Consider the following 56,856-nt stretch of genomic DNA (forward strand, 5'->3'; position numbering starts at 1 on the left):
ACGGCCGGCCTGGCCCCAGGTGCAGCCCGGTGCCTGACCATTCGCGCCGTCAAGGCCGACAAATCCTGGCGCGCCCGCACCACCGCGAGCATCCACCACCAACTGTGGCGCATTCAGAGACTTAATCTGCACGTTCAGATTGCGACCCGAACGCGCGGCCTTGAGGTAAGTGCCCGGTGCACCCCGCGCAGTAATCTGGCTGCCTTCCGACAATTGGGCGCGGATGACCTTGAAGTCCAGCGCCTGCTCGCCTGGCACGATAGCGATGCGCGCGTCGCGTCCCAGGTGCAACTCGCCGACGGTGACCTGAGTCACGTTCGAAGGAATCAGCAAAGTGCCGTAGTCGGCGACTTCCAGACGTTCCAGCTGCAAGGTGCTGGCCGTATTGGGTAAACGCATCAGCGAGTTGGTTTCGACGCTTACCACTTGGGCGCAAGCCAATGGGCTGATGAATGCCGCGAGCAGACAGAGATTACGCATGGGAAGCCTTCGATACGGTGGGAGCTGGAATGGTTTGCAGGTGGAACACGCCGAAAAACAGAATCTTCAGGCGATCAGCCCAGGGATGGGCGCGACCTTTGAGGCTGCGATTGCACAGCAGCACTTCCAGAAGATGAAGGATTGCCAGCAGGCCGCCGGCCAGATTGACCAACACCTGCAGCGGATAAACAAACGGCACGAGCGAATTAACCACCACCACGGCCCAGAACAGCAGGGTCAACAACTTCCCTAGTCCCCATATCACCTTCATACGCTCCCCCGCTGAGAATTATTCTTTGCGCGCACAGTAACGGCTTCCACGCGGGATAAGCCAGAGGGCAACGGAAAATTCTTCATGAGGGCCGCCGAATGGCCGTCCGGACGATCTGTTTTATCGCCAGACGGCTCTACTACGGGCCTCAGCGGTTGATGTGCAACTCTACGCGACGGTTTTTCGCGCGGCCCTCTTCCGATTCATTATCGGCAATCGGCTCGCTTTCACCCTTGCCTTCGCTGGTGAGTTTGCTTGGCGCCAGGCCCTGGCTCAACAGGTAATCCGCCACGCTGCTGGCGCGACGTTCCGAGAGTGCCTGGTTATAGGCGTCCGAACCGACACTGTCGGTGTGGCCGACCACTTTGATGCTCACCACGTCGGCGTTTTGCAACTTGGCCATCAGCGAATCGAGTTCGCTGCGTGCAGCGGGCGTCAGGTCGGATTTATTAAAGGCGAACAACACATCGTTCGCATCACTCAACGTGACGACTTCGGACTGCACGGGTTCGGCAGGTTTCACGCTGGCCGGGTATTGCGGCAGCGGGCAACCGTGATGTTCTACCGGGGTATTGGCGGGTGTATCAGGGCAGCGATCACGACGGTCGAAAACGCCATCGTCATCTTCATCCCCATCCTGGGCGTAGCAGATCAGGCCGCCCGTCAGGATGCCAAGCGCTGCGCCACCTCCTGCCCAGCCGGCACTTTCGATCGCGCCCAGGCCTCCACCGACCAGTCCGCCGATGAGGCTGCAGATTGGCCAGGTACGTTGATTTAACGGGGCAGTGCCATCGCTGTGAGTTGCGCAACCGGTCAGCAGGCCGCCTAGCAGCAGAACCGGCAAGACGGTCCTTGTGAGAACACTCATTATGAAAGCTCCTGTGTTACCGGCCCATACCGGTTACACAGGAGTAAAGACACACATCCGCGACTGCACAAGCCGCGGAGTGCGAGGGGGGTCAGCGGTTGATTTTGATTTCCGTGCGACGGTTCATCGCGCGGCCGTCAGCCGTTTTGTTGTCAGCCACCGGCTGGCTTTCACCGGCACCGGTTACAGACACGAAGCTGGCACGTGGAACGCCACTCTGGATCAGGTAATCAACGACCGAGTGCGCACGTTTATCCGACAGTTTCTGGTTGTAGGCATCGCTGCCCACGCTGTCGGTGTGACCGGTGACGGTCAGTTGCGCGGTAGAGGATTCCTGTTTCAGGCGAGAAGCGATTTTGTTGAGGACATCTTTATCGGAAGGCGTGAGCGTCGCTTTGTCGAACTGGAAGTGAACATCGCGAATGACGATGACTTCTTCCTTGACCACAACAGCCTCTTCGACAACTGGCGCTGGCACAGGTGGTGGGCAACCGTCGGCATCGACCTGCACGCCTCTAGGCGTACCCGGGCACTTGTCGCGGCTGTCCGGCACGCCATCGCCATCTTCGTCGCCATCACCGTGAACCCAGCAATAGGCCGCTGCCGTGCCGCCGATCAGCAGCGCGCCATACCCTGCCCATGCCGAGCTCTCGGTCGCGCCGAGACCAGCACCTACGACACCACCGACCGCCGCACAGGTCGGCCAGTCGGTTTTCTGCAAACCTGCGCAACCAGTCAACACACTGGTTAGCAGAACCAAGGGTAATGCTGTCCGAACTATGCTCATCTAGTTTTCTCCTGAGGGATCGGCTTAGAACCGATTCAGGGAGTAAAGACCGGAGTTTTAATCTCCGCCAGCATTAGGCCATAGCTGTTTTACGCCGTGATCACGGTTGATCGACGCTTTTCCCCTAATAGAGCGCTAGGCCCGGACCTTCGGGCAGGCTAGTCTTGGCAGCTCTGATTGAGGATCTTCGATGATTGCAGGTATTTCTGCGCGCACGCCGCAACAGGCGCTGGCCGCTTTGCTGGATCGTTACGCCCCTGCGCGCCTTCTTTTGATTGGCGCCAGCGAGTTCCCCGCGCTTGAAGCCTTCAAGCTCGCGCACCCTGACAGCTGTGTCGCGCATGCCGCACCCGGTCAATTGCCGGCAGATCTGGCGTCCCGTCGGTTCGACCTGGCGCTGGTCGTCGATTGCCTGGAACACCTGCCCAAGCGCGACGGTCTGAATTTGCTGGGAGGAATCCGCAACCTCAATGCCAGCCGAATAGCGGTGCTGGCGGACCTGCCTGCCAGTGGCTGGCAGGAAACGGATTTTTTCTCCCTGGCCCTGCAAGCCAGCGAACGCTTTCAGCGTGACGAACAGGTACTGACCCTCTTCACCTACGATCTGCTTGACTATAAGCAAGTACCCGACTGGCTCAACTCGCGGTTTTGGGCCAATCCGGAAAACTTCGGGAAATATTGGTGGTAACGCAATGAGTACTTCTATTTGCCCTTGCGGCAGCGGCACCCTGCTCGATGCCTGCTGCGGTCACTATCATGCCGGCCATCCGGCCCCCTGCGCCGAAGCCCTGATGCGTTCGCGCTACAGTGCGTATGTGCTGGGCCTGATCGACTATCTGGTCGCGACCACCCTGCCAGCGCAACGCGAAGGGCTGGATCGACAGTCCATCAGCAACTGGAGCGCGCAAAGCACCTGGCTGGGTCTGGAGGTGGAGAGCTCCGAAGTGTTCGGCGGTCAGCCGGAGCACGCATTCGTGACCTTTACCGCCCGCTGGCATGACAGCACGGGCGAACACAGCCACCGCGAGCGCTCATCGTTTGTGCAGAACGCTGCCCACTGGTACTTCATCGACCCCACCGTACAACTCAAGGCCGGTCGCAACGATGCTTGCCCTTGCGCCAGCGGGCAGAAGTTCAAGAAATGCTGTGCGAGCTACTTCGGCAGTTAAGACGAGAAACCTGTAGCAGCTGCCGAGCCTGCGAGGCTGCGTTCGAGTGCGTAGCGCTCGCTAAATGGTCGGCGAGTGCTGCGCATTCCAACGCAGCCTCGCAGGCTCGGCAGCTGCTACAGGACGTGTTCGCAGGTTTGGCGGTTGTTTCAAGCTCAAGGAGACACACAACCATGATCACCCGGCGACTCGTACTCTACTTGGTGACGCTGAGTCTTGCGCTCGGGCTCGGCGGCTGTGCGTCATGGTTCGGCGATGATGAGCCCGAGCCCCAGTTGCATCTGGTCAAAGTTGAAGTCATCCGGGCCAAGCTGCTGGAGCAAAAATTCCTGCTGCACTTTCGCGTTGATAACCCCAACGACAGTGACCTGACAGTCCGAAGCCTTGAGTACCGCATTCATTTGGGCGACATGTTGCTGACTGAAGGCGAGAACGAGCACTGGTTTACGGTCGGTCCAAAACGAAGCGCTTACTTCAAGGTGCCGATCCGCACCAATCTTTGGCCGAAGATCCGCGATGTGGTGAAAATGCTGGGAAAACCCGACCACCCTATCCCCTATCGTCTGGAAGGAGAGCTGGAAACCGGTTTATTCATCGCGCACTACGTGCACGTTGCGCGCAATGGCGTGATAATCCCCGCCGATTTAATTCCGGAGTAAACCCGATGACCCAGCAACCCCACGTTCATGGCCCAGACTGCAACCACGATCACGATCATGCCCATCACGACCACCATGATCACGACCATGGCCATGTACACGGCCCGAACTGTGGCCACGCTCACCAGGAGCCTGTGCGCAACGCCCTGAAAGACGTGGGCCGCAACGATCCTTGCCCATGCGGCAATGGCAAGAAATTCAAGAAGTGCCACGGCGCTTGATGTGAAGTTCCGGGCGATATTCCCTATCGCCTGTTGAACCGCCTTCGCCAGCAGGCTCGCGCCCACATTGGATCTATGCCCTTGTAGGAGCAAAGCTTGCTCGCGATGGAAGAGATCCGGTCTATCTGATTGATCGCGGTGCGGCTATCGCGAGCAAGCTTTGCTTCCACAGAGGTTCAAGGCTCAGGTGTTCATCAGGATTTGCCCGGTGCTCACCACCGTCGCATATTCCCCATGCAGATTCCCCAGCGACATCGCGTGCACTTCTTCGGCTGAATGCACCGTGCCAAAATAATCAGCCTTGTCGAACGTAAAGCACGCATCCTCCGCCACCCATGCGTCAAACCCCAGGTTACCGGCCGTACGCGCCGTAGACTCCACCGAGTTATTCGTCGCCACGCCCACAATCACCAACTGTTCGATCCCCTCCTGGCGCAAACTCGCTTCCAGCCCCGTCGCGCAAAACGCGTCCGGCACCTGCTTTTGAATCAGCCGTTCGCCGGCTGCAGGTTCGAACCGTGCCTGAATCTCCACGCCCGATTGCTGCGGCCAGAAAACCGAATCCGGCGAGCGCGACAGGTGTTGCACGTGAACGACCGGGCGACCCGTGCGACGCCAATGGCCCAACAACGCAAGCATCCGCTCCTCGGCGTGAGGGTTGTTGCGAGGACCGAGTCGGGGCTCCAGGATGCCTTTTTGCTGATCGATGATGATGAGTGCTGCGTTCGTCTTAAGCTCCATGCCGACATTTCTCACACTGGGTCATTGAATTTCACGCACTTGAGCATCACTTCCTCTTACAGGCAAGCCATCGAACGCAGACAGGACGACCTAATGCCAGCGGTTGCCGTTCGCCCCTAATGACGTCCCTTGATTTGGAGCACTCCATGATCGACCTTTATTACTGGACCACACCCAACGGCCACAAGATTTCGATTTTCCTGGAAGAAGCCGGCCTGCCGTACGACGTGTACCCGATCAACATTAGCCAGAACGATCAATTCAAACCCGAATTCCTGAAAATCTCCCCAAACAACAAGATCCCCGCGATCGTCGATCATGAGCCGACCGATGGCGGTGAGCCGTTGGCGCTGTTCGAGTCCGGTGCAATCCTGCTGTACCTGGCAGACAAAACCGGCAAGTTCCTGCCCAAAGACTTGCGCGGCCGCCAGCAAGCGTTGCAATGGTTGTTCTGGCAGATGGGAGGTCTGGGACCGATGGCGGGGCAAAACCATCACTTCAGCCAGTTCGCCCCGGAAAAAATCCCCTACGCGATCAAGCGCTATATCGACGAAACCGCGCGGTTGTATGGCGTACTCGACAAGCAGTTGGCCAACAACGCCTTTGTCGCCGGCGAGGAGTACAGCATTGCCGACATGGCGATCTATCCGTGGATCGTGTCCCACAAATGGCAGAGCCAGAACCTGGAGGACTTCCCGAACGTACTGCGCTGGTTCAACCACATTCAGGGGCGGCCAGCGACGGTGAAAGCCTATGCGTTGGTGGCCAAGGTCAATCCACCAAAATCCTGATGTAGAAACATCAAGATCAAAAGATCGCAGCCTGCGGCAGCTCCTACAGTATCTCGATGGACATCTGTAGAAGTTGCCGCAAGCTGCGATCATTCACGTTTAGCGGACAAATCCTGAAATAACCTTTCACCCCGCTTGCGCGCCCACCTCCTGCTCACTAACGTAGCGACTTTATTGCGTTACCACCCCGCAGGAGCTTTGCCATGGCCTCGCCAGCCCTTACTCATTTTCTTCCCCGGTTCGGCGTTGCCGCAGCAGTGGCCGGTGTTCTGAGCCTGACCGGTTGTCAGACCTTCAACACGCAGGACACCCTCCCGCCCTCCACTGGCGTGCAGCCGCTCAAGGGCTTGGCGCAAAACGTGTCGGTACGCCGCAATGCCATGGGCATGCCGTTGATCGAAAGCAACAGCTTCCACGACGCACTGTTCGCCCTCGGTTATGTGCATGCCAGCGACCGCATCACGCAAATGGTCACTCTGAGGCTGCTGGCGCAAGGCCGTCTGGCGGAAATGTCCGGTGCGGACTTGTTGGACGCCGACCGCTACATGCGTGCCGTCAACCTGAAGAAAAGCGCGGGTGAGTTGTACAAAGCGTCTTCACCGCGCCTCAAGCGCTTCTTTGAAGTCTACGCCCGGGGCGTCAACGCCTACCTGTTCCGCTACCGCGACAAGCTGCCGGCGGACCTCGCCGCCACGGGCTACAAGCCTGAGTACTGGCAACCGGAAGATTCCGCGCTGATTTTCTGCCTGCTGAACTTCAGCCAATCGGCCAACCTGCCGGAGGAGATTTCCTCGCTGATGCTGGCCCAGACCGTCACCACCGACAAGCTGGCATGGCTGACGCCGTCTGCGCCCGACGAAAAGCTGCCGGTCGCCGAAGCCGAAAAGCTCCAGGGCATCAAGCTCAACGGGCAAATTCCGGGACTCGCCGACATCAGCAAAGCCACGGCGCAACTCTCGGACCTGAATTTGCTCGGCGCCACCTCATCGAACAACTGGGCAATCGCCCCGCAACGTAGCCGCAGCGGCAAGAGCCTTTTGGCGAGCGATAGCCATGGACCACTGGGTGTGCCGTCGTTGTTCAGTTACGTGCAGATTCGCGCCCCGAAATACCAGGCCTCTGGCGTGACCATCGGCGGGTTGCCGATGGTGCTTGGCGGTTTCAACGGCAAAGTGGCGTGGAGCATGACCACGGTCATGGGCGACAACCAGGACCTGTTCCTGGAAAAAATCAAACGCCAGGGCCACGGTCTCACCTACGAGGCGGGCGGCAAATGGCAGCCCGTGATCGTTCGCAACGAAACCTACTTCGTCAAAGGCCAGCGGCCTGTTCGCGAAGCGGTATACGAAACCCGTCACGGCCCGCTGCTCAACAGTGCCCAAGGCACCACACTGGCCAACGGTTTCGGCCTGGCGTTGCAGACGCCGAACTTCACCGACGATAAGAGCCTGGACGCGTTTTTCGACTTGTCCCGAGCGCAGAATGTCGAGAAAGCCTCGGACGCCAGTCGTGAAATCCGCGCCATTGCCCTGAACCTGGTCTTCGCCGACGCCAGTAACATCGGTTGGCAAGTCACCGGCCGTTATCCAAACCGCCGCGAAGGCGAAGGCCTGCTGCCATCGCCAGGCTGGGAAGGTCGTTACGATTGGGACGGTTATGCCGACCCGATGCTCCACCCCTACGATCAGGATCCGGCCCAGGGTTGGCTCGGTACTGCAAACCAGCGCGTCATTCCCCATGGCTACGGGATGCAGTTGTCCAACTCCTGGTCGGCCCCTGAACGTGGCGAACGCATGGCTGAATTGGCCAACGCAGGCAAACACGACACGCGTAGCCTGATCGCCATGCAATACGACCAGACCACCACCTTCGCCGCCAAACTGAAGAAAATGTTTGCCGCGCCAGGCATGTCCCAGCCGCTCAAGCAGGCCATCGAAGCGTTGCCCGCAGCAGACAAAGATAAAGCCCGCGAGGCCTATACCCGCCTGATGGCATTTGACGGCAAGCTCAGCCCGACGTCCGCCGACGCGGCGATTTACGAGTTGTTCCTGCAGGAAAGCACGAAGCAAATTTTCCTCGACGAATTGGGCCCGGAAAGCAGCCCGGCATGGAAGGCGTTTATCGCCAACGGCAAGCTGTCCTACGCGGCGCAGGCCGATCATCTGTTGGGACGCGAGGACAGTCCGTTCTGGGATGACGCCCGGACACCGCAGAAGGAAGACAAACCCGCGATCCTCGCCCGCAGCCTCGCCGCGGCCATCACGGCCGGCGACAGTCTGCTGGGCGCAGATCACAAGGCCTGGCAATGGGGCAAGTTGCACGGTTATGAATGGAAAAACGCCAGCGGCCAGACTGTCCGCGGTCCACTCGCCGCCGGCGGTGATCACACCACGCTGAACACCTCGGCGTTTGCGTGGGGCCAGGATTTCAACACCACGCTGGCACCGTCCATGCGCTTCATCGTCGATTTCGGCCAGGCTGAACCGCTGATGGGCCAGAACGGCACCGGGCAGTCCGGCAATCCGGCGAGCCCGAACTACCTCAACAGCATTGATCCGTGGCTCAAGGGGCAATACATGAGTTTGCCCCTGCAGCCGCAGAACTTTGACAAGGTGTACGGGAAGACGCGGTTGACGCTGACGCCCGGAAAATAACGCAACCCCTGTAGGAGCGAGCCTGCTCGCGATAGCGGTCTATCAGCCACCCAATGAATGGCTGATGTACCGCTATCGCGAGCAGGCCCACGCCTACACAGGATTATTTTTGGCTAATAGCATTTTGATAGAACTTCCAGCCCCGCCCCATCCTCATAGCTAACAAGTCCCTCCATTTTGGTCACAGACATGGACCTTGTTATCGCCCGCCCCGAAGGCCTGTACTGCCCCGCCGGGGATTTCTACATTGACCCCTGGCGCCCCGTAGAACGATCAGTCATCACCCATGCCCACGGTGATCACGCCCGCACCGGCAATGAACATTACCTGGCCGCTGCACCTGGCGAAGGGATTTTGCGAGCGCGCCTGGGACAAGACATCAGTTTACAAACCCTGGCGTATGGCGAGCGCCTGTTGCACCACGGCGTCACCCTGAGTTTTCACCCCGCAGGCCATGTGCTCGGCTCGGCCCAGGTGCGTCTCGAGTACGGCGGCGAGGTGTGGGTCGCGTCGGGGGACTACAAAATCGAGCCCGATGGCACCTGTGCGCCTTTCGAACCGGTGCGCTGCCACACCTTCATCACCGAATCCACCTTCGGCCTGCCCATCTATCGCTGGCAACCTCAGGCTCAGGTGTTTGCCGAGATCAATCAGTGGTGGCAAGCCAATGCCGCCGAGGACAAGGCCAGCGTGCTGTTCTGTTACTCGTTCGGCAAGGCGCAACGGATTCTCCATGGCATCGACGCCAGCCTGGGTCCGATTCTGACCCATGGTGCGGTGGAACCCCTGAACCGCGTGTACCGCGAAAGTGGCGTGTACATTCCGCCGACCCTTTATGCCGGGGACATCAAGAAAAGTGACCCGATCATGCGCAAGGCGCTGGTCATCGCGCCGCCGTCGGCCGGGGGCAGTACGTGGATGCGCCGCTTCGGTGACTACAGTGACGGCTTCGCCAGTGGCTGGATGCGCTTGCGCGGAACCCGACGGCGGCGCGGAGTTGATCGTGGTTTTGTGCTTTCCGATCACGCGGACTGGCCGGGGCTGCTGTGGGCCATCGAACAGACTGGCGCGCAACGGGTCATGGTCACCCATGGCTCGGTCGCCGTGCTGGTCCGGCATTTACGCGAACAGGGTCTCGACGCCCAGGGCTTCAGCACGGAATACGGCGACGATGAGGAAGAACTCAACGCCACCGAAACTGAGACCGAGACCGCAAGCGCCGAGGTGCTGCCATGAAAGCCTTTGCGCAGTTGTATGCCGAACTCGATGCCACGACGTCGAGCAACGCCAAACTGGCCGCGATGCAGCACTACTTTGCCCAGGCTGCACCGGAAGACGCCGCGTGGGCGGTTTACTTCCTGTCCGGTGGGCGACCTCGTCAATTGGTCCCTGTGCGAATCCTGCGCGAGTTGGCGGTCGCTTTCTCCGGGCTGTCGCCCTGGTTGTTCGAAGAGAGTTATCAGGCCGTTGGCGATATGGCGGAAACCATCTCACTGGTCTTGCCCGAAGCCGTTCATAGCTCCGATGACGGACTCGCGGTGTGGATCGAAAAAAAACTCCTGCCATTGCGCGGTGAGTCACCTGAAGTGCTCGCCGAACAACTGCCCACACTGTGGTCGCAACTGGACCGGTCAAGCCTGATGCTGTGCATCAAACTGATCACGGGCAGTTTTCGTGTCGGCGTGTCCAAGCTGCTGGTCACCCGCGCCCTGGCATCAATGGCGCACTTGGACAGCAAGCGCGTTGCCCAGCGTCTTGTGGGTTACACAGACCTGTCCAACCGCCCCAGCGCGGCCAGCTACTTGAAGTTGATTGCCCCTGAATCAACCGATGAACACGCGCAGCGTGGCGGTCAGCCGTATCCGTTTTTTCTTGCACATGCGCTGTCGCAACCGGTTGAGCAATTCGAAGCATTGCTCGGCCCGGCCAGCCAGTGGCAGGTGGAATGGAAGTGGGATGGCATCCGTGCGCAAGTGGTCAAGCGCGAGGGTCGACTGTGGATCTGGTCTCGGGGTGAAGAATTGGTCACCGAACGCTTTCCCGAACTCGACAGCCTGGTTCACGGCTTGCCCGACGGCACGGTGATCGACGGCGAAATCGTCGCCTGGAAAGCCGCGCCAGTCGACACTGAAGATGCATTTGACCCACAAGCGCCCACCTCCCCGTCGGTGCAACCTTTCGCTTTGTTGCAACAGCGCATCGGTCGTAAAACCCTGGGCAAGAAAATACTCGATGAGGTGCCTGTGGTCGTGCTCGCTTACGACCTGCTGGAATGGGCCGGCGAGGACTGGCGCAACCAACCGCAGGCCGCGCGTCGAGCCCGGTTGGATCAAGTGATTGCCGACTGCGATAGCCCGGTATTGCTCGCCTCGCCGGTGCTGACGGGCGACGACTGGTTCGACCTCGCCAGGCAACGGGAAGCTTCGCGCAGCCTGGGCGTCGAAGGCATGATGCTCAAAGCCCGGGATGCCCTGTACGGGGTTGGCCGAACCAAGGACATGGGGGTCTGGTGGAAGTGGAAAGTCGACCCATACAGCGTCGATGCGGTGCTGATTTACGCGCAACGCGGCCATGGCCGCCGGGCCAGTTTGTACAGCGACTACACCTTCGCCGTCTGGGACGGTCCCGCCGATGCGAGCGAGCGCACGCTGGTGCCCTTCGCCAAGGCGTACTCAGGCTTGACCGATGAAGAAATGCGTCAGGTCGACAGCATTGTGCGCAAGACCACGGTGGAGAAGTTCGGTCCGGTGAGCAGCGTAAAACCGAGCCTGGTGTTTGAGCTGGGATTCGAGGGGATTGCCCTGTCAAAGCGGCACAAGAGCGGGATTGCCGTGCGGTTTCCGAGAATGCTGCGCTGGCGCCGGGACAAGTCGGTGGATGAGGCTGACAATCTGGCCACCTTGCAAGATCTCTTGGGCTGAACGTCACCTGTTCAGATCAGCGAGCTTAACCTCCTGTGGCGAGAGAGCTTGCTCCCGCTCGGCTGCGAAGCAGTCGCATCATCGGTGAAAGTGAATCTGAGATTAGGGCCGCTTCGCAGCGCAGCGGGAGCAAGCTCCCTCGCCACAGATTTTCCTTCGCTGATCTGATTTGGTGCGGGTAATAACTCATGCCCATTTCCGTGCGCAAACGCCCTCCTGGCATCTCACTGAACGCCTTTTAAAACACTTGTTCGGCAGTGTGGTTCAGAAATTGCTACTTTCTTTAGGTCTTACGCTTTGCAGTAACAATTCATTTGCGCCACGAGCGCTCAAATTGGTTTTTAGGGATTGAATAATGAAAAAAGCATTAATGACCCTTTCTGCACTGGCATTGTGCATGGCGGCCGGTTCCGCCATGGCCAAGGAATACAAGGAGCTGCGTTTTGGCGTTGACCCTTCCTACGCACCGTTTGAGTCGAAAGCGGCCGACGGCAACCTGGTGGGCTTTGATATCGATCTGGGGAACGCGATCTGCGCCGAACTGAAGGTCAAGTGCAAATGGGTCGAAAGTGACTTCGACGGCATGATTCCGGGCCTGAAAGCCAACAAATTCGACGGTGTGATTTCTTCGATGACCGTTACCCCGGCTCGCGAAAAGGTCATCGACTTCTCCAGCGAACTGTTCTCCGGTCCGACCGCCTATGTATTCAAAAAGGGTTCTGGCATCACTGCAGACGTCGCTTCGCTGAAGGGGAAAACCGTCGGCTACGAGCAAGGCACTATCCAGGAAGCCTATGCCAAAGCCGTTCTGGACAAGGCTGGCGTGAAAACCCAGGCCTATCAGAATCAGGATCAGGTGTATTCCGACCTGACCTCCGGTCGTCTCGACGCCGGGATCCAGGACATGCTGCAGGCCGAATTGGGCTTCCTGAAGTCGCCTAAGGGCACCGATTACGAAATCAGCAAGCCAGTTGACAGCGAACTGCTGCCAGCCAAAACGGCTATCGGTATCTCGAAAGGTAACAAAGACCTGAAGGCACTTTTGGATAAAGGTATCAAAGCGTTACACGACGATGGCACCTATGCCACCATTCAGAAGAAACACTTTGGCGATCTGAATCTGTACAGCGGCAAATAATGCCCGGCGCCCATCTCGCGATGGGCGCTTTTTCTACCTGATCAGGTTGCTGATTTATGTTCGAAAACCTCTTACAAAACCTGGGGCTCTCCGCCTTCAGCCTCAAGGGCTTCGGTCCGTTGCTGTTGGAAGGCACCTGGATGACCATCAAATTATCGGTGTTGTCGTTGCTGGTGGCCGTGTTGCTCGGCCTGCTCGGCGCCAGTGCCAAGCTGTCGAAAGTCAAACTGGTGCGCGTCCCGGCCCAGCTCTACACCACGCTGATTCGCGGCGTGCCGGACCTGGTGCTGATGCTGCTGATCTTCTACAGCCTGCAAACCTGGTTGACGTCGTTTACCGATTTCATGGAATGGGAATACATCGAGATCAACCCGTTCAGTGCCGGGGTCATTACCCTGGGCTTCATTTATGGCGCGTACTTCACCGAAACCTTCCGAGGTGCGATTCTCGCGGTCCCGCGGGGCCAGATCGAAGCGGCGACCGCCTATGGCCTCAAGCGTGGCCAGCGTTTCTGGATCGTGGTGTTTCCGCAAATGATGCGTTTTGCGTTGCCGGGCATCGGCAACAACTGGATGGTGATGCTCAAGGCCACCGCGCTGGTGTCGATCATTGGTCTGGCTGATCTGGTCAAGGCTGCCCAGGACGCCGGTAAAAGCACCTACCAACTGTTTTACTTCCTGGTGCTTGCCGCGGTGATCTACCTGCTTATCACCAGTGCTTCCAACATCGTCCTTCGCTGGCTTGAACGTCGCTACGCCGCCGGTTCCCGGGAGGCCGTACGATGATCGAGCTCCTGCAGGAATACTGGAGACCGTTCCTTTACAGTGACGGCTACCACATCACTGGCCTGGCCATGACCCTGTGGCTGCTCAGCGCATCGATCTTCATCGGCTTTCTGGTATCGATTCCGCTGTCCATCGCCAGGGTCTCGCCCAACGCTTTCGTGCGCTGGCCGGTGCAGTTCTATACCTACCTGTTCCGCGGTACGCCGCTCTATATCCAGCTGCTGATCTGCTACACCGGCATTTACAGCCTGGCCGCGATCCGCGCTCAACCGGTACTGGATGCGTTCTTTCGCGATGCGATGAACTGCACGATCCTGGCCTTCGCCTTGAATACCTGCGCGTACACCACGGAGATTTTTGCCGGGGCGATTCGCAGCATGAACCACGGTGAAGTCGAAGCGGCCAAAGCCTACGGCCTGACCGGCTGGAAGCTGTATGCCTACGTGATCATGCCTTCGGCCCTGCGCCGTTCGTTGCCTTATTACAGCAACGAAGTGATCCTGATGCTGCACTCGACAACGGTGGCCTTCACCGCAACCATTCCGGATGTACTGAAAGTGGCTCGGGACGCCAACTCGGCGACCTTCCTGACCTTCCAGTCGTTTGGCATCGCTGCGCTGATCTACCTGACCGTAACCTTTGCGCTGGTCGGCCTGTTCCGTCTCGCTGAACGCCGCTGGCTGGCCTTCCTCGGGCCGACCCACTAGCTCGCCTGTTTCAGGACATAAAAGCAAATGCGCCACCAGATACATGACTTGCTGGCCCCACTGCCCGGGACCGCGCGACAGATTCACAGCTTCCATTTCGGTCCTTCATCGGCCAACGGCAAGGTCTACATCCAGTCCTCCCTGCATGCGGACGAAATGCCCGGCATGCTGGTGGCCTGGCATCTCAAGCAGCGACTGGCGGAGCTGGAAGCCGCTGGCCGCCTGCGCAGTGAGATCGTATTGGTGCCCGTCGCCAATCCGGTGGGCCTCGAGCAGGTGCTGATGGACGTGCCGCTGGGTCGCTACGAGCTGGAAAGCGGTCAGAACTTCAACCGCTGGTTCGTCGATTTAAGCGAAGAAGTCGGCAATGAAATCGAAGGCCTGCTCGGCGATGATCCGCAGCACAACCTGGAAGTAATCCGCCGCAGCCTGCGCCAAGCGCTGGCGCGACAAAGTGCCGGCACTCAACTGCAATCCCAGCGACTGACTCTGCAACGGCTGGCCTGCGATGCCGACATGGTGCTGGACCTGCATTGCGATTTCGAAGCGGTCGCGCACCTTTACACCACGCCGGAAGCCTGGCCTCAGGTCGAGCCACTGGCTCGATACATTGGCGCTGAAGCCAGCCTGTTGGCCACTGATTCAGGAGGCCAGTCGTTTGATGAGTGCTTCACCCTGCTCTGGTGGCAACTGAAGGAGCGGTTCGGGGAGCAGTTCGACATCCCCTTGGGCAGTTTCTCGGTCACTGTCGAGTTGCGCGGCCAGGGCGACGTCAATCACCCGCTGGCCAGCCTCGATTGTCAGGCAGTGCTTGATTACCTGATCCATTTCGGTGCCATCGCCGGTGAACCGGCACCACTGCCCGAATTGCCCTACCCCGCCACGCCACTGGCGGGCGTCGAACCGGTGGCCACTCCTGTGGGCGGGTTGCTGGTGTTCACCGCGCTGCCAGGGGAATACCTGGAAGCCGGGCAACTGATTGCCGAAATCATTGACCCGATCCTGGATCGCGTCACCCCCGTCCATTGCGCGACCGCCGGGTTGATGTACGCCCGTTCGCTGCGTCGCATGGCCACTGCGGGCATGGTGATCGCCCATGTCGCGGGCACTGAAGCCTATCGCAGCGGCTATCTACTTTCGCCTTGAGGATGCATGCCCCATGTACAAACTGACCATTGAAGGCCTGCATAAAAGCTATGGCGATCATGAAGTGCTCAAAGGTGTTTCGCTCAAGGCCAACACTGGCGACGTCATCAGCCTGATCGGCGCCAGCGGTTCGGGCAAAAGTACCTTCCTGCGTTGCATCAATTTTCTCGAACAACCCAACGACGGCGCCATGACCCTGGACGGCCAGGCCATCCGCATGATCAAGGATCGCCACGGCATGCACGTCGCCGATGCCGATGAACTGCAGAAGATCCGCACCCGCCTCGCCATGGTGTTCCAGCATTTCAACCTGTGGAGCCACATGACGGTGCTTGAGAACATCAGCATGGCCCCGCGCCGTGTGCTGGGTTGCGACAAGAAGGAAGCGGAAGACCGTGCCCGACGTTACCTCGACAAGGTGGGCCTGGCGGCACGGGTGGCGGATCAATACCCGGCGTTCCTGTCCGGCGGGCAGCAACAACGGGTGGCCATTGCCCGTGCGCTGGCGATGGAACCGGAAGTCATGCTGTTTGACGAACCGACGTCGGCACTGGACCCTGAACTGGTAGGGGAAGTGCTGAAAGTGATCCAGGGCCTGGCAGAAGAAGGCCGGACCATGATCATGGTGACCCACGAAATGAGTTTTGCCCGCAAGGTCTCGAGCCAGGTCCTGTTTCTGCATCAAGGGCTGGTGGAGGAGGAAGGTGCGCCGGACGAAGTGCTGGGCAATCCGAAGAGCGAACGGCTGAAGCAATTTCTCAGCGGCAACCTCAAGTAGTTCGCGATCCCATCGTAGGAGCTGCCGCAGGCTCGGGCCGCGTTCGGACGATCTTTTGCTCTGTGTTTTTTGACAACGCAGAACATCAAGATCAAAAGATCGCAGCCTGCGGCAGCTCCTACAGTTCGTGCCATGTGATTAAACCTTTCTGGCGTTGCCGCGGTCACTGAAAGAAGACTTTCAGAGCGCACGCCGTCGGCATGGGAACCTCTACCAACTTCGCGAAACAATGGTTCACCGCGCGCGGCTGGACGCCATTCGCCTTTCAGAAACAGGTGTGGAAAGCCGTAAAAGAGGGCCATTGCGGTTTGCTGCACGCCAGTACCGGTGCCGGGAAAACCTATGCACTCTGGTTTGCGGCGCTTAATCGCTACGCCTCTTCTGTCCCTTCCGTTGTCACCCCTCGCAAACGAAAGCCGATTGCCGAACCCCTCACGGTGCTGTGGATAACGCCTATGCGCGCATTGGCGGCCGATACCGCGCGCGCGCTGGAAGCACCGCTGCAGGACTTGCAGATCCCATGGAGCGTGGGCCTGCGCACCGGCGACACCAGCAGCAGTGAGCGCGCGCGCCAGAGCCGGCGTCTGCCTACTACGTTGATTACCACTCCGGAAAGTTTGACGCTGATGCTTGCCCGCGCCGATTCACACACTGCGTTATCGACGTTGCGCATGGTAGTGGTGGATGAGTGGCATGAACTGCTGGGCAACAAGCGCGGCGTGCAACTGCAACTGGCCCTCGCTCGATTGCGCCGCTGGAACCCGCAGTTAATCGTGTGGGGCGTTTCAGCAACGCTGGGTAACCAATCCCACGCCGAGCAGGTCCTGATCCCACAGGGGGGCGGCATCAGTGTTCAAGGTCAGAACGGCAAGGAACTGCGGATCGACACACTGTTACCGCCTGCCATCGAACGCTTTCCATGGGCCGGGCACATCGGTTTGAAGATGTTGCCCCAGGTGGTCGAGGAACTTGAATCGAGCCCCAGCACCCTGGTGTTCACCAACACCCGCGCTCAATCAGAGATCTGGTATCAGGCGTTGCTGGAAGCTCGACCGGATTGGGCAGGATTGATCGCGCTGCACCACAGCTCGCTCTCTCGAGACACCCGTGACTGGGTCGAGCGTGCGCTCAAGGACGGTCAGCTCAAAGCGGTGGTCTGTACGTCCAGCCTGGATTTGGGGGTGGACTTCCTGCCGGTGGAACGGGTGCTGCAAATCGGCTCGGCCAAAGGCGTAGCGCGGCTGATGCAGCGGGCGGGGCGCTCCGGTCATGCGCCGGGACGAGTGTCCCGCGTAACGCTGGTGCCGACTCACAGTCTTGAATTGATTGAGGCCGCCGCCGCTCAGGACGCGGTGGCACAACGTCGGATCGAGCCGCGTCGCTCTCCGCAAAAATCGCTGGACGTGTTGGTGCAGCACTTGGTCAGCATGGCGTTGGGTGGCGGGTTTTTACCTGACGAGTTGTACGAAGAAGTACGCGGTGCCTGGGCCTATCGCGACCTAAGCCCGACCGACTGGGTGTGGGCGCTTGCTTTCGTACGCCATGGCGGGCTTTCTCTGACGGCCTATCCGGATTATCGACGGGCCGAACCTGATGAACATGGGGTATGGCGTGTCCCCGATGCACGATTGGCGCGCCGGCACCGCATGAGCATCGGCACGATCGTCAGCGATGCGAGCATCCAGTTGAAATTCTGGAGCAAGGGCGGGGGTGGCAAGCAGTTGGGCAGTGTTGAAGAGGGGTTCATCGCACGGTTAAAACCTGGCGACGGATTTCTGTTCGCCGGTCGGTTGCTGGAGTTGGTGCGGGTTGAAAACATGACCGCCTACGTCAAGCGCAGCACGGTAAAAAAAGCCGCAGTGCCCCGCTGGAATGGTGGACGGATGCCACTGTCCAGCGAGTTGGCGAATGCTGTGGTCAGGCGCTTCAGTGAGGCGGCACAAGGTGAGTTTGCCGGCCCGGAAATGAAGGCGTTGCGCCCCTTACTGGACGTACAGCAACGCTGGTCTGCACTGCCGACCGAGTCCAGTCTACTGGCAGAAGCGTTGAAGTCCCGCGAAGGCTGGCACCTTTTCCTCTACCCCTTCGCGGGGCGGCAGGTTCACTTGGGGCTGGCGAGCTTGCTGGCATGGCGGGTCAGTCAACGATTGCCGGTGACATTTTCGATTGCGGTCAATGATTACGGACTGGAACTGCTCAGCGCTACTTATGTGGATTGGTCTGAACACCTGAATCGCGATCTGTTGACGCCTGAGTATCTGCTGGCTGATGTGCTCGCCAGCCTGAATGCCGGCGAACTGGCTTTGCGCCGTTTCCGTGAAATCGCACGAATTGCCGGGCTGGTGTTCGCAGGCTATCCGGGCGCGCCCAAAAGCACCCGCCAGGTGCAGGCGTCTAGCGGGCTGTTTTTTGAAGTGTTCAAACAGTACGACGCCGACAATCTACTGCTGGCCCAGGCAGGGGAAGAGGTGTTAAGGGAGGAATTGGATGTCGATCGACTGGAGCAAACCCTGGAACGAATCAGTGAGCTGAGGCTCGATCTGCATCACATCAAGCGTCCCACGCCACTCGGATTTCCATTGTTGGTTGAGCGCATGCGCGAAAGCATGAGTTCGGAAAAGCTCTCAGACCGTATCCGGCGCATGGTCGGCGATCTGGAGAAAGTCGCGCAAACAGGGAAAGCCTGATGAGCACGCCTTATCCCGTTCGACTCGCTGGTGAAGACCTTTGGCTGCTGCCGGAAAAGGCGATTTACTGGCCCGCGCAACAAGCGCTGTTGATTGCAGATGTGCATTTCGGCAAGGCCGCGGCTTATCGGAGCCTTGGGCAACCCGTCCCTCAAGGCACCACGTCGCAGAACATTGCTGTGCTGGACCAATTGCTGGCCGCCCTGCCCTGTCGTCAGCTGATCTTTCTTGGGGACTTTCTCCATGGACCCGGCTCACATGCCAGCGCCACGCTAGAGGCCCTGGCGCAATGGCGCAGGCGGCACATCGACCTGCCCATGACGCTGATCCGGGGCAATCACGACAAGCGTGCCGGTGATCCTCCAGAGTCGTTGAACATCAGGGTGGTGCCCGAGCCACTGTTGCTGGGGCCGTTTGCACTGCAACATGAGCCGACGCCACACCCAGACAGACACGTGCTGGCGGGCCACGTACATCCCGTCTATCGGCTGACCGGTCGAGGTCGGCAGCGTTTACGGCTGGCGTGTTTCAGGCTCGGCGAAGCCATCAGCTTGCTGCCGGCCTTTGGCGCGTTTACAGGGGGCTATCAGGTCGAGGGAGACGACAGTTGCAGAATATTCGTCATTGGCGATAACGACATATGGCCGGTGAACCCGAACCTGTAGGAGCAAAGCTTGCTCGCGATAGCGTTTCCCCAGTCAACGTCTTCGTCGATTGAAAAACCGCCATCGCGAGCAAGCTTTGCTCCTACACACCCTTTTTTTGCGCGTGTCATCAAGCGACAGGCGCGGGTGGCGGCTCATCCGGCAAGGTAGGCTCGCCAGGTTCGGTGGGTTGTTCATTCGGGGTATCAGGATCAGGCTGACCGGGGATGCCCCCTGCCATGCTGATTGGCGGGTGTGCCAACAAGGACCAGGCCAACACGCCAACCTGATTGGGCTCAAGCCTTGCCAGTTCGGCACTTATTCGCGGATCGATCTTCATTAGAGCACTCCTGAGCAATGGCCCGGTCCGCTGTGCGCGAACCGGGCAGTACACCCAATAGAGTGTCTACCCGCTCAAGAATTCCCACTGCCCGTCAGATCAATGACTCAAGTGCGAGGCAAGGTGACGCCGAGTTGGCCCTGGTACTTGCCGCCACGGTCCTTGTAGGACACTTCGCACTCTTCGTCGGATTCGAAGAACAGCATCTGTGCGACACCTTCGTTGGCGTAGATTTTCGCCGGCAACGTGGTGGTGTTGGAGAACTCCAGGGTCACGTGACCTTCCCACTCAGGCTCGAGCGGCGTTACGTTGACGATAATGCCGCAACGGGCATAGGTGCTTTTACCCAGGCAGATGGTCAGCACATTGCGCGGAATGCGAAAGAATTCCACGGTGCGAGCCAGGGCGAACGAATTCGGCGGGATGATGCAGACATCGCTCTTGACGTCGACAAAGCTCTTCTCATCGAAGTTTTTCGGATCGACGGTTGCCGAATTGATGTTGGTGAACACTTTGAATTCATCGGCACAACGGACGTCGTAGCCGTAGCTCGACACACCATAGGAAATCACTCGGTCGGCGCCCTCTCCGCGCACCTGGCGCTCGACGAAAGGATCGATCATGCCGTGCTCTTGCGCCATGCGGCGAATCCACTTGTCCGATTTGATGCTCATGGCGGTTGTCCTGAATAGCGAGGTGGAAAAAATCTGTCCGGCATCTTACCGGGCGCGCGCCGCCTGTTCAAAGTTCGCTGTACAATTCTCGGCATCCCCCCCGTTTTTCAGGGCCTTGACGATAATTCGCTGCACCGTCAGTCACGAAAACAAAGAAACCTTCGCAAGAAGCATTGGCACGTTCCGGAAAAAGGGTTAAGGTGGCGCCACTGTGCTGCTTGTGTCACTGAGAATCTCTACACGATATGTTGAATTTCGATCCAACCATCTACAAGAATTTTTCCTGCTCTTTGCACTCAGTCTCGGCCAGGGTTCTTCCTGCGTCGCAGTTATCTTTGTTCAAGGAGTTACACCATGTCTAATCGCCAAACCGGTACCGTTAAGTGGTTCAACGATGAAAAAGGCTTCGGCTTCATCACTCCACAATCCGGTGACGACCTGTTCGTTCACTTCAAAGCTATCCAATCCGACGGCTTCAAAAGCCTGAAAGAAGGCCAACAGGTTTCTTTCATCGCTACCCGCGGTCAGAAAGGCATGCAAGCTGAAGAAGTTCAAGTTATCTAACTTGTACTTGCTTTAGTAAAAGGCCCCGCCCTCAAAAGCGGGGCTTTTTTGTGCCTGTGTGTTTTTGCCGGGTACAAAAAGATCGCAGCCTGCTACAGCCCCAACAAATGGAATTCGATTCCCTGTGGGAGCTGCCCCAGACTGCGATCTTTTGACCTTTTAGCGATTTACCAGGCGACGCCAAACCCTGCGGTGTAACGGGTCTTGCTCAGGTCAGCCTCATCGCTACCGGAAATAATGTCTCGCTCAGCCTTCAGGTTAAGCGATGCCCAGTCGGTCACTTTGTAGCGCAACCCGACTTCGGCATCCAGCGCGTAATCCGCTACGCCGCTCAGCGGCTTGCCCACCTCGCCGTTGGTGAAGAACTCCACCTTCTTGCCGATCAGGTAACGGTTGTAGTCCCACTTCATCGCCAGGGAATAGAAGTTCTCTTTGCCACCGTCCGAGTATTCATAATCCGTGCGGTTGACCAGCGACCCCAGGGAGAATGCGCCCAACTCGTCATCCCAGAACTGGTAACCAGGGCCCGTACCGACGGTACGCTGGCGGGCAAGGTCTTCAACCTTGTCACGCTTGTAGACCAGGCGACCCTGCCAGAACCATTTTTCGGTCAGGAAGCGGTCGAGGGAGTACTCACCACGCCAGTTGTCAGTCGTGACGACATCATCCTGAAATTCCCGGTTGTACTCGCCTTCTGCCGTGTGACGCCACCGACCATGGCGAGCAGTGGTCTTGAAGTCTACGTCGTAGTCATCGGTGTCTTTCTCTGCCCGCTGATAATCCAGCGCCAGATCGACATTCCCCTTCCACACCAGATCTTCGACCACTGGTTTGGGCTTGAGGATCTGCTGGATGCTGGCCAGCTCGACGGTTTTGGGAGCCTCGCCATTGGCCAGTATCACCTTGCCTTCGTCCGCCGCGTGCAGGGACTTGGCCCTTTCGCCGGTGTAAGCGTCCTGTTTGACCAGCAACTCCTGGTCGCTTTCCAACGTTTTGACCTGTTTCCAGTCAATCGGAATAGCACCAGCGTACTCCGTCTGAATCAACAGCTTGCCGCCATCGAACAGAGTGATTTTGCCGCTCAGCTTGTCACCGTTCTTTAACCATACGGTGTCGGCGAGCAAGGGTGTGGATGCACTGAAGACAGCGAGGCACAGCAGGGTTCTGGACACCATAAGCAAATACAGGCTCAAGTTTGCGAAAAAAAGTCGGCATTATCCTTACGAATAAGACCCTAGCAAGGACTGACCCGACTATTTCTATTGAGTTCATTTCTCAACTGGCAATTCAGGACTTACTCTAAAGGCAGGAATGCGACCCTTCTTCAGGAACTGCGCACGTGACAGACCCGACCACTGAAATTGAAAGCGCCGCACAAATCAGACGTACGGCCCTCTACCTGACGTTGGCTCAAGTGCCCGAAGGCAAAGTCGTCAGCTATGGTCAACTCGCGGAACTGGCTGGACTCGGTCGTGCTGCCCGCTATGTCGGACGCACACTGAGCCAACTGCCCGGTGACACCAAACTGCCATGGCACCGGGTCCTCGGTTCTGGTGGGCGGATCAGCCTGCCTGTGGGCAGCGCTTCCGGGGATGAACAACGTGCTCGATTGCGCGAGGAAGGCATCAGTATCCTGAATAATCGTGTTGATATTCAGCGCCATGGCTGGCGTCCGGTAGAGCACAGCGGTTAGAGTGCGCGCTTTGTTTCCGTAATCTTGAGGCAGACTCCAGCCCATGCCCCGTAAAACCTGGCGCGCCGCGCTCGCCGCCTATGCCAGCCCTTCAACACTCGTGCTGTTGCTGCTGGGTTTCGCCGCCGGCCTGCCGTACATGCTGGTGTTTTCAACACTTTCCGTCTGGTTGCGTGAAGCCGGTGTGGCTCGCGAAACCATCGGCTATGCAAGCCTGATCGGTCTGGCCTACGCCTTTAAATGGGTCTGGTCACCGTTGCTGGATCAATGGCGCCTGCCATTTCTCGGCAAACTCGGTCGTCGACGCTCCTGGCTGGTGCTTTCACAAGCCCTGGTGATCCTCGGTTTGGTCGGGATGGGTTTCTGCGACCCGCAAAAACACTTGTCCTGGTTGATCGCAATCGCGGTCATCGTAGCCTTCGCCTCGGCCACGCAAGACATCGCGGTCGATGCCTATCGGCTGGAAATCGCCGAGGACAGTCGCCAGGCAGCACTGGCCGCTGCCTATATGTCCGGCTATCGAATCGCCGCACTGCTGGCCACCGCTGGCGCGCTGTTCTTTGCAGAAGGCTTCGGCTCCACCGGCTTCAATTATCAACATTCGGCCTGGGCGGGCACGTATGTGTTGTTCGGCGCCCTGATGATTCCAGCGCTGTTGACCACCCTGTTCATGCGCGAGCCTCCGGTGCCCCTGCGCACTCAACTTCAGGCCGGGCGTTACAGCTTTGCGCATCAATTGATGTCCGTGTTTGTGCTGATCGTGCTGCTGGTCTCCGTACCGGCCATGTTCACGCAGCTCTATAACACCGACTTCGCCAGCGTACTGTTCGAGGGCGTGAGCCTGCTGGACCTGCTGCTACAGGACCGCGCCTTCTTGCGTGCGATCCTTTACACCACACTTACCTTGATGTGCTTGTCCGCCGTAGGCCGTCGCGGCCTCGCGCCGGTACTCACGCCGGTGAACGACTTCATTCTGCGTTACCGCTGGCAGGCGTTCCTGCTGCTTGGTCTGATCGCCACCTATCGAATGTCCGATACGGTAATGGGCGTCATGGCCAACGTGTTCTACATCGACCAGGGCTTCACCAAGGATCAGATCGCCAGCGTCAGCAAGATTTTCGGCCTGATCATGACCCTCGTCGGCGCCGGCATGGGTGGCCTGCTGATCGTTCGTTTCGGTATTTTGCCGATACTGCTCATCGGCGGCATTGCGTCGGCCGGCACGAACTTGTTGTTCCTGATGCTCGCCGACATGGGCGCCAACCTGAACATGCTGATCGCCACCATCTCCCTGGACAACTTCAGCTCGGGGCTGGCGACTTCAGCGTTTGTCGCCTACCTGTCGAGCCTCACCAACCTCAAGTTCTCGGCCACCCAGTACGCCTTGTTGAGCTCGATCATGCTGTTGTTACCGCGCCTGATTGGTGGCTACTCAGGGGTCATGGTGGAAAAGTTCGGTTATCACAATTTCTTCCTGATCACCGCCCTGCTAGGCGTTCCCACGCTTCTGCTGATCATCTTGCACTGGTACCAGGAAAGCCGTCGTGCGGGTCCGACGCCGACGCCGGATCCGATTCCCACGCAGGTAGCGGAAGAGTCCTAGGACGCTACCCGCAAAGTCTCGCAGGGGCGCGGTGATTCGCTCGACCCTGCGACACCACCGACCGCACGCCTGTACGCCAGCGGATCTCGCCCGTACAATGCTCCGTCATTTCTCGTCATCAGCAACCGACAACGGCCAACCATGCGCACCAGTCAATTTTTGCTCGCCACACAGAAAGAAACGCCTTCCGACGCGGTCGTCATCAGCCACCAGCTGATGCTGCGCGCCGGCATGATCCGCAAACTCGCTTCGGGCCTGTACACCTGGCTGCCCATGGGCCTGCGAGTGATGCGCAAGGTTGAAGCCGTCGTTCGTGAAGAAATGAACGCCGCGGGTTCTCTCGAAGTGTTGATGCCGAGCACCCAACCGGCTGAGCTGTGGCAGGAATCCGGTCGCTGGGAAGAGTACGGCCCCGAGCTGCTGCGCTTCAAGGATCGTCACGGTCGCGATTTTTGCGCCGGCCCGACTCACGAAGAAGTGATCACCGACCTGATGCGCAACGAGTTGAGCAGCTACAAACAGCTGCCAATCAACCTGTATCAGATCCAGACCAAATTCCGTGATGAAATCCGCCCACGCTTCGGTTTGATGCGCGGCCGCGAGTTCATCATGAAGGACGCCTATTCGTTCCACGCTGACCAGCCTTCGCTGCAGGTCACCTACGATCGCATGCACCAGGCTTACTGCAACGTGTTCACTCGCCTGGGCTTGAAATTCCGCCCGGTTGAAGCTGACAACGGTTCCATCGGTGGCGCCGGCTCCCACGAATTCCACGTACTGGCCGAATCCGGCGAAGACGACATCGTCTTCAGCAACGGGTCCGACTACGCCGCGAACATCGAGAAAGCCGAAGCAGTGCCCCGCGAAACATCCCGCGCAGCACCGGCCGAAGAGCTGCGCCTGGTCGACACGCCGAACGCCAAGACCATCGCGCAACTGGTCGAAGGCTTCAACCTGCCGATCGAAAAAACCATCAAGACCCTGGTGGTTCACGCTGAAGAAGAAGGCAAGCTGATTGCCTTGATCATCCGCGGCGACCACGAGCTGAATGAAATCAAGGCAGCGAACCAGCCAGGCGTTGCCAGCCCGCTGGTCATGGCATCCGAATCCGAACTGCGCGACGCCATTGGCGCCGGCGCCGGCTCGCTCGGCCCATTGAACCTGCCGCTGCCAATCATCATCGACCGCTCCGTCGAGCTGATGAGCGACTTCGGTATCGGTGCCAACATCGACGACAAGCATTACTTCGGCGTGAACTGGGAGCGCGATCTCCCAGTTCCAACCGTTGCCGACCTGCGCAACGTCGTAGCGGGTGACCCTAGCCCGGACGGTAAAGGCACACTGGAAATCAAGCGCGGCATCGAAGTCGGGCACATCTTCCAGCTGGGCAACAAGTACAGCAAAGCGATGAAATGCGAAGTGCTGGGCGACAACGGCAAGCCGGTCACCCTGGAAATGGGCTGCTATGGCATCGGCGTTTCCCGCGTGGTGGCTGCCGCCATCGAGCAGAACAATGACGCCAACGGGATCATCTGGAGCGACACGCTGGCGCCGTTCCAGGTTGCACTGGTCCCTCTGCGCTACGAAACCGAACAGGTTCGCGAAGCCACTGACAAGCTGTACGCAGAACTGACGGCTGCCGGCTTCGAAGTGCTGTTGGACGACCGTGACAAGAAAACCAGCCCGGGCATCAAGTTCGCGGACATGGAACTGATCGGTATTCCTCACCGGATCGTGGTCAGTGACCGCGGCCTCGCCGAAGGCAACCTGGAATACAAGAGCCGTACCGAGCCTGAAGCGCAAGCGCTGCCGGTTGCTGACGTGCTGTCCTTCCTCCAGGCCCGTATCCGCCGCTGACACCAGATAGAGAAGTCATGTTCAAGCGAAACACCTTAGGCCTCGGTGGTGCTGCCCTGTGCGGCACCCTGCTGGTCAGCGGCTGTGCCAATCACATGTCGCAACGCAGCGAGCACGAGGAACGTGTCGAGCGCAAATTACTCGATCACAGCCTGCAGATCGATGTCGGCGAGCCCAAGGTGCTTGAGCTGCCACAACGTCGGGTGAAGATCCACGAGCAGAAAACGTTCGAAGTCACCGAATTTGAAGTGACGCGTCACTACGATCGCTACACCCCATACCAACCCTGGCGGGAGGCTTACGAAATTCCGCTGGGTGCGGTTGCGGTCGTGGCAGGCGTGGGTGCGAATGTCGTCAATGTGTTTGCTCTTGGCAACCTGCCGGACAGCGTGACCAAAGATTGGCTGAGTTACGGTTTCGCCGGGCTTAATCCGTTCATGAACGTGCAATCCCATGGTCGTGCGCAGCAAAACCTGGCGGGCATCGACGAAGTCCAGCAGGACAAGCGTACCGAGTACTCAAGCCTGCCTTGGAGCGAGCGTCCGGTGCAGGTCAAGGCTGGCAAGGAAACGTTTGAGCTGACCACCGACAAGAACGGTGTTTTACGCCTGAACCTGCTGGACAGCCCGTTCGCTGAACATGACATCAATCATCTGAGTCGGCTTCTGATCAGCGTCGAAGATGGCCAGGGCGATGTGCACACTGATCTGCCCCTCATGGTCAGCAGCTCTTTGCGTGGAAAGTTGCTGGAAGCTCACGGGCTGATTTACGACGATCTCGAAGACGACGAAGTGAGCCAGTGGGTCCACCGGGTCAAGCGCCTGTCGGAGCTGGGCCTGGAAGAGGAAGCCAGTGAACTGGAACAGAGCCTGATCGAATTGACGCGCAACGACCCTGAACTGCAGACCGAATTCCTCAAGTCACTGACCAAGGATGCCGGGCGCCTGGTGGCGGATCCGGGACCGAATTAAACCGCTTAAAGATCGTCCGAACGCGGCCCGAGCCTGCGGCAGCTCCTACAGAAGAACGCATTCTCGCGTAGGAGCTGCCGCAGGCTCGGGCCGCGTTCGGACGATCTTTTGATCTTAAGACCTCAACGCTCAAACAACTCCATCTGCTCGAACCCGCCTCGCAAATCCTCCAGCCTGACCCCTATCCCCAGCAATCGCACCGGCTTCGCGCCGCGGTTGAATGCCTGGGTCAGCAACAACTGATAACTCCCAAGATCCCGCCCTGCCCCGGCCTGCTCCAGCGTGGTCTGGGTGAAATCATGAAACTTCACTTTGACGAAAGGCTTGCCCGGCCGGTAACTGCTGTCGATCCGTGACATGCGGTTACTCAACGTTTCGAGCAACTCGGGCAACTTGTCCAGGCAACTCACCAGATCCGGCAGATCCACGTCATAGGTGTTCTCGACACTGATTGACTGGCGACGACTGTCGTTGTGCACCAGTCGATCATCAATCCCACGCGCCAGACTCCACAGTCGTTCCCCGAAGCTGCCGAACTCGCGCACCAGCGCCAACTTGTCCCAGTCGCGCAAATGCGAGCAGTCGACGATGCCCAGCCTGCCCAGCTTGTCCGCGGTCACCTTGCCGACCCCGTGCAGCTTGCTGACCGGCAAACCACTGACGAAGTCCTCCACCTGATCCGGCGTGATGACGAACAAACCGTTGGGTTTCTTCCAGTCGCTGGCGATCTTGGCCAGGAACTTGTTCGGCGCCACGCCAGCCGAGACCGTGATGTGCAGCTGATTGGAGACACGCCGACGGATTTCCTGGGCGATACGCGTCGCACTGCCGCCGAAATGCGCACTGTCCGACACATCAAGGTAAGCCTCATCAAGGGACAGCGGCTCGATCAGGTCCGTGTAATCGCGAAAGATCGTATGGATTTCCTTGGACGCTTCTCTATAGGCGTCCATACGCGGCTTGACGATCGTCAGGTCTGGGCACAGTTTCATCGCGTGTCCGGAAGACATGGCCGAACGCACGCCATACGCCCGCGCTTCGTAGTTGCAGGTGGCGATCACCCCGCGCCGATCCGCCGAACCACCCACGGCCAAGGGTTTTCCGGCCAGCTTCGGTTCGTCACGCATCTCGATGGCGGCATAGAAGCAATCACAATCGACGTGGATGATTTTTCGCTGGTTCATATAAAGGTGGTGAGGAGTATCGGCGAGTCGGATCGGCAGTATCTCACTCACACCTGTATATAGCACCAGTGGTCAGAATCTTCTTTTTTACGCGTAGGAAAAAAGATGAATTTGTTTTTTCAATCGAAAACCATCCGTCAATAGAGCTGAAAGCCTTGTAGCGCCTGACCTGCAGGCCTTTTTACAGCACTCTTTTTGAGCTAAGCGATTGAACCACCACAGGTTTTCTCGGATTTCATGGTTGACACACCTGCGATCCTCTGTAGAATGCCGACACACAGACGCGGGATGGAGCAGTCTGGTAGCTCGTCGGGCTCATAACCCGAAGGTCGTCGGTTCAAATCCGGCTCCCGCAACCAAACATCAAAAAAGGCTACTCGAAAGAGTGGCCTTTTTTGTGGGCGCTTGTTTTGTACGCCTAAGCGCGACATTAAGCAGCTAGGCAAATAACAGGCACTGAAGAGAAATCGTTCCGATTCCGAAACTTATGTCTCCAAGACAACCACTCCGCCGCTCATTTACGCTTATTTGGCTTCTTTCTGGATTAACGGTTGACACCCCGGCGTATCTCTATAGAATGCCGCCACACAGACGCGGGATGGAGCAGTCTGGTAGCTCGTCGGGCTCATAACCCGAAGGTCGTCGGTTCAAATCCGGCTCCCGCAACCAAACATCAAAAAAGGCTACTCGAAAGAGTGGCCTTTTTTGTGTCTGTTGAAAAAGTCCTTTCGCAACAATGATCTGTCATCGTGAAGGTGAGCCGTTAGTGGTCACTCCGTGCCGAGTTCAGACTATGCTCATCCCAGGCAGCCCCCCTCTTCGCCTGATGATGCGCCTTCACCCGATGACGGTGAGAGGCGTTAATATTTGTAATTATTTTTTTCTACAGGGATTGGTAACTTGGCTGGATACCCCCATCCTGTCGCGCACAATCCAAGAGGTGATTGATGCGCGCCAACTCGTCTGATCCACAAGACACCGTTACAGCCACACAACCGATCAAAGCAGAGCGTCTGCGCCTGCTGGATCTGGTCAGCAAATATCGCCAGCCTATCGGCCTGGCGGTGACGGTGCTGCTGTTTGCTATCGCGCTGATTGCCTGTCGCCATCTGTTGAGCGAACTCGACCTCTACGCCCTGCATGACTCGATTCTCGAAGTTCCGAAGCCCGCGCTACTCGGTGCACTCGCAGCCACCGTGGTCGGCTTCATCATATTGCTGGGTTATGAGTGGTCGGCCAGTCGCTATGCCGGTGTGACACTGGCGCCTCGAATCCTGGCACTGGGCGGATTCACTGCGTTCGCGATCGGCAATGCGATCGGCTTGTCGATGCTATCGGGAGGCTCGGTTCGTTACCGTCTATATGCACGGCATGGCCTGGGGGCCTCCGAAGTCGCGCATATGACGCTGTTCGCCAGCCTCTCGCTAGGTTGCGCGCTGCCGCCACTGGCAGCGCTGGCGACGCTCAGCGACCTACCAGCAGCCTCTGCGGCCCTTGGGCTGTCCGAAATGTTACTCGGAGCGGTGGCAGCCGCTGTGCTGTTGCTCTTCAGCGTATTGGCCATAGGCATCTACCGCCGCCGCCTTCCGGATCAACCTTACAAGGACAACTTGCTGGTCAGGGTTGGACGCCGCACCTTGCGCCTGCCAGGCCGTCGCCTGACCTTCCTGCAACTGATCATCACGGCCCTGGACGTCGCAGCTGCCGCAACCGTTCTCTATTTGCTACTGCCCGAAGCTCCACCTTTCGGGGCGTTCCTGCTGGTCTACTTGTTGGCGCTGGCGGCCGGTGTGCTCAGCCATGTACCCGGCGGCGTCGGCGTATTCGAAGCGATCCTGCTGGCAGCCTTCGCCGATAAGCTCGGAGCCGCGCCGCTGGCGGCCGCACTTCTGCTCTATCGGTTGATTTACGTCATCCTTCCCTTGCTGGTGGCCTGCCTATTCCTGTTGATCAATGAAGGACAGCGCCTGTTCCAATCCCGTCAATCCCTGCGCGTCGCGTCCGGTTTGGCCGCCCCGATTCTGGCGGTACTGGTGTTCCTGTCGGGCGTGGTGCTGTTGTTTTCCGGCGTGACGCCTGAGATCGACACCCGCCTGGAGCACATCGGTTTTCTGATTCCTCATCGCCTGGTCGACGCCTCGCACTTCGGCGCCAGCCTGATTGGCGTGCTCTGCCTGTTGCTGGCCCAAGGCTTGCGCCGCCGTCTCTCTGCGGCGTGGATGCTCACGACCATCTTGTTGCTGGTGGGCGCCCTGCTCTCCCTGCTCAAAGGGTTCGACTGGGAAGAAGCCTGCCTGCTGACGCTGACCGCCAGCCTGCTGGGGGTTTTCCGTCGCTCGTTCTATCGCGCGAGTCGACTGACGGAATTACCGTTCTCGCCGCTGTACCTGGTCGCCAGCGTTTGCGTGCTCGCAGCGTCGATCTGGCTGCTGCTGTTTGCCTATCAGGATGTTCCCTACAGCCATCAACTGTGGTGGCAGTTCACCCTCGACGCCGACGCACCTAGGGGCCTGCGCTCGCTGCTCGGCGCCGCTGTGTTGCTGGTGGTGGTCTCCCTGACCTGGCTGCTGCGCACCGCGCGCCCCGTGATCCACCTGCCAACACAGGACGAACTGGACAGGGCCATAAAGATCCTCATGGCCTCCTCCCAGCCGGATGGTGGTCTCGCGCTGACCGGTGACAAAGCGCTGCTGTTCCATCCCGACGACCAGGCCTTTTTGATGTACGCCCGTCGTGGACGCAGCCTGGTGGCGTTGTACGACCCGATCGGACCGACCCAGCAACGGGCCGAGATGATCTGGCAGTTCCGTGACCTGTGCGACATCCATCACGCCCGGCCCGTCTTCTATCAAGTGCGCGCCGAGAATCTGCCGTACTACATGGACATCGGGCTGACCGCGATCAAACTGGGCGAAGAAGCCCGGGTCGATCTGCATCGCTTTGACCTTGAAGCCAAGGGCAAAGAGATGAAGGACCTGCGCTACACCTGGAACCGCGGCACGCGCGACGGCCTGTCGCTGGAGATCTTCGAGCCGGGACAGGCGCCTATGGACGAGCTCAAGGTGATTTCCGATGCCTGGCTGACCGGCAAGAACGTGCGCGAGAAAGGCTTCTCCCTTGGCCGTTTCAGCGATGACTACCTCAAACATTTCCGCGTAGCCGTCATTCGTTTCGAAGGACGCCCGGTGGCGTTTGCCAACTTGCTCGAGACTTTCGGCCACGACCTGGCGAGCCTCGACCTGATGCGGGCGCACCCGGACGCCCCGAAGCTGACCATGGAATTCATGATGGTCGGTCTGATTCAACATTATAAAAATCATGGATACGCGCGCTTCAGCCTGGGCATGGTGCCGTTGTCGGGGTTGCAACCCCGTCGTGGCGCACCACTGACTCAGCGTCTGGGCTCGATGGTTTTCCGCCGTGGTGAGCAGCTTTACAACTTCCAAGGTTTGCGCCGCTTCAAAGACAAATTCCAGCCTGACTGGGAACCCCGCTATATGGCCGTGCCCGCCGGACTCGATCCGCTGGTAGCCCTGGCCGACACTGCTGCCCTGATTGCGGGCGGCTTGACTGGATTGGTGAAACGCTGATGATTCAACGCTCCCTGCGGTATGTACTGGCCACACTGGTAGTGCTGGCCCTGATTCTCGGTGGCGGTTACTGGTACCTCAAACGCCCGGCACCGGCACCGACCCTCGAACGGCTGACACCGGCCGATGGCACCGTCATGACCCGTGTCATCCCGGGCACCACGCCGACGGCTCAGGTGCTGGTGGCGGTGAACGACGATCAGAAACTCAGCGACCAACAACTGATGACCCTGAGCCGTTCTGGCTCGGCGCAGATTGTTCAGGTGATTCTGCCCAAGGAGTGTCTGCTGCAAAGTCGCGCACTCCAAACGGGCCTGCGGGAATTGAAAGGCCCGGCGACCCTGGTCAGCGGCATTGGCCCCGGCGCCGTACTGGCGTGGCGCTGGTTGTCCGAGCAGAAGGATGACAAAGCCCAGGCAGTGTCAGTCGACCTGGCGCTGGAAAAGCCCGGCTGCACCCACCTGCTGCCGAAAAGCGCCGCCCACGGCCACTGGCTGGTGGCCTGGAACGATAACCCGGACGACGCCAGCGCAGGCTTCGTGCGCGATCAACCCAACGCCGAAACCAGCATCAGCGACTACGACATCAACCTGCCGCAAGTGCTGAACAACGAACTTCGCAAAATCCTGGTCGGTGGCGACAAGGCCGCCGGTGGCTTGCAGATCCCGGTGGTGGAAGTACCGGCGGGGCAAGCCAAGGACACCGTCACCCTGTTCCTTTCCGGCGATGGCGGCTGGCGCGACCTCGACCGCGATGTAGCAGGCGAGATGGCAAAGATCGGCTATCCGGTCGTCGGCATCGATACCCTGCGCTATTACTGGCAGCACAAGAGCCCTGAGCAAAGTGCGCTGGATCTGGCCGAGCTGATGCAACACTACCGGCAGAAATGGGGCACCAAGCGCTTCATCCTGACCGGTTACTCCTTCGGCGCCGACGTACTGCCGGCGATCTACAATCGCCTGGAGCCATCAGAACAACAGCGCGTCGACGCAATCATTCTGCTGGCGTTCGCCCGCACCGGCAGCTTCGAAATCGAAGTCGAAGGCTGGCTGGGCAACGCCGGCAAAGAAGCCGCCACCGGCCCGGAAATGGCCAAGTTGCCACCGGAAAAAGTGGTGTGCATCTACGGTGAAGAGGAAGCCGACGAAAGCGGCTGCACCGACAAAACCGCAGTGGGCGAAGCGATGAAACTGCCCGGCGGCCACCACTTCGACGAGAACTACCCGAAACTGGCGCAGCGGTTGGTGGACGTGATCGAGAAGCGACAAGCCAAGGATCAGACGGCTCAGGAGTGATCTGAAACTCGCCGACAAAAAAGCCCTCGCAGCCTATGGTTGCGGGGGCTTTTGGGTTAGATACAACGCTCTGCTGCTGCGTAAACTTCTTCGTCACGTCGAGCACCAACGGCAACGATCAATACCTGAATCGCCTTGCCATCTACTCGGTAAACAATGCGCGTGTCGCCTGTTCGGAACCGCTTACAGCCTGCAAAACTGGCCCTTTGGGGCTTGCCGCATAGCTAGACACACCAAGTGTCCACATTCCATAAAACATGGACACTTGCGCCGTTGGAAATAACGAGCCGTCAAGGATTTTCAAGATTTGTCAGACTTCTCTTGGAGGCAGGACTTTTGTCTGCCGATTTTCCAAATAGATAATGTTCACTCCGGTTTCATTCGTCAGCGGGAACCAACATCAGCGACTTGCAGTGTGAATGCCTTGGAGCTGCTGCCATCATCGCGGGCAAGCCCGCTCCCACAGGGTCCTTTGCTGGGTCCAGGCTAGACGCCCAGGCACAAAAAAGCCCCCGCTACCTTCATGGCAACGGGGGCTTTTTGATGTGGCGGACCTACATCTCGACCTGCGTCCCCAATTCAATCACCCGGTTCAGCGGCAGATTGAAGAAGCGCAAGTTGCCGTTGGCGTTCTGCAACATGAAGGCGAACAGCGCCTCACGCCAGCGCGCCATGCCTTCAAGCTTGGAGGCGATGACCGTCTCGCGGCTGAGGAAATAGGTGGTGCGCATCGGGCTGAAGTCCAGATCATCGAGGTGACACAACTTCAGCGCTTGCGGCACGTCCGGCTCGTCGACGAAGCCAAAATGCAGGATCACCCGGAAGAACCCTTCGCCGTAGGAATCGACCTCGAAGCGCCGGGTCGGCGGCACCCGCGGGATGTCTTCGTACACCACGGTCAGCAACACCACTTGCTCGTGCAGCACCTGGTTATGCAACAGGTTATGCAACAGTGCGTGTGGCACGGCGTCCGGCCGTGCGGTCAGGAACACGGCGGTGCCCTGCACGCGATGCGGCGGTTGGACGCGAATACTGCTGATGAAGATCGGCAGCGGCAATCCGCCTTCATCCAGCCGCTCGACCAGCAGTTGCTTGCCGCGCTTCCAGGTGGTCATCAGCACAAACAACGCGATACCGGCGATGACCGGGAATGCACCGCCCTGAACGATTTTCGGCACGTTGGCAGCGAAGTACAGACCGTCCACCAAGAGGAAACCGAGCAACACCGGCACGGCGAGGATCGGTGGCCATTTCCACAGCAGCAGCATCACGGCCGATACCAGAATGGTGGTCATCAGCATTGTGCCCGTCACCGCCACGCCATAGGCCGAGGCCAGGGCTCCGGAGGATTCGAAACCGAGCACCAACAGAATCACGCCGACCATCAGCGCCCAGTTAACCGCGCCGATGTAGATCTGGCCTTGTTCGGCGCTGGACGTGTGGCGGATGTGCATGCGCGGAATGTAGCCGAGCTGGATCGCCTGACGAGTCAAGGAGAACGCACCGGAAATCACCGCCTGAGAGGCGATTACCGTGGCCATGGTCGACAACCCCACCAACGGAATCAACGCCCAGCTCGGAGCCAACAGGTAGAACGGGTTGCGTGCAGCTTCTGGATCACCGAGCAGCAACGCACCCTGGCCGAAGTAGTTCAGCACCAGCGCCGGCAGCACCAGGATGAACCAGGCACGGGCAATCGGCTTGCGACCAAAGTGGCCCATGTCGGCGTACAGCGCTTCAGCACCGGTCAACGCCAGCACCACCGCACCGAGGATCGCCACACCCATGCCCGGGTGAACGATGAAGAAGCGCACGCCCCATACAGGGTTCATCGCCTTCAAGACTTCCGGGTGTTGCATGATGCCGTAGACGCCGAGCGCCCCGAGCACCACAAACCAGGTCACCATGATCGGCCCGAAAAGAATGCCGATCCGCGCAGTGCCATGACTCTGAATCAGGAACAGTGCCACCAGCACGACCAGCGACAGTGGCACCACCCAATGGTCGATGCCATCGAATGCCAACCCCAGGCCTTCAATCGCCGAAAGGACCGAAATGGCCGGTGTGATCATGCTGTCACCGTAGAACAGCGCTGCACCGATCAGCCCGCACACCACCAGCAAGCTGCGCAACTTCGGGTGCCCCGCCGCTGCCCGCCGGGCCAGCGCCGTCAAGGCCATGATCCCGCCTTCGCCCTGGTTGTCGGCACGCAAGACAAACATCATGTACTTGATCGAGACGACCCAGATCAGGGACCAGAAGATCAACGCCAGGATGCCCAACACACCGTCATGGTTGACCGGTACGCCATAGCCACCGGAAAACACTTCCTTGAGGGTATACAGCGGGCTCGTACCGATATCGCCATAAACCACCCCGACTGCCGCGACCAGCATGCCTATCGGCTTTGCTACCGAATGCTCGGCACCTGCCGCCTGACTACTTGCCTGCCCCATCTACCACTCCTACTACCCAGACCGGGCTTCTTTGGAAGAAGCACTATGCTTTGCCACGCAGCATGCGCTGTTTTACTTACGGTTACAGACGTTTTATTGACTATAAAAATTCGGTAAAGCGTAACGGCGCGAAGCATAGCGCAGCACTCGTCGTATTTCCCTCCATAAAGCTGGTCAAGTGAGCTTGCCATCGCTAGAATTGCGCACTTTTTGATCAGAGGCGCGATAAAGCGCCCGTCAGTCGCCTTGCCGTTCCCGGCTGGAGGCGTCACAAATACCGAGGTTAGACATGTCCACCACTCCTGCGCCGGCCAATCCAAAGGTTGGCTTCGTATCCCTGGGTTGCCCCAAAGCACTGGTCGATTCCGAGCGCATCCTTACCCAGCTGCGCATGGAAGGTTATGACGTTGTGTCCACTTATCAGGACGCCGACGTCGTGGTGGTCAACACCTGCGGTTTCATCGACTCGGCCAAGGCTGAATCCCTGGAAGTGATCGGTGAAGCGATCAAGGAAAACGGCAAGGTCATCGTGACCGGCTGCATGGGTGTCGAAGAAGGCGCCATCCGCAACGTGCACCCAAGCGTGCTGGCCGTTACCGGTCCGCAGCAGTACGAGCAGGTGGTCAATGCCGTGCACGACGCCGTGCCACCGCGCCAGGATCACAACCCGCTGATCGACCTGGTGCCACCGCAGGGCATCAAGCTGACCCCGCGTCACTACGCCTACCTGAAGATTTCCGAAGGCTGCAACCACAGCTGCAGCTTCTGCATCATCCCGTCGATGCGCGGCAAACTGGTCAGCCGTCCGGTGGGTGATGTGCTCGACGAGGCCCAGCGTCTGGTCAAGGCCGGCGTCAAAGAGCTGCTGGTGATCTCCCAAGACACCAGTGCCTACGGCGTCGACGTGAAGTACCGAACCGGTTTCTGGAACGGCGCGCCGGTCAAGACCCGCATGACCGAACTGTGCGAGGCCCTCAGCACCCTCGGTGTCTGGGTGCGTCTGCACTACGTTTATCCGTACCCGCACGTGGACGAGCTGATCCCGTTGATGGCCGCCGGCAAAATCCTGCCGTACCTGGACATCCCGTTCCAGCACGCCAGCCCGAAAGTCCTGAAAGCCATGAAACGCCCGGCGTTTGAAGACAAGACCCTGGCGCGTATCAAGAACTGGCGCGAGATCTGCCCGGACCTGATCATCCGTTCGACCTTCATCGTCGGCTTCCCGGGCGAAACCGAGGAAGACTTCCAATACCTGCTGAACTGGCTGACCGAAGCCCAGCTCGATCGCGTTGGCTGCTTCCAGTACTCGCCGGTCGAAGGTGCACCGGCCAACTTGCTGGACGCGGCGATCGTGCCGGACGACGTCAAGCAAGACCGTTGGGACCGCTTCATGGCCCACCAGCAGGCCATCAGCTCGGCTCGCCTGCAAATGCGCGTTGGCCGTGAAATCGAAGTGCTGGTCGATGAAGTCGATGAGCAAGGCGCCGTGGGTCGCTGCTTCTTCGACGCCCCGGAAATTGACGGTAACGTGTTCATCGACAACGGCAGTAACCTCAAGCCGGGCGACAAGGTCTGGTGCAAAGTGACCGACGCCGACGAGTACGACTTGTGGGCTGAACAGATCTAAACGCAAAAAATATAAAAAGCCCTGCTTTCTTGACGAGATGCGGGGCTTTTTTACGTCTATCGTTTTGTAACGAAAGGATTCTTTTCATTCACTTCGCAAGGGGCATTGGGCCATGCGCCACCATTCGGTTATCCACACACCGAAACACAGTGATTACGATGAACTCGTGCAAGTCTGGGAAGCCTCGGTGCGAGCGACGCATGACTTTCTCCCGGACAGCTACATCGAACTGCTGAAGAACCTGGTGCTGACCCGCTATCTGGATGCGGTCATGCTGATTTGCACCACAGACTCACGCCAACGCATCACCGGGTTCGCGGGGGTTGCGGCGGGCAAGATCGAGATGCTCTTCATCGACCCGGCGCATCGTGGCCAGGGTCTGGGGAAACAGCTGCTGCGCTATGCCATGGAACATCTGAATGCCGATGAACTGGACGTCAACGAACAGAACCCGCAGGCATTGGGGTTCTACTTCAAACAGGGCTTTGAGGTGATTGGTCGCTCAGAGCATGACGGTATGGGCCAGCCTTATCCGTTGTTGCACATGCGGCTGCGCCAGACGCAACAAATAACGCGAAATGGCTAATTAACCGTGAACACTGTGGGAGCTGGCTCGCCGGCGATAGCATCAACTCGGTCCAACAGACAACCGTGTCGCTTGCATCGCCGGCAAGCCAGCTCCCACATTAAAAGCACCTACAGCAAATGGAGCCGGGATTAACCGGCGCCCAGCAGGTACAATGCCCACCCCTTTTTTGTTACGGCCCTGTCATGACTGACCCGATTCGTCTCTCCAAACGCCTCATCGAACTCGTCGGCTGTTCCCGTCGGGAGGCTGAGCTGTTCATCGAGGGCGGCTGGGTCACCGTGGATGGCGAGGTCATTGACGAGCCGCAGTTCAAGGTCGACACCCAGAAAGTCGAACTCGATCCAGAAGCCAAGGCCACCGCGCCAGAGCCGGTGACGATCTTGTTCAACGTTGCGGCAGGCATGGATGCGGAAACGGCCATGGCGACCATCAGCGCTGAAACCCTGAGCGAAGAACACCGCTTCAGCAAGCGGCCGCTCAAGGGTCACTTCCTGCGCCTGACCGCCAGTACCGATCTGCAGGCCAATGCCAGCGGTCTTCTGGTGTTCACCCAGGACTGGAAGATCCTGCGCAAGCTCACAGCGGACGCCGCCAAGATCGAGCAGGAGTATGTGGTCGAGGTGGAAGGCGAGATGGTCGCTCACGGCCTCAACCGCCTGAACCACGGCCTGACCTACAAGGGCAAGGAGCTGCCGGCGGTGAAAGCCAGCTGGCAGAACGAGAACCGCCTGCGTTTCGCCATGAAGAATCCACAACCGGGCGTGATCGCCCTGTTCTGCCAGGCCGTCGGCCTGAAGGTCGTCGCCATTCGTCGAATCCGTATTGGCGGCGTGTCCATCGGCAAAGTGCCCGTGGGGCAATGGCGCTACCTGTCCGGCAAAGAGAAGTTCTAAGACTTTTCTCGCCGCCACACATTTTCGGCGCCGCTGCTTATGCGGCGCCCACTGCTGAATATCAGGATTGCACACCATGATTCACAACGACGTACTGCGCAGCGTGCGCTACATGCTCGACATCAGCGACAAGAAAGTCATCGAGATCATCAAGCTCGGCGGCATGGACGTGTCCCTGGAAGACCTGTTGACCTATCTCGATAAGAAAGAGGAAGACGAAGAAGGCTTTGTACGCTGCCCGGACGAAGTCATGGCGCACTTCCTCGACGGCCTGGTGATCTTCAAGCGCGGCAAGGACGACAGCCGTCCACCGCAGCCTATCGAAGTGCCGGTCACCAACAACGTCATCCTGAAGAAACTGCGCGTAGCCTTCGAACTGAAGGAAGACGACATGCACGCCATCCTCAAGGCCGCCGAGTTCCCGGTGTCCAAGCCTGAGTTGAGCGCGCTGTTCCGCAAGTTCGGCCACACCAACTACCGTACCTGCGGTGACCAGTTGCTGCGCAATTTCCTCAAGGGCCTGACCCTGCGCGTTCGCCCGCAGTAATAGTCTGCCAACTGTAGGAGCGCACGCCGGCTCCTACAGAGGCGGTGGCGTTTCAGGGCTTAACCGAAATGCTTCCCCATTCCTCGCAAAAATAGTGGCTCCGCTTTCAGCGGCTGACGACTAGGGTGTATTGACCCTCAGCTCTCAGGACTCGCCATGCATCCCTACTTTTCCCTGCAAGGCCGCACCGCTCTGGTGACCGGTGGCACCCGCGGTATCGGCAAAATGATCGCCAAGGCTTATGTCGAAGCGGGTGCGACGGTGTACGTCTGCGCACGGGATGCCGAGGCGTGCCTGCAGACCGCCGAGGAATTAAGTGCCTTCGGCCAATGCCACGGGATGGCAGCCAATCTCGCCACCGAAGAAGGTGTTCTGCAGCTGGCGACGCGCCTGGGTGAGCACATCACTCACCTCGATATTCTGGTGAACAACGCAGGCACTACTTGGGGCGCACCGCTTGAGAGTTACCCCGTGAAGGGCTGGGAAAAGGTCATGCAGCTCAACGTGACCTCCGTGTTCAATTGCATTCAGCAGTTCCTGCCGCTCTTGAAAAAGGCCGGCTCAGCCGCGAACCCGGCGCGAATCATCAATATCGGTTCAGTCGCGGGGATCTCATCCTTTGGCGAGCAGGCCTATGCCTACGGCCCCAGTAAAGCGGCTTTGCATCAACTGTCGCGAATTCTGGCGCGGGAACTGGTGAGTCAGCACATCAACGTCAACGTCATCGCACCGGGACGCTTTCCGAGCAAGATGACGCAGCACATTGGCGATGACGAGCAGGCTCTGGCGCAAGACACGGCGTTGATTCCGATGAAGCGCTGGGGACGCGAGGAAGAGATGGCGGCGCTGGCCATCAGCCTGGCGAGTACAGCTGGGGCGTACATGACCGGGAATATTATTCCGTTGGATGGTGGGTTCAGTCTCTGAGATAAGCGATGGCGGGCTGACAGTCAGCACCGATCCTGAGGTCGATCGGGTTATCATGCCCCCCCTGATCCCGCTTCGACCCTCATCATGACCTACAGCGTTTCCCCCATCGGCTTCGTGCGCTCCTGCTTCAAGGAAAAGTTCGCCATCCCGCGCCAGCCACAACTGGCCCCGGCCGCTCGCGGCGTGCTGGAACTGGTGGCACCGTTCGATCAGGGGGACGCCGTGCAGGGACTGGAGCAGGTCAGCCACGTCTGGCTGCTGTTCCTGTTCCATCAGGCGCTGGAAGAAAAACCCAGGCTGAAAGTCCGCCCGCCCCGTCTTGGCGGCAACAAGTCCATGGGCGTGTTCGCCACCCGCGCGACGCATCGGCCCAATGGCATCGGTCAATCCGTGGTGAAACTCGACAAGGTCGAAGCCAATCGACTGTTCATCTCCGGCATCGACCTGCTGGACGGCACACCGATTCTCGATATCAAACCGTACGTCCCCTATGCCGACATCATCGACACAGCCTCCAACAGCATTGCCAGTGCCGCCCCCCAATTGATTCCCGTGCAGTGGACGGACTCGGCACTGAAACAGGCTCACGGGCATGCTCAGCGGCTGGAAGAGCCATTGGTCCAGCTGGTTGAGCAATGTTTGGCGCAGGATCCACGGCCGGCGTATCAGACGCCTGTTCCTGAGCGGGAGTATGGCGCGCAGTTCTGGGATGTGGATGTGCGGTGGCATTACCCCGAGGCGGGGGTTATTCGCGTCCTGGAGGTCATTTCCGCCAAAGCCTGATCGCCAGAAACGAAAAAGCCCGCATGACCATCTCAGGCCATGCGGGCTTTTCTTTGCGCTACACATCTATTGTAGGAGCGAGCTTGCTCGCGAAAAACACCAAGTCAACGCATTCATTCTGGCTTCACGCGTCATCGTTCACGACCATCGCGAGCAAGCTCGCTCCTACAGGTGACCTAGGTCACTTCTCGACGAACGCACGCTCGATCAGGTAATCACCCGGCTCGCGCATCCGCGGCGAGACTTTCAGGCCGAAGCTGTTCAACACTTCGCTGGTCTCATCGAGCATGCTCGGGCTGCCGCACAGCATGGCACGGTCGTCCTGCGGGTTGATCGGTGGCAGACCGATGTCGCTGAACAGCTTGCCGCTACGCATCAGGTCAGTCAGACGACCTTCGTTCTCGAACGGCTCACGGGTCACGGTTGGGTAGTAGATCAACTTGTCACGCAACGCATCGCCGAAGAACTCGTTCTGCGGCAAGTGCTCGGTGATGAATTCGCGGTAAGCGACTTCGTTGACGTAACGCACGCCGTGGCACAGGATCACTTTTTCGAAACGCTCGTAGGTTTCCGGGTCCTGGATGACGCTCATGAAAGGCGCCAGACCGGTACCGGTGCTGAGCAGGTACAAGTGCTTGCCAGGCTTCAAGTCGTCCAGCACCAGCGTGCCCGTAGGCTTTTTGCTGATGATGATCTCGTCGCCTTCCTTCAGATGCTGCAACTGGGAAGTCAGCGGACCATCAGGCACCTTGATGCTGAAAAACTCGAGATGCTCTTCCCAGTTCGGGCTGGCAATCGAGTAAGCGCGCATAAGCGGGCGGCCATTGGGCTGTTGCAGGCCGATCATCACGAACTGACCGTTCTCGAAGCGCAGGCCCGGATCGCGGGTGCACTTGAAGCTGAACAGAGTGTCGTTCCAGTGATGAACACTGAGGACACGCTCGTGGTTCATGTTGCTCATGTACGGGGGACTCCTGGAGATTTTGCCTGCGCCGACGAGGTGCGCAATTGCATCGCATTCTAATCGCAGCGACAATATCTGTTAAATGGATTATTAAGATAAGGGTTATCGGTTATATCGATATGCGATTTACTCTCCGTCAACTTCAAGTATTCGTCGCTGTCGCCCAGCAGGAGAGCGTGTCCCGTGCTGCGGGCCTGCTTAACCTTTCGCAATCGGCGGCGAGCACCTCAATCACCGAGCTAGAGCGTCAGTGTAGCTGCCAGCTGTTCGACCGAGCCGGCAAACGGCTGAGCCTCAATGCCCTGGGTAAACAGCTATTGCCCCAAGCGGTGGCGCTGCTCGATCAGGCCAAAGAGATCGAAGACCTGCTTAATGGCAAGTCCGGTTTTGGCTCACTCGCAGTCGGCGCGACACTCACCATCGGTAATTACCTGGCAACTTTGCTGATCGGCAGCTTCATGCAGCGCCATCCGGAAAGCCAGGTGAAGCTGCACGTGCAGAACACTGCCAATATCGTGCAACAAGTCGCTCACTATGAAATTGATCTGGGTCTAATCGAAGGCGACTGCAGCCATCCGGACATCGAAGTGCAAAGCTGGGTCGAGGATGAGTTGGTGGTGTTCTGCGCACCGCAGCATCCCTTGGCCGTAAAAGGCACGGCGACCATGGAAGAACTGTCCCACGAGGCGTGGATTTTGCGCGAGCAAGGCTCTGGCACGCGCCTGACCTTTGACCAAGCCATGCGTCATCATCGCAGCGCGCTGAACATTCGCCTGGAGCTTGAGCACACGGAGGCGATCAAACGCGCTGTGGAATCCGGTTTGGGGATTGGCTGTATTTCGCGGCTGGCGCTGCGCGATGCTTTCAGGCGTGGCAGCCTGGTACCGGTCGAAACGCCGGACCTGGACCTGGCGCGGCAGTTCTATTTCATCTGGCACAAGCAGAAATACCAGACGTCAGCGATGCGCGAGTTTCTTGATCTGTGCCGCGCCTTCACCGCCGGGGTTCAGCGCAGCGACGAGATCGTCCTGCCCAACATCGCTTAAAGCAGAATGACTGCCCACACCAAAGCGATCATGGTCAACGCCACAAACTGAGCGGCGCTGCCCATGTCCTTGGCGTTCTTGGACAGCGGGTGCAATTCGAGGGAGATACGGTCGATGGCCGCTTCCACCGCGGAATTGAGCAGCTCGACAATCAATGCCAGCAGGCACACGGCAATCAGCAGCGCCTGTTCGACGCGGCTCACGTTCAAGAAGAACGACAAGGGGATGAGCACGACGTTGAGCAACACGAGCTGACGAAAAGCCGCCTCGCCAGTGAAGGCAGCGCGCAAGCCGTCCAGTGAATAGCCTGAAGCATTAAGGATGCGTTTTAGGCCGGTCTGGCCTTTGAAAGGAGACATAAAGTAGTCAACTGAACCAAAAAGAAGTGGGAAAGCTAGATCAAGCGAAGTCAAAAAAGCGTGAACATGCGCGCTTTAGTGACTCGAAATTGACTCAAGTTGTTGCAAGAGCAGCGCGGCCTGGGTCCTGGTCCGCACATTGAGCTTACGGAAAATGGCGGTGACGTGAGCCTTGATGGTCGCTTCCGACACACTTAACTCGTACGCAATCTGCTTATTGAGCAACCCTTCACAGACCATCGTCAACACCCGGAACTGCTGGGGTGTCAGACTTGCCAGCCCTTCACTCGCGGCCTTGGCTTCATCAGAAACACTGACGGCTTCGAAGGCTTGAGGGGGCCAGAATACGTCGCCATCCAACACAGCCTTCACGGCTTTTTGAATGACGCTCAAGTCACTGGACTTGGGAATAAAACCGCTGGCGCCAAATTCACGGGACTTGACCATGATCGAGGCTTCTTCCTGGGCCGACACCATGACCACGGGAATCTGCGGGTACTGACCACGCAACAGCACTAACCCGGAAAAACCATAGGCACCGGGCATGTTCAGGTCCAGCAACACCAGATCCCAGTCAGACTTTTCGTCCAGGCGGGTTTCCAGCTCGGCGATACTCGCCACTTCCACCAGGCGGACATCCGGGCCAAGGCCCAGGGTCAACGCTTGATGCAGCGCGCTGCGGAAAAGAGGGTGGTCATCGGCAATCAGGATTTCGTATGTGGCCATTTTTCAAATGATCCTGTTTTTCAAACAACTCGAGGTGCCGCCACGGAGCGGCACCAACAGGGCACGTTCAACACCAATAACGTGGTTCTTCACGTAAAAAAACGGTGTATCAAACTTTGGCCGCGCCCTAATCGGCGCCAAGCATGCCCAGCGAAGACGGGGTGGTCAAGTTACATGGCCGTCCCGTTCGTTGCAGTATGGGCGAAGCTCAGCACATCACCGGCGCAGTGCTCTGCACATAAGGCATGAGCTCGGCGTGAGCCGGTGTTGAAACGTTCATGTCCAGCTGATGTTTTGCATCGAGGTAATGCTGGCTGAACACGTCAAAATAAGCGTCCAGCGCTGACGCAGCGTCGGTATCGCCCGCAAGATCCAGACACAGGGCCGCCACTTCGGCGGTGCATAAATGTTCGCTGCGAGTGGAGCGCCGTAGCCGGTAACGAGAAAGCTTTTCCGGCAGCAGACTCAGGATTGGCAGCCGATCGAAATACGGGCTCTTGCGGAAAATCTTCCTGGCTTCGGTCCAGGTGGCATCCAGCAAGATGAACAGCGGGCGTTTGGTGCTATCGACGTCAACACTGTTAGTCACGCGCTCAGGTTCGACATACTCGCCGGGAAACACCAGATACGGCTGCCATTGGGGGTCAGACAACAATGACAGGAGCTGCTGATCGACTTCGGTCCGAGACCAGATGAAGGCGTGGTTATCGCGTATCACATCGGCGATCAGCCAACCGGTGTTGCTTGGCTTGAACACCTCCTTGTTGGTCATGATCAGGCATACGCCGGAGCGGGCGTCGACTTGCGGACGCCACGCGCACAGGCAGTGACTCTCTATGACACGACAGGCACGGCAGCGCGGCGCCCTCCAGCCGCGCGCCTGAATCGGCTTGATACCCTCCTCCTCACGTTGGTCGCGCAAGCGGGCTACGGCGTTGGGGGCGTGATTCATCTTGGGTAACACCGGCAGACAGGAAAACTCGACACGAACGGCACTCGGGGCAGTAAATGCCGGCAGTTTATCAGAGCTGCCAGCACAAGCCTGTACCGTCCAGACCACCTCCCCTATAATTCGCGACCACTGAACGCACAGTCATGTGACGGGTCGAAGCACCAGTCACTGAACCAGGAGAGTTTCATGCTGCGCTTTATCGTTCCCACCGCTGCCATTCTGCTAGCGTCGTCCTTCAGTGCTCAGGCTGCGTCTTTGAGTGAGCAGAATCTCAACCGAGAGCTGCGCAACGTTGCCGCTCAAAGCAGCGTCGGCACGCCACGGGCGATCAACGAAGATATTCTCGACCAGGGTTATACCGCTGAAGGCAATGTATTGATCAACCACTTGAGCGTGCAAAGCAGCCACGCCGAGAAGATGCGATCTGACCCGAAAGCGGTGTACTTCCAGCTGGGCGCCTCTGTCTGCCGGAATCCGGGATTCCGCAAGCTGATGGCCAAGGGGGCGGTCATGCGCTACGACTTTACCGAGGTGAAAACCAATCGCGCTGTCGGCTCCGCCAGCTTCCAGGAATCGGATTGCCCGAAAGCGACTCAGAAGAAAAAGTAATCAACGCGAGTTCTCGCGCCGCTGCTCATCCTCGGCGCGCAGCTCTGCCACCAGTGCCTGCAGATACCGTGACTGTCGCTCGGCTCCCGCGAGGCGCCGGCAACACTCCTCCTCAAGACTCAGATGATTGGTCTCGGCTGATAATTTCAGCAATCGATACAGTTGCGTATCGATCTCCAGAATGACTCTGGCCATCGTGTGACGCCTCCCTGCCCTTCGCCGTTGATTGCGCGATAAATCCTTTGAACTGCCTGTACCGAGCGTCTTGCTCTGGACGCAAAAGTCTGGTGACACCTCTGTCATTTAGTAAATCAGAGTAACGGACGCTCAGCTCGCGTTCAGACGAGCGGTGAAATCACTTTGCAAATCCTCAATAAGCGGTTGCCAGGAAAGACATTGCGGCGCAATGATCAATTCAGCGCAACTGATCGCGAGGGACTAGATTTAACGTATCCACCTTTATATTTGAGGGCCGAAAAGGAGCAGCCCGTTGTGCGTTTTGTTGCGAAGGTTTTTTTCATTCATCGAAAAAAACACAGCCTGTATGCAAGGAGAAGCTGAATGCCTTACCAACCGAATGACCTCCTTAGCCGTCATTTTGCAGAAGGCGGCCACGACCTCACCAGCAAGGTCGAAGAACAACTCAACCTGGTTTCACCCAACAGCCCGAACATACCGATTTACCGTGACATGATCCTCACCGTGCTGCGTATGGCTCAGGAAGATCACAATCGCTGGAATGCCAAAATAACCCTGCAAGCCCTGCGCGAACTGGAGCATGCCTTCCGAGTGCTTGAACCGTTCAAGGGTCGACGCAAAGTGACTGTGTACGGCTCTGCCCGAACGCCAATCGAACACCCTCTTTATGGCCTGGCTCGAGAGCTCGGTGCAGCATTGGCGCGCTCGGACATGATGGTGATCACAGGTGCTGGCGGCGGCATCATGGCGGCAGCCCACGAAGGTGCCGGCCTGGAACATAGCCTGGGATTCAATATCACGCTGCCTTTCGAGCAGCACGCCAACCCGACGGTACAAGGCACGGCCAACCTGCTGTCCTTCCATTTCTTCTTTACCCGCAAGTTGTTCTTCGTCAAGGAAGCCAATGCACTGGTTCTTTGTCCTGGAGGATTTGGCACGCTGGACGAGGCGCTGGAAGTGCTGACGCTGATTCAGACCGGTAAAAGCCCGCTGGTGCCAGTAATACTGCTGGACACGCCAGGAGGTAAATTCTGGCAAGGTGCGCTGGATTTCATTCACCACCAGCTGGAGGAAAATCGCTACATTCTGCCCACGGACATGAAGCTGGTGAGCCTGGTTTACAGCGCTGAAGAGGCGGTGGAGCAGATCAACCAGTTCTACAGCAACTTCCACTCCAGCCGCTGGCTCAAGCACCAGTTCGTTATTCGCATGAATCATAAACTCAGCGATCAGGCCCTTGGGCACATGCAGGAGGCATTTGCCGACCTGTGCCTGAGCGACCATTTCCATCAGCATGTTTACAGTGGCGAAGAACACGACGAAGAACAGTTCAGCCATTTGGCGAGACTGGCCTTTACCTTTAATGCACGTGATCACGGACGTCTGCGGGAACTGGTGGACTACATCAACCTGCCGGAAAACTGGGCCCAGACAAAACCGCAGGCGCAACAGCGCGCGCGTGAGCCTTCCAAGGTGATATGAGACAAAAAAATGGCCCGTTATCGAAATAACGGGCCATTTAGTTTAATCATCCATTGCTCGACCACTGAACAACCGGCCGATCATTTCCATGGAATATCCGCGATAACTCAGGAACCTGCCCTGTTTGGCACGTTCTCGCGCATCAATCGGCAAATGCCCGGAGAACTTGCGTCGCCAGGTGTCTTCCAACTGTGCCTGCCAACTGATACCGCTCTCGCGTATAGCAAGTTCGATATCAGTACGTTGCAAGCCGCGCTGACTCAACTCTTCTCGAATACGCAAAGGGCCGTATCCGGATCGGGCTCGGTAGGAAACGAAACTTTCGAGGTAACGGGCTTCGGATAACAAGCCCTCCTCCGTCAAACGGTCGAGTGCGATGTCGATCATTTCAGGGAGAGCGCCGCGCTGACGCAGTTTACGCGTCAGCTCGACTCGACCGTGCTCGCGTCGCGCGAGCAGGTCCATTGCAGTTCGCCGCACCGCGACGAGTGTATCGAGTACGGCGGTCATCAGATCATTCAGATATCAGCGTCTGCCAGGTCATCAGCAGTCTCTTTGACTGGCGATGCTTTAACGTCCGGCGCTGGAGTCAGCAGTTTGTCACGCAGTTGCTTCTCAAGCGTCGCGGCGATGTCCGGATTATCTGCCAGGTATTTCGCCGAGTTGGCTTTACCCTGACCGATTTTGGTGCCGTTGTAGGCATACCAGGCACCGGATTTTTCAACAAAACCGTGCAGAACGCCCAGGTCGATCATCTCGCCATTGAGATAGATGCCTTTGCCGTAAAGAATCTGGAACTCAGCCTGACGGAACGGCGAAGCCACTTTGTTCTTCACAACTTTGACGCGGGTTTCGCTACCAACGACTTCGTCACCTTCCTTCACCGCGCCAGTACGACGGATGTCCAGTCGAACCGAAGCGTAGAACTTCAGCGCGTTACCACCGGTGGTGGTTTCCGGGCTGCCGAACATCACACCGATTTTCATACGGATCTGGTTGATGAAGATAACCAGGCAGTTGGCGTTTTTGATGTTACCGGTGATTTTACGCAGCGCCTGGGACATCAAGCGGGCTTGCAGGCCCACGTGCATATCACCCATTTCGCCTTCGATTTCAGCCTTTGGAACCAGAGCAGCCACGGAGTCGACGATAATCACGTCAACCGCGTTGGAACGCACCAGCATGTCGGTGATTTCCAGAGCTTGCTCACCGGTGTCCGGCTGGGAAACCAGCAGGTCATCGACGTTGACGCCCAGTTTGCCGGCGTACTCAGGGTCGAGGGCGTGTTCGGCGTCAACGAATGCGCAGGTCGCGCCGGCTTTTTGAGCCTGGGCGATCACCGACAGTGTCAGCGTAGTTTTACCGGAGGATTCAGGACCGTAGATTTCAACGATACGACCTTTTGGCAGACCGCCAATGCCGAGCGCGATGTCCAGCCCCAGAGAGCCAGTGGAGATAGCCGGGATCGCCTGACGGTCTTGATCGCCCATACGCATTACGGCACCCTTGCCGAATTGACGTTCGATCTGACCCAGGGCCGCAGCCAAGGCTTTCTTCTTGTTGTCGTCCATTAAAGTCCTCACGTAATCAATAAGGCCTGACGGCCAACACCTGTATAAGTAGACAGTATTATTCCACAGCGATTCAGGATCGCCTACCCCTGATTTGAGATTTCTAAAGCAGCGTGGCGCAGCAGCCCCTCTAGCGCGGCCTTCACCGTTTGTCGGCGGACCTCGTCACGGCTTCCAGGAAAGTACTGAACCTCGCTGAATGACTGCTCTCCGACACCCCAGGCCAGCCAAACCGTGCCGACCGGCTTGTTCGGGGAACCGCCATCGGGACCCGCCACACCACTGACCGCCACCGCAAAACGCGCCCGGCTTTTAACCTGTGCGCCTTTTACCATGGCCTCGACCACCTCGCGACTGACCGCCCCGACGGTCGAAAACAGCTCGTCAGGAACACCCAGTTGCTCGGTTTTCTGACGGTTGGAATAAGTGACATAGCCGGCCTCAAACCACGCCGAGCTCCCCGGTATCCGGGTGATTGCCTCCGCAATCCCGCCACCGGTGCAGGATTCGGCGGTAGTGACGTGGGCATTGAGAACCTGCAAGCGTCTGCCGAGTTCAGCGGCGAGCTGGGTGATTTCTTTCACGGTCATCTCCTGATCGGGCGGAATGAGAACCACCGTACACGAGCAGATTGCGCTTGCAAGGCACAGCATCAATCAAAATGTGAAGAAGAAGAGAGAGCCTGAATGCCTCGCCCGGCTTTCATGCCTGCGTCGAGCGGACCGCACATGGTAACCTTGCGCCCATCGCGGAAAAGCCGGGCCCCCGCCCCTCCTTTGCCCTACACCTTTCAACGAATTTGCCTGATTATCCGATGAATAAAGCGCTCTCCGATCTGTCCTCCCACACGCCAATGATGCAGCAATACTGGCGCCTGAAGAACCAGCACCCCGACCAGCTGATGTTCTACCGCATGGGCGACTTCTACGAGATCTTTTATGAAGACGCGAAGAAGGCCGCCAAGCTGCTGGACATCACTCTGACAGCCCGTGGGCAGTCTGCGGGGCAGGCCATTCCGATGTGTGGAATTCCTTACCACGCGGCAGAAGGCTATCTGGCGAAACTGGTGAAACTCGGCGAGTCGGTGGTGATTTGCGAACAAGTCGGCGACCCGGCTACCAGCAAAGGCCCCGTCGATCGACAAGTGGTGCGCATCATCACACCGGGTACGGTCAGCGACGAGGCACTGCTGGATGAGCGCCGCGACAACCTGATTGCCGCGGTACTGGGTGACGAACGTTTGTTCGGCCTGGCGGTACTGGACATCACCAGTGGCAATTTCACGGTGCTGGAAATCAAAGGCTGGGAGAACCTGCTGGCTGAACTGGAACGAGTGAATCCGGTAGAGCTGATGATCCCGGATGACTGGCCAAAGGATTTGCCGGCGGAGAAGCGTCGCGGGGTTCGTCGCCGTGCACCGTGGGATTTCGAACGTGACTCGGCGCTGAAAAGCTTGTGCCAGCAGTTCTCCACCCAGGACCTGAAAGGCTTCGGCTGCGAGAACCTGACCCTGGCAATCGGTGCTGCCGGCTGCCTGTTGAGCTACGCCAAGGAAACCCAGCGCACGGCCTTGCCTCATTTGCGCAGCCTGCGTCACGAACGACTGGACGACACCGTCGTGCTGGATGGCGCGAGCCGTCGCAACCTGGAACTGGACACTAACCTGGCGGGTGGGCGCGACAACACTTTGCAGTCGGTGGTGGACCGCTGCCAGACCGCCATGGGCAGCCGCCTTCTGACTCGCTGGCTGAACCGCCCGCTTCGCGATCTGACCGTATTGCTGGCGCGCCAGACTTCGATCACCTGCCTGCTCGACGGCTACCGTTTTGAAAAGCTGCAACCGCAGCTCAAGGAAATCGGCGACATCGAGCGGATTCTGGCGCGTATCGGACTGCGCAATGCCCGCCCTCGAGACCTTGCCCGCCTGCGGGACGCACTCGGTGCCTTGCCTGAACTGCAAGTAGCGATGACCGAGCTTGAGGCGCCACACATCATTCAATTGGCCAACACCACCAGCACCTATCCGGAACTGGCGGCACTGCTGGAAAAAGCCATCATCGACAACCCACCTGCGGTCATCCGTGATGGCGGTGTGTTGAAAACTGGCTATGACAGTGAACTCGATGACCTGCAATCGCTCAGCGAGAATGCCGGACAATTCCTGATTGATCTCGAAGCACGCGAGAAAGCACGCACGGGATTGTCGCACCTGAAGGTGGGCTACAACCGCATTCATGGTTACTTCATCGAACTGCCGAGCAAGCAAGCCGAATCAGCGCCGGCAGATTACATTCGGCGCCAGACACTCAAGGGCGCCGAACGCTTCATCACCCCGGAGCTGAAGGCGTTCGAAGACAAGGCGCTGTCAGCCAAGAGTCGCGCACTGGCTCGCGAGAAAATGCTTTACGAAGCACTACTTGAAGACCTGATCGCACAACTCCCGCCCCTGCAAGACACTGCCGCCGCACTTGCCGAGCTGGATGTGCTGAGCAACCTCGCCGAGCGAGCGCTGAATCTGGACCTGAACTGCCCGCGCTTTGTCGAAGAGCCGTGCATGCGCATCAGCCAGGGACGTCACCCGGTTGTCGAGCAGGTACTGACCACGCCGTTCGTGGCCAATGACCTGAGCCTCGATGACAACACTCGCATGCTCGTGATCACGGGTCCGAACATGGGTGGTAAATCCACTTACATGCGCCAGACTGCGTTAATCGTGTTGCTGGCCCACATTGGCAGTTTTGTCCCGGCAGCCAGTTGTGAGTTGTCGCTGGTGGACCGCATTTTCACGCGTATCGGCTCCAGCGATGATCTCGCCGGTGGGCGCTCGACCTTCATGGTCGAAATGAGCGAAACCGCGAACATTCTGCACAATGCGACCGAGCGTAGCCTGGTACTGATGGACGAAGTCGGTCGCGGCACCAGCACGTTTGACGGTTTGTCCCTGGCGTGGGCAGCAGCTGAGCGCCTGGCGTATCTGCGGGCTTATACATTGTTTGCCACCCACTACTTTGAGCTGACGGTGCTACCCGAGGCCCAGCCATTGGTGGCCAACGTGCACCTCAATGCCACTGAGCACAACGAACGTATCGTGTTCCTGCACCACGTTCTGCCTGGCCCTGCGAGTCAGAGCTATGGCCTGGCTGTTGCGCAACTGGCTGGCGTGCCGAGCGAAGTGATCGTGCGTGCCCGCGAACACCTTGGCCGCCTGGAAGCGACCGCGCTGCCACATGAAGTTCCAAAGCCAGCCAAAGGCAGACCGGCCGCGCCGCTACAGAGCGATATGTTCGCCAGTCTTCCGCACCCGGTGCTGGATGAGCTGGCCAAAATTGATCTGGATGACCTGACACCCCGTAAAGCTCTCGAAATGCTCTATGCACTAAAGACACGGATCTAACGCAGTTGCTTGCAAGCTGTTAGAATCTCGCGCGGTTTGGGATGCTGCAGGCTACAGCCTGGCCTGCAGACTATCGCTCCCAAACCCGGCGACCCCAACGTGAAGGGGCTCCGCTGCCGCCGCCTGAGGAGAAAATTAGAAATGACCTTCGTCGTCACCGACAACTGCATCAAGTGCAAGTACACCGACTGCGTAGAAGTCTGTCCGGTGGACTGCTTTTACGAAGGCCCGAACTTCCTGGTGATTCACCCGGATGAGTGCATCGACTGCGCATTGTGCGAACCAGAATGCCCTGCTGTGGCCATCTTCTCCGAAGATGAAGTCCCGGAAGACATGCAGCAATTTATTCAGCTGAACGTTGAGCTGGCGGAAATCTGGCCCAACATCACCGAGAAGAAAGAATCGATGCCCGATGCCGAAGAGTGGGATGGCGTCAAAGGCAAGATCAAAGATCTCGAACGCTGATTCCCCCGCGTTCTCGAAAAGGCCCCTTGTGGGCCTTTTTGCTTTTCTGCAGGCAAAAAAAAGGGGCGGTTTGACCCGCCCACATTTTTTCCCTAGTCCCTGTATTCCTTTTTCATCATCCTGATGAATCGCTCCTGCGATTTCCTTTCCCTTCATCCTGGAAGGGTGTGTCTATCCGTTGACACACGTTGGATATTAGCGAGTTCCCGGTCGACGGCAATCACTCCCCAATGTAGCTCGGGGACATTAAAAGGAGACGATAAAAATAATTATCTTTTAAATTCAACTAGATAGTTTGAGCAATGGAAGTGCACGGCCGATTGGCAGGGTGTAAAAATAACGAACACTTACGAAAAGAGTAAGCGAAGACTTACAACAGCAGACTCAAATCCGGGGTTATTCCTCACCGGACTGCAGCCAACAAAAAGCCCCGAACCAGTCGGGGCTTTTTGCTGCTTACCTGGCGAAACGCTTACTGAAACAGCGACTCGCTCGATAAGCCATTTTTCTCCAGGATCTCCCGAAGACGCTTCAGACCTTCAACCTGTATCTGTCTGACCCGCTCACGAGTCAGGCCGATTTCCAGGCCCACATCTTCAAGGGTGCTGCTCTCATGTCCGCGTAGACCGAAGCGCCGAATAACCACTTCGCGCTGCTTGTCGGTCAGCTCTGAGAGCCATTGATCGATGCTTTGTGAAAGGTCGTCGTCCTGCAGGAGTTCGCAGGGATCAGTAGGACGGTCATCAGTAAGCGTGTCCAGCAGGGTCTTGTCCGAATCCGGCCCCAGCGAGACATCGACCGAAGAAACCCGCTCGTTCAAGCCCAGCATGCGCTTGACCTCGCCCACCGGTTTTTCCAGCAGGTTGGCAATTTCTTCGGGGGAAGGTTCATGGTCGAGCTTTTGCGTAAGCTCGCGTGCAGCCCGAAGGTATACGTTCAGCTCTTTGACCACATGTATCGGCAACCGGATGGTCCGGGTCTGATTCATGATTGCGCGCTCGATGGTCTGACGGATCCACCAGGTAGCGTAGGTCGAAAAGCGAAAGCCTCGCTCAGGGTCGAACTTTTCCACCGCCCGGATAAGCCCGAGGTTGCCCTCTTCGATCAGGTCCAACAGCGACAGCCCACGATTAACGTAACGCCGGGCGATTTTCACCACCAGCCGCAGGTTACTTTCAATCATGCGTTTGCGCCCGGCCGGATCCCCACTTTGCGACAAACGCGCAAAATGAACTTCTTCTTCGGGGGATAACAGAGGGGAAAAGCCGATTTCGTTGAGATACAACTGCGTGGCATCAAGTGCACGCGTGTAGTCAATATACTTGTGTTGCTTTAGCGAGGCGGAGTGTTTGGATTTGGCACGAACGGAAGGTGGAGCAGCCCCTTCATCATTCGACATCGAATCCGTGCCGACGCCGGTCTCCATCAGGAGAACCTCATCGTCGATGTCAAACTCCGGCACTTCTTTACTGAGAGCCATTGTTATAGTCCTTTGGTGAGTTCGACCTCAAGCTCAAGCGGCGCCCTTATCCTTGGCAACGCTGGAGCCTGTTCCCTCTACGTGACGGAACAGGCTGGTAACAAATCAACGACGAGGCAGGAATTGCAGCGGATCTACTGGTTTACCTTGCCGGCGAATCTCAAAATGCAGTTTCACCCGGTCTGTACCCGTTGACCCCATTTCGGCAATTGTCTGTCCGACCTTGACCTGCTGCCCCTCCCGAACCAACAGCCTGCGGTTATGTCCGTAGGCACTGACGTAGGTATCGCTGTGTTTGATGATGACTAATTCGCCGTAGCCCCTTAAGCCACTCCCGGCGTATACCACCGTCCCATCAGACGCAGCTAAAACAGGCTGTCCCAAATCCCCGGCGATATCAATTCCTTTATTCAAACTGCCGTTTGAAGAGAATTTTCCAATCAGAATGCCATTAGATGGCCATCCCCAGCCGGTCGGGGCTGGGCCCGCAGGCGGTAGCGGAGCAGGTGCAGGCTTATTGGCGACGGACGGTACAACCACCGCTGTTCCCGCTGCTGCACCGTTTACAGGCCGACGAAAGACTGTGGTTTTACTCGATGATGACGGTGTTGAACTGGATGAACTGGCAACCGCTTTCGGTGTTGAACCGGTGCGCCCGTCAAAGCGAATTGTCTGACCCGGATGGATCGTATAGGGCGCAGGAATATTGTTTCGTGCGGCCAGGGCTTTGTAGTCCCAGCCATAGCGAAAGGCGATCGAGAACATCGTATCTTTGGGGCGTACGACGTACTGACCTGTGGTCACTGCCGGACGCTGAGCGGCTGCTTTGTTCCGATCGACGACGCGTACGTCACTGGATTTATTGCTGGAACAACCGACCAGCAAGGTGCTCAAGACAAGGCCAGTCACCAGGCGCTGAAAGCTCGTTATACCCATTCGCTGCGCAATGACTGTGAGACTCACCCGCCGCTCCCTTTGTGGTGGCTGAAAATTTGAATTGCCGTATCCGGCTCAAGTGTCGCAAGTATAACGGGCCGCGCCGGGTTTACCTTTAATGACGCGAGGCACACGTTTGCTAACCGACGTTGAATCCCGTTTAAAACTGGTGTTGCCGCTGTAAGACAGGGGCAAACGAATAGAATTCATCGCGTTGAAACAAATGCTCAGGCCAGTGGCCCATTCAGCAAAGGAACGAAACGAACGGCCCCCAGGACATGCCTGGAAAAACCCTGCTCTTCACGGATGATCAGCATCAGTTGTTGAACCTCGCCAGAACCCACCGGTATCACCAGCCGGCCACCCGGCGCGAGTTGATCGAGCAGCGCCTGTGGCACATCAGTCGCCACCGCCGTCACGATGATGCCGTTGTACGGCGCCAGTGCTGGCCAGCCCTCCCAGCCATCACCCCAGCGAAACACGACGTTTCGCAAGTTCAGTTCGACCAGCCGCTCCTTGGCCCGGTCTTGCAAGACCTTGATGCGTTCTACCGAGAAGACCCGCTCGACCAGTTGCGAAAGTACCGCGGTCTGATAGCCCGAACCGGTGCCGATCTCCATTACCTTGTCCAAAGGCCCCGCTTCCAGTAGCAACTCGCTCATGCGAGCCACCATGTAGGGCTGGGAAATGGTCTGGTTATGTCCGATCGGCAGCGCCGTATCTTCGTAAGCGCGATGGGCCAGAGCCTCGTCGACGAACAGGTGTCTCGGTGTACGGCGAATAACCTCCAGCACTTTGGCATTGGAAAGGCCCTCGTCATAGAGGCGCTGAATCAGGCGCTCGCGGGTACGCTGGGAGGTCATCCCGATGCCGCGACGCAGAATGTCGTCGTGTTCACGGGCCATCAGCGCAAACCCTCCAGCCAGCCATCGAGACTTCTGAAGGCATCATTGAAGGTTCGATCCAGTTGCAGCGGCGTTATCGAAACATAGCCCTGCATCACCGCATGGAAATCGGTTCCCGGGCCGCCGTCTTCCGCGTCGCCGGCTGCAGCGATCCAGTAACCGGATTTGCCACGGGGGTCTACCACCTTCATCGGAGCAGCGGCACGAGCGCGATGCCCGAGGCGGGTCAGCTGAATTCCGCGGATATGATCCAGCGGCAAGTTGGGAATGTTCACGTTCAGCACCGTTCGCGGGGGTAACTCAAGATCAGCATGGGCTTCTACCAGCTTGCGAACAAAGTAAGCCGCTGTGGGAAGATTCTCCACCTGCCGTGAGACCAGCGAAAATGCGAACGAAGGACGTTCCAGAAAGCGTCCTTCCAGAGCAGCCGCCACCGTGCCGGAATACAGCACATCATCGCCCAGGTTAGCGCCCAGGTTGATGCCGGAAACCACCATGTCCGGTTGACGCTCCAGCAAGCCATTCAAGCCCAGATGCACGCAATCAGTGGGGGTGCCATTGATGCTGATAAAGCCATTGGCGAGCGTTTGAGGATGCAACGGACGGTCGAGCGTCAGCGAGCTGCTGGCGCCGCTTTTGTCCTGGTCCGGGGCGATAACCACGCATTCGGTGTAATCCGCCAGCGCAGCATAAAGCGCGGCAAGACCGGGTGCGGTTACCCCATCG

54 protein-coding genes, 2 tRNA genes and 1 pseudogene (1 of these 57 only partly in view) are annotated in these 56,856 nt (G+C 58.3%); 35 read left to right on the top strand and 22 right to left on the bottom strand.

Going from position 1 to position 56,856, the window contains the following annotated elements; genetic code table 11:
- The 4 genes and pseudogenes from GBC55_RS20235 to GBC55_RS20250 form a co-directional block, all read right to left on the bottom strand.
- Positions 1-480, bottom strand: a pseudogene (locus GBC55_RS20235) (collagen-like protein); the annotation flags it as partial.
- Positions 473-751: a DUF1145 domain-containing protein gene (locus GBC55_RS20240; protein ID WP_162439060.1), complete on the bottom strand. Its 279-nt coding sequence runs from the start codon at positions 749-751 to the stop codon at positions 473-475. The gene GBC55_RS20240 and the pseudogene GBC55_RS20235, both read right to left, overlap by 8 nt.
- A gap of 148 nt (positions 752-899) precedes the next feature.
- Positions 900-1,619, bottom strand: a complete 720-nt coding sequence (locus tag GBC55_RS20245; RefSeq protein ID WP_162439061.1) for an OmpA family protein — start codon at positions 1,617-1,619, stop codon at positions 900-902.
- Positions 1,620-1,710: 91 nt separating this feature from the next.
- Positions 1,711-2,406: an OmpA family protein gene (locus GBC55_RS20250; RefSeq protein ID WP_162439062.1), complete on the bottom strand. Its 696-nt coding sequence runs from the start codon at positions 2,404-2,406 to the stop codon at positions 1,711-1,713.
- Positions 2,407-2,596: 190 nt separating this feature from the next.
- Here GBC55_RS20250 and GBC55_RS20255 point away from each other — a divergent pair, with 190 nt between their 5' ends.
- The 4 genes from GBC55_RS20255 (at position 2,597) to GBC55_RS20270 (ending at position 4,455) form a co-directional block, all read left to right on the top strand.
- Positions 2,597-3,094 carry a DUF6231 family protein gene (locus tag GBC55_RS20255; protein ID WP_162439063.1) on the top strand — a complete coding sequence of 166 codons (498 nt, stop codon included), beginning with the start codon at positions 2,597-2,599 and terminating at the stop codon, positions 3,092-3,094.
- Between the two features lie 4 nt (positions 3,095-3,098).
- Entirely contained in the window at positions 3,099-3,575 is a 477-nt protein-coding gene (locus tag GBC55_RS20260; RefSeq protein ID WP_162439064.1) for a YchJ family protein, read from the top strand.
- Between the two features lie 173 nt (positions 3,576-3,748).
- Positions 3,749-4,234, top strand: coding sequence for an LEA type 2 family protein (locus GBC55_RS20265; protein WP_162439065.1), 486 nt, complete (start codon positions 3,749-3,751; stop codon positions 4,232-4,234).
- A 5-nt stretch (positions 4,235-4,239) separates the two neighbouring features.
- The gene (locus GBC55_RS20270; protein WP_162439066.1) at positions 4,240-4,455 is read left to right on the top strand and encodes an SEC-C metal-binding domain-containing protein; all 216 of its coding nucleotides are present in this window, start codon (positions 4,240-4,242) and stop codon (positions 4,453-4,455) included.
- A 183-nt stretch (positions 4,456-4,638) separates the two neighbouring features.
- Here GBC55_RS20270 and GBC55_RS20275 read toward each other — a convergent pair whose 3' ends face one another.
- Positions 4,639-5,196 (bottom strand): cysteine hydrolase family protein, encoded by a 558-nt coding sequence (locus GBC55_RS20275; protein WP_162439067.1) that lies wholly within the window; start codon positions 5,194-5,196, stop codon positions 4,639-4,641.
- A 146-nt stretch (positions 5,197-5,342) separates the two neighbouring features.
- Here GBC55_RS20275 and GBC55_RS20280 point away from each other — a divergent pair, with 146 nt between their 5' ends.
- The 11 genes from GBC55_RS20280 (at position 5,343) to pdeM (ending at position 19,468) form a co-directional block, all read left to right on the top strand.
- Positions 5,343-5,987: a glutathione binding-like protein gene (locus GBC55_RS20280; RefSeq protein WP_162439068.1), complete on the top strand. Its 645-nt coding sequence runs from the start codon at positions 5,343-5,345 to the stop codon at positions 5,985-5,987.
- Between the two features lie 203 nt (positions 5,988-6,190).
- Positions 6,191-8,641 (top strand): penicillin acylase family protein, encoded by a 2,451-nt coding sequence (locus GBC55_RS20285; RefSeq protein WP_162439069.1) that lies wholly within the window; start codon positions 6,191-6,193, stop codon positions 8,639-8,641.
- A 189-nt stretch (positions 8,642-8,830) separates the two neighbouring features.
- Positions 8,831-9,877 (top strand): ligase-associated DNA damage response exonuclease, encoded by a 1,047-nt coding sequence (locus tag GBC55_RS20290; RefSeq protein ID WP_162439070.1) that lies wholly within the window; start codon positions 8,831-8,833, stop codon positions 9,875-9,877.
- On the top strand, positions 9,874-11,562 hold the full coding sequence (locus GBC55_RS20295) for an ATP-dependent DNA ligase (protein WP_162439071.1): 1,689 nt from the start codon (positions 9,874-9,876) through the stop codon (positions 11,560-11,562). Before GBC55_RS20290 ends, GBC55_RS20295 begins: the two co-directional genes overlap by 4 nt.
- A gap of 355 nt (positions 11,563-11,917) precedes the next feature.
- The gene (locus GBC55_RS20300) at positions 11,918-12,700 is read left to right on the top strand and encodes a transporter substrate-binding domain-containing protein (RefSeq protein ID WP_162439072.1); all 783 of its coding nucleotides are present in this window, start codon (positions 11,918-11,920) and stop codon (positions 12,698-12,700) included.
- 56 nt (positions 12,701-12,756) lie between these two features.
- Positions 12,757-13,485 (top strand): ABC transporter permease, encoded by a 729-nt coding sequence (locus GBC55_RS20305; protein WP_162439073.1) that lies wholly within the window; start codon positions 12,757-12,759, stop codon positions 13,483-13,485.
- Positions 13,482-14,192: an ABC transporter permease gene (locus GBC55_RS20310; protein WP_162439074.1), complete on the top strand. Its 711-nt coding sequence runs from the start codon at positions 13,482-13,484 to the stop codon at positions 14,190-14,192. Before GBC55_RS20305 ends, GBC55_RS20310 begins: the two co-directional genes overlap by 4 nt.
- A 27-nt stretch (positions 14,193-14,219) precedes the next feature.
- Positions 14,220-15,338, top strand: coding sequence for a succinylglutamate desuccinylase/aspartoacylase family protein (locus tag GBC55_RS20315; protein WP_162439075.1), 1,119 nt, complete (start codon positions 14,220-14,222; stop codon positions 15,336-15,338).
- Between the two features lie 13 nt (positions 15,339-15,351).
- Positions 15,352-16,116: an ATP-binding cassette domain-containing protein gene (locus GBC55_RS20320; protein ID WP_162439076.1), complete on the top strand. Its 765-nt coding sequence runs from the start codon at positions 15,352-15,354 to the stop codon at positions 16,114-16,116.
- Between the two features lie 200 nt (positions 16,117-16,316).
- Positions 16,317-18,803, top strand: a complete 2,487-nt coding sequence (locus GBC55_RS20325) for a ligase-associated DNA damage response DEXH box helicase (protein WP_162439077.1) — start codon at positions 16,317-16,319, stop codon at positions 18,801-18,803.
- Entirely contained in the window at positions 18,803-19,468 is a 666-nt protein-coding gene (pdeM, locus tag GBC55_RS20330; protein WP_162439078.1) for a ligase-associated DNA damage response endonuclease PdeM, read from the top strand. The genes GBC55_RS20325 and pdeM overlap by 1 nt, the downstream gene beginning before the upstream one ends.
- A gap of 109 nt (positions 19,469-19,577) precedes the next feature.
- On the opposite strand, the gene GBC55_RS20335 is transcribed toward pdeM, so the two are convergent.
- Positions 19,578-19,787: a hypothetical protein gene (locus GBC55_RS20335; RefSeq protein WP_017336784.1), complete on the bottom strand. Its 210-nt coding sequence runs from the start codon at positions 19,785-19,787 to the stop codon at positions 19,578-19,580.
- Between the two features lie 107 nt (positions 19,788-19,894).
- Positions 19,895-20,461 carry a dCTP deaminase gene (gene dcd, locus GBC55_RS20340; RefSeq protein ID WP_162439079.1) on the bottom strand — a complete coding sequence of 189 codons (567 nt, stop codon included), beginning with the start codon at positions 20,459-20,461 and terminating at the stop codon, positions 19,895-19,897.
- Positions 20,462-20,815: 354 nt separating this feature from the next.
- Here dcd and GBC55_RS20345 point away from each other — a divergent pair, with 354 nt between their 5' ends.
- Positions 20,816-21,025: a cold-shock protein gene (locus GBC55_RS20345; RefSeq protein WP_002554837.1), complete on the top strand. Its 210-nt coding sequence runs from the start codon at positions 20,816-20,818 to the stop codon at positions 21,023-21,025.
- Between the two features lie 167 nt (positions 21,026-21,192).
- Here GBC55_RS20345 and GBC55_RS20350 read toward each other — a convergent pair whose 3' ends face one another.
- Positions 21,193-22,200, bottom strand: coding sequence for a DUF481 domain-containing protein (locus GBC55_RS20350; RefSeq protein ID WP_162439080.1), 1,008 nt, complete (start codon positions 22,198-22,200; stop codon positions 21,193-21,195).
- A gap of 164 nt (positions 22,201-22,364) precedes the next feature.
- On the opposite strand from GBC55_RS20350, the gene GBC55_RS20355 reads away from it, so the two are divergent.
- The 4 genes from GBC55_RS20355 (at position 22,365) to GBC55_RS20370 (ending at position 27,149) form a co-directional block, all read left to right on the top strand.
- Positions 22,365-22,718 carry an MGMT family protein gene (locus GBC55_RS20355; RefSeq protein WP_162439081.1) on the top strand — a complete coding sequence of 118 codons (354 nt, stop codon included), beginning with the start codon at positions 22,365-22,367 and terminating at the stop codon, positions 22,716-22,718.
- Between the two features lie 43 nt (positions 22,719-22,761).
- Positions 22,762-24,321 (top strand): AmpG family muropeptide MFS transporter, encoded by a 1,560-nt coding sequence (locus tag GBC55_RS20360; RefSeq protein WP_162439082.1) that lies wholly within the window; start codon positions 22,762-22,764, stop codon positions 24,319-24,321.
- A 141-nt stretch (positions 24,322-24,462) separates the two neighbouring features.
- Complete coding sequence (locus tag GBC55_RS20365; RefSeq protein WP_162439083.1) at positions 24,463-26,178, top strand: proline--tRNA ligase; 1,716 nt, start codon at positions 24,463-24,465, stop codon at positions 26,176-26,178.
- A 17-nt stretch (positions 26,179-26,195) separates the two neighbouring features.
- Positions 26,196-27,149, top strand: a complete 954-nt coding sequence (locus tag GBC55_RS20370) for a hypothetical protein (RefSeq protein WP_162439084.1) — start codon at positions 26,196-26,198, stop codon at positions 27,147-27,149.
- A 122-nt stretch (positions 27,150-27,271) separates the two neighbouring features.
- On the opposite strand, the gene dinB is transcribed toward GBC55_RS20370, so the two are convergent.
- Complete coding sequence (gene dinB / locus GBC55_RS20375) at positions 27,272-28,333, bottom strand: DNA polymerase IV (protein ID WP_162439085.1); 1,062 nt, start codon at positions 28,331-28,333, stop codon at positions 27,272-27,274.
- Positions 28,334-28,615: 282 nt separating this feature from the next.
- Between dinB and GBC55_RS20380 the strand changes: the two genes are divergently transcribed.
- The 4 genes from GBC55_RS20380 to GBC55_RS20395 all read left to right on the top strand — a co-directional run bounded on the left by GBC55_RS20380 (position 28,616) and on the right by GBC55_RS20395 (position 33,218).
- A tRNA-Met gene (locus tag GBC55_RS20380) sits at positions 28,616-28,692 on the top strand.
- Positions 28,693-28,925: 233 nt separating this feature from the next.
- Positions 28,926-29,002, top strand: a tRNA-Met gene (locus GBC55_RS20385).
- A gap of 278 nt (positions 29,003-29,280) precedes the next feature.
- Positions 29,281-31,923: a bifunctional lysylphosphatidylglycerol flippase/synthetase MprF gene (gene mprF / locus GBC55_RS20390; RefSeq protein WP_162439086.1), complete on the top strand. Its 2,643-nt coding sequence runs from the start codon at positions 29,281-29,283 to the stop codon at positions 31,921-31,923.
- Positions 31,923-33,218 carry a virulence factor family protein gene (locus tag GBC55_RS20395; protein ID WP_162439087.1) on the top strand — a complete coding sequence of 432 codons (1,296 nt, stop codon included), beginning with the start codon at positions 31,923-31,925 and terminating at the stop codon, positions 33,216-33,218. Before mprF ends, GBC55_RS20395 begins: the two co-directional genes overlap by 1 nt.
- Before the next feature lie 554 nt (positions 33,219-33,772).
- On the opposite strand, the gene GBC55_RS20400 is transcribed toward GBC55_RS20395, so the two are convergent.
- A complete protein-coding gene (locus tag GBC55_RS20400; RefSeq protein WP_162439088.1) occupies positions 33,773-35,674 on the bottom strand; it encodes a potassium transporter Kup in 1,902 nt (633 codons plus the stop codon).
- A 289-nt stretch (positions 35,675-35,963) separates the two neighbouring features.
- Here GBC55_RS20400 and rimO point away from each other — a divergent pair, with 289 nt between their 5' ends.
- The 6 genes from rimO to tsaA all read left to right on the top strand — a co-directional run bounded on the left by rimO (position 35,964) and on the right by tsaA (position 41,043).
- A complete protein-coding gene (rimO, locus tag GBC55_RS20405; protein WP_162439089.1) occupies positions 35,964-37,301 on the top strand; it encodes a 30S ribosomal protein S12 methylthiotransferase RimO in 1,338 nt (445 codons plus the stop codon).
- Between the two features lie 112 nt (positions 37,302-37,413).
- Positions 37,414-37,887, top strand: a complete 474-nt coding sequence (locus GBC55_RS20410) for an acetyltransferase (RefSeq protein ID WP_162439090.1) — start codon at positions 37,414-37,416, stop codon at positions 37,885-37,887.
- Positions 37,888-38,072: 185 nt separating this feature from the next.
- The gene (locus GBC55_RS20415; protein WP_162439091.1) at positions 38,073-38,783 is read left to right on the top strand and encodes an rRNA pseudouridine synthase; all 711 of its coding nucleotides are present in this window, start codon (positions 38,073-38,075) and stop codon (positions 38,781-38,783) included.
- Positions 38,784-38,859: 76 nt separating this feature from the next.
- A complete protein-coding gene (locus GBC55_RS20420) occupies positions 38,860-39,330 on the top strand; it encodes a DUF1456 family protein (protein ID WP_162439092.1) in 471 nt (156 codons plus the stop codon).
- Between the two features lie 156 nt (positions 39,331-39,486).
- Positions 39,487-40,257 carry an SDR family oxidoreductase gene (locus GBC55_RS20425; RefSeq protein WP_162439093.1) on the top strand — a complete coding sequence of 257 codons (771 nt, stop codon included), beginning with the start codon at positions 39,487-39,489 and terminating at the stop codon, positions 40,255-40,257.
- A gap of 87 nt (positions 40,258-40,344) precedes the next feature.
- Positions 40,345-41,043, top strand: coding sequence for a tRNA (N6-threonylcarbamoyladenosine(37)-N6)-methyltransferase TrmO (tsaA, locus tag GBC55_RS20430; RefSeq protein WP_162439094.1), 699 nt, complete (start codon positions 40,345-40,347; stop codon positions 41,041-41,043).
- Between the two features lie 181 nt (positions 41,044-41,224).
- Here the strand turns inward: tsaA and fpr are convergent, their stop codons facing one another.
- The gene (gene fpr / locus GBC55_RS20435) at positions 41,225-42,004 is read right to left on the bottom strand and encodes a ferredoxin-NADP reductase (protein WP_008054100.1); all 780 of its coding nucleotides are present in this window, start codon (positions 42,002-42,004) and stop codon (positions 41,225-41,227) included.
- 122 nt (positions 42,005-42,126) lie between these two features.
- On the opposite strand from fpr, the gene GBC55_RS20440 reads away from it, so the two are divergent.
- Entirely contained in the window at positions 42,127-43,053 is a 927-nt protein-coding gene (locus GBC55_RS20440) for a LysR family transcriptional regulator (RefSeq protein WP_162439095.1), read from the top strand.
- On the opposite strand, the gene GBC55_RS20445 is transcribed toward GBC55_RS20440, so the two are convergent.
- The 3 genes from GBC55_RS20445 to GBC55_RS20455 form a co-directional block, all read right to left on the bottom strand.
- Positions 43,050-43,412, bottom strand: coding sequence for a diacylglycerol kinase (locus tag GBC55_RS20445; RefSeq protein WP_092272298.1), 363 nt, complete (start codon positions 43,410-43,412; stop codon positions 43,050-43,052). The two genes, GBC55_RS20440 and GBC55_RS20445, sit on opposite strands and share 4 nt — an antisense overlap.
- A gap of 75 nt (positions 43,413-43,487) precedes the next feature.
- A complete protein-coding gene (erdR, locus tag GBC55_RS20450; RefSeq protein ID WP_162439096.1) occupies positions 43,488-44,138 on the bottom strand; it encodes a response regulator transcription factor ErdR in 651 nt (216 codons plus the stop codon).
- 208 nt (positions 44,139-44,346) lie between these two features.
- Positions 44,347-45,090, bottom strand: coding sequence for a tRNA-uridine aminocarboxypropyltransferase (locus GBC55_RS20455; RefSeq protein ID WP_162439097.1), 744 nt, complete (start codon positions 45,088-45,090; stop codon positions 44,347-44,349).
- Positions 45,091-45,276: 186 nt separating this feature from the next.
- Here GBC55_RS20455 and GBC55_RS20460 point away from each other — a divergent pair, with 186 nt between their 5' ends.
- Positions 45,277-45,699 (top strand): PA3611 family quorum-sensing-regulated virulence factor, encoded by a 423-nt coding sequence (locus GBC55_RS20460; protein ID WP_162439098.1) that lies wholly within the window; start codon positions 45,277-45,279, stop codon positions 45,697-45,699.
- Here the strand turns inward: GBC55_RS20460 and GBC55_RS20465 are convergent, their stop codons facing one another.
- A complete protein-coding gene (locus GBC55_RS20465; protein ID WP_162439099.1) occupies positions 45,700-45,894 on the bottom strand; it encodes a hypothetical protein in 195 nt (64 codons plus the stop codon).
- 366 nt (positions 45,895-46,260) lie between these two features.
- On the opposite strand from GBC55_RS20465, the gene GBC55_RS20470 reads away from it, so the two are divergent.
- Positions 46,261-47,379 carry a TIGR00730 family Rossman fold protein gene (locus GBC55_RS20470; RefSeq protein ID WP_162439100.1) on the top strand — a complete coding sequence of 373 codons (1,119 nt, stop codon included), beginning with the start codon at positions 46,261-46,263 and terminating at the stop codon, positions 47,377-47,379.
- A 42-nt stretch (positions 47,380-47,421) separates the two neighbouring features.
- Here the strand turns inward: GBC55_RS20470 and recX are convergent, their stop codons facing one another.
- The 3 genes from recX to GBC55_RS20485 form a co-directional block, all read right to left on the bottom strand.
- Positions 47,422-47,889 (bottom strand): recombination regulator RecX, encoded by a 468-nt coding sequence (gene recX, locus GBC55_RS20475; RefSeq protein WP_162439101.1) that lies wholly within the window; start codon positions 47,887-47,889, stop codon positions 47,422-47,424.
- Between the two features lie 8 nt (positions 47,890-47,897).
- Positions 47,898-48,950 carry a recombinase RecA gene (gene recA, locus GBC55_RS20480; protein WP_162439102.1) on the bottom strand — a complete coding sequence of 351 codons (1,053 nt, stop codon included), beginning with the start codon at positions 48,948-48,950 and terminating at the stop codon, positions 47,898-47,900.
- Between the two features lie 83 nt (positions 48,951-49,033).
- Entirely contained in the window at positions 49,034-49,540 is a 507-nt protein-coding gene (locus GBC55_RS20485) for a CinA family protein (protein ID WP_162439103.1), read from the bottom strand.
- Positions 49,541-49,764: 224 nt separating this feature from the next.
- Here GBC55_RS20485 and mutS point away from each other — a divergent pair, with 224 nt between their 5' ends.
- Together mutS and fdxA are read left to right on the top strand one after the other, a co-directional pair.
- Positions 49,765-52,344, top strand: a complete 2,580-nt coding sequence (gene mutS / locus GBC55_RS20490) for a DNA mismatch repair protein MutS (protein ID WP_162439104.1) — start codon at positions 49,765-49,767, stop codon at positions 52,342-52,344.
- Between the two features lie 141 nt (positions 52,345-52,485).
- Positions 52,486-52,809: a ferredoxin FdxA gene (fdxA, locus tag GBC55_RS20495; protein ID WP_128872800.1), complete on the top strand. Its 324-nt coding sequence runs from the start codon at positions 52,486-52,488 to the stop codon at positions 52,807-52,809.
- 472 nt (positions 52,810-53,281) lie between these two features.
- Here the strand turns inward: fdxA and rpoS are convergent, their stop codons facing one another.
- The 4 genes from rpoS to surE form a co-directional block, all read right to left on the bottom strand.
- A complete protein-coding gene (rpoS, locus tag GBC55_RS20500) occupies positions 53,282-54,289 on the bottom strand; it encodes an RNA polymerase sigma factor RpoS (RefSeq protein WP_162439105.1) in 1,008 nt (335 codons plus the stop codon).
- Between the two features lie 105 nt (positions 54,290-54,394).
- Positions 54,395-55,252: a peptidoglycan DD-metalloendopeptidase family protein gene (locus GBC55_RS20505; RefSeq protein ID WP_162439106.1), complete on the bottom strand. Its 858-nt coding sequence runs from the start codon at positions 55,250-55,252 to the stop codon at positions 54,395-54,397.
- Positions 55,253-55,452: 200 nt separating this feature from the next.
- Positions 55,453-56,088, bottom strand: a complete 636-nt coding sequence (locus GBC55_RS20510; protein WP_178114317.1) for a protein-L-isoaspartate(D-aspartate) O-methyltransferase — start codon at positions 56,086-56,088, stop codon at positions 55,453-55,455.
- A gap of 41 nt (positions 56,089-56,129) precedes the next feature.
- Positions 56,130-56,856, bottom strand: partial view of a 5'/3'-nucleotidase SurE gene (surE, locus tag GBC55_RS20515; RefSeq protein ID WP_162439108.1) — the 3' portion only. Its footprint extends 23 nt past the window's final position; 727 of the gene's 750 nt are visible here — the last part of the coding sequence; its start codon lies off the right edge, out of view — the gene reads right to left on this strand; it ends in the stop codon at positions 56,130-56,132.

This window comes from Pseudomonas sp. TNT3, assembly GCF_010095445.2.
GTDB lineage: Bacteria > Pseudomonadota > Gammaproteobacteria > Pseudomonadales > Pseudomonadaceae > Aquipseudomonas.

Coding starts and splice junctions, on each gene's coding strand:
- GBC55_RS20240 (WP_162439060.1), bottom strand. CDS start 751: ATGAAGGTGATATGGGGACTAGGGAAGTTGTTGACCCTGCTGTTCTGG.
- GBC55_RS20245 (WP_162439061.1), bottom strand. CDS start 1,619: ATGAGTGTTCTCACAAGGACCGTCTTGCCGGTTCTGCTGCTAGGCGGC.
- GBC55_RS20250 (WP_162439062.1), bottom strand. CDS start 2,406: ATGAGCATAGTTCGGACAGCATTACCCTTGGTTCTGCTAACCAGTGTG.
- GBC55_RS20255 (WP_162439063.1), top strand. CDS start 2,597: ATGATTGCAGGTATTTCTGCGCGCACGCCGCAACAGGCGCTGGCCGCT.
- GBC55_RS20260 (WP_162439064.1), top strand. CDS start 3,099: ATGAGTACTTCTATTTGCCCTTGCGGCAGCGGCACCCTGCTCGATGCC.
- GBC55_RS20265 (WP_162439065.1), top strand. CDS start 3,749: ATGATCACCCGGCGACTCGTACTCTACTTGGTGACGCTGAGTCTTGCG.
- GBC55_RS20270 (WP_162439066.1), top strand. CDS start 4,240: ATGACCCAGCAACCCCACGTTCATGGCCCAGACTGCAACCACGATCAC.
- GBC55_RS20275 (WP_162439067.1), bottom strand. CDS start 5,196: ATGGAGCTTAAGACGAACGCAGCACTCATCATCATCGATCAGCAAAAA.
- GBC55_RS20280 (WP_162439068.1), top strand. CDS start 5,343: ATGATCGACCTTTATTACTGGACCACACCCAACGGCCACAAGATTTCG.
- GBC55_RS20285 (WP_162439069.1), top strand. CDS start 6,191: ATGGCCTCGCCAGCCCTTACTCATTTTCTTCCCCGGTTCGGCGTTGCC.
- GBC55_RS20290 (WP_162439070.1), top strand. CDS start 8,831: ATGGACCTTGTTATCGCCCGCCCCGAAGGCCTGTACTGCCCCGCCGGG.
- GBC55_RS20295 (WP_162439071.1), top strand. CDS start 9,874: ATGAAAGCCTTTGCGCAGTTGTATGCCGAACTCGATGCCACGACGTCG.
- GBC55_RS20300 (WP_162439072.1), top strand. CDS start 11,918: ATGAAAAAAGCATTAATGACCCTTTCTGCACTGGCATTGTGCATGGCG.
- GBC55_RS20305 (WP_162439073.1), top strand. CDS start 12,757: ATGTTCGAAAACCTCTTACAAAACCTGGGGCTCTCCGCCTTCAGCCTC.
- GBC55_RS20310 (WP_162439074.1), top strand. CDS start 13,482: ATGATCGAGCTCCTGCAGGAATACTGGAGACCGTTCCTTTACAGTGAC.
- GBC55_RS20315 (WP_162439075.1), top strand. CDS start 14,220: ATGCGCCACCAGATACATGACTTGCTGGCCCCACTGCCCGGGACCGCG.
- GBC55_RS20320 (WP_162439076.1), top strand. CDS start 15,352: ATGTACAAACTGACCATTGAAGGCCTGCATAAAAGCTATGGCGATCAT.
- GBC55_RS20325 (WP_162439077.1), top strand. CDS start 16,317: ATGGGAACCTCTACCAACTTCGCGAAACAATGGTTCACCGCGCGCGGC.
- pdeM (WP_162439078.1), top strand. CDS start 18,803: ATGAGCACGCCTTATCCCGTTCGACTCGCTGGTGAAGACCTTTGGCTG.
- GBC55_RS20335 (WP_017336784.1), bottom strand. CDS start 19,787: ATGAAGATCGATCCGCGAATAAGTGCCGAACTGGCAAGGCTTGAGCCC.
- dcd (WP_162439079.1), bottom strand. CDS start 20,461: ATGAGCATCAAATCGGACAAGTGGATTCGCCGCATGGCGCAAGAGCAC.
- GBC55_RS20345 (WP_002554837.1), top strand. CDS start 20,816: ATGTCTAATCGCCAAACCGGTACCGTTAAGTGGTTCAACGATGAAAAA.
- GBC55_RS20350 (WP_162439080.1), bottom strand. CDS start 22,200: ATGGTGTCCAGAACCCTGCTGTGCCTCGCTGTCTTCAGTGCATCCACA.
- GBC55_RS20360 (WP_162439082.1), top strand. CDS start 22,762: ATGCCCCGTAAAACCTGGCGCGCCGCGCTCGCCGCCTATGCCAGCCCT.
- GBC55_RS20365 (WP_162439083.1), top strand. CDS start 24,463: ATGCGCACCAGTCAATTTTTGCTCGCCACACAGAAAGAAACGCCTTCC.
- GBC55_RS20370 (WP_162439084.1), top strand. CDS start 26,196: ATGTTCAAGCGAAACACCTTAGGCCTCGGTGGTGCTGCCCTGTGCGGC.
- dinB (WP_162439085.1), bottom strand. CDS start 28,333: ATGAACCAGCGAAAAATCATCCACGTCGATTGTGATTGCTTCTATGCC.
- mprF (WP_162439086.1), top strand. CDS start 29,281: ATGCGCGCCAACTCGTCTGATCCACAAGACACCGTTACAGCCACACAA.
- GBC55_RS20395 (WP_162439087.1), top strand. CDS start 31,923: ATGATTCAACGCTCCCTGCGGTATGTACTGGCCACACTGGTAGTGCTG.
- GBC55_RS20400 (WP_162439088.1), bottom strand. CDS start 35,674: ATGGGGCAGGCAAGTAGTCAGGCGGCAGGTGCCGAGCATTCGGTAGCA.
- rimO (WP_162439089.1), top strand. CDS start 35,964: ATGTCCACCACTCCTGCGCCGGCCAATCCAAAGGTTGGCTTCGTATCC.
- GBC55_RS20410 (WP_162439090.1), top strand. CDS start 37,414: ATGCGCCACCATTCGGTTATCCACACACCGAAACACAGTGATTACGAT.
- GBC55_RS20415 (WP_162439091.1), top strand. CDS start 38,073: ATGACTGACCCGATTCGTCTCTCCAAACGCCTCATCGAACTCGTCGGC.
- GBC55_RS20420 (WP_162439092.1), top strand. CDS start 38,860: ATGATTCACAACGACGTACTGCGCAGCGTGCGCTACATGCTCGACATC.
- GBC55_RS20425 (WP_162439093.1), top strand. CDS start 39,487: ATGCATCCCTACTTTTCCCTGCAAGGCCGCACCGCTCTGGTGACCGGT.
- tsaA (WP_162439094.1), top strand. CDS start 40,345: ATGACCTACAGCGTTTCCCCCATCGGCTTCGTGCGCTCCTGCTTCAAG.
- fpr (WP_008054100.1), bottom strand. CDS start 42,004: ATGAGCAACATGAACCACGAGCGTGTCCTCAGTGTTCATCACTGGAAC.
- GBC55_RS20440 (WP_162439095.1), top strand. CDS start 42,127: ATGCGATTTACTCTCCGTCAACTTCAAGTATTCGTCGCTGTCGCCCAG.
- GBC55_RS20445 (WP_092272298.1), bottom strand. CDS start 43,412: ATGTCTCCTTTCAAAGGCCAGACCGGCCTAAAACGCATCCTTAATGCT.
- erdR (WP_162439096.1), bottom strand. CDS start 44,138: ATGGCCACATACGAAATCCTGATTGCCGATGACCACCCTCTTTTCCGC.
- GBC55_RS20455 (WP_162439097.1), bottom strand. CDS start 45,090: ATGAATCACGCCCCCAACGCCGTAGCCCGCTTGCGCGACCAACGTGAG.
- GBC55_RS20460 (WP_162439098.1), top strand. CDS start 45,277: ATGCTGCGCTTTATCGTTCCCACCGCTGCCATTCTGCTAGCGTCGTCC.
- GBC55_RS20465 (WP_162439099.1), bottom strand. CDS start 45,894: ATGGCCAGAGTCATTCTGGAGATCGATACGCAACTGTATCGATTGCTG.
- GBC55_RS20470 (WP_162439100.1), top strand. CDS start 46,261: ATGCCTTACCAACCGAATGACCTCCTTAGCCGTCATTTTGCAGAAGGC.
- recX (WP_162439101.1), bottom strand. CDS start 47,889: ATGACCGCCGTACTCGATACACTCGTCGCGGTGCGGCGAACTGCAATG.
- recA (WP_162439102.1), bottom strand. CDS start 48,950: ATGGACGACAACAAGAAGAAAGCCTTGGCTGCGGCCCTGGGTCAGATC.
- GBC55_RS20485 (WP_162439103.1), bottom strand. CDS start 49,540: ATGACCGTGAAAGAAATCACCCAGCTCGCCGCTGAACTCGGCAGACGC.
- mutS (WP_162439104.1), top strand. CDS start 49,765: ATGAATAAAGCGCTCTCCGATCTGTCCTCCCACACGCCAATGATGCAG.
- fdxA (WP_128872800.1), top strand. CDS start 52,486: ATGACCTTCGTCGTCACCGACAACTGCATCAAGTGCAAGTACACCGAC.
- rpoS (WP_162439105.1), bottom strand. CDS start 54,289: ATGGCTCTCAGTAAAGAAGTGCCGGAGTTTGACATCGACGATGAGGTT.
- GBC55_RS20510 (WP_178114317.1), bottom strand. CDS start 56,088: ATGACCTCCCAGCGTACCCGCGAGCGCCTGATTCAGCGCCTCTATGAC.